Raw genomic sequence first — 57,671 nt, forward strand, 5'->3', positions numbered from 1 at the left:
AGGTGGAAACCCGCGCTCAATGCGTTCGCGATCACCTTCGCGGGCCGGTTCGAGAAGACCATTTACTGATGAAAACCGCCGGACCCCACACACCGTTTATCGGACAGTCCCCCTGTTCCAGGGGCCGACCGATCCCATAGGGCCACTTCGGCTATACCGGCGACGTGAAGCGTTTCGGGTCGGTCGGCTGGCTGCCGACCAGATGGGGGTGGTTGCAGGGTTAGGGGAAGGTGGCAGAGTGGGGGGTGGCAGGGTCAAGCCCCGGTGCCCGGCAGAATCACTAGGACCGTCGGCTTGCCGGGCTGATCAGGTTCGTGGTCGAGCACGGCGTGTAATATCCCCTTCTACGTGTCCGGCCCACGGGCGTGAAGGCTTTTCGCAGACACACGTCGGCGGTGACGACAGGAGTCCGGATGCACTTGGCCGAGGAACACGCCGACGTGCGCGAAGGTGCGCGCCCAGTCACAACGGGTCCCATTGCTCCTGAGGGCGAGGTTGCCGCATGACGTCCTGGACCCTGGCCGATGCTCCCGATCAGACCGGCCGCACGGCCCTGGTGACCGGGGCGAACTCCGGCCTCGGGTTGCAGACGACCCTGGCCCTGGCCCGCAAGGGTGCCCGAGTCCTTATGGCATGTCGCGATGCCGCCCGTGGTCAGGCTGCGCTGCGGCGAGTCGAGGCCGAGGTTCCGGGTGCCACCGTGGAGCTCGTCGCCCTGGACCTAGCCGCGCTGGGTTCAGTGGAGGTGGCCGCCGGACAGGTGCAGGAACGCGCCACGGTCCTGGACCTATTGGTCGATAATGCTGGCGTCATGGCGACACCGCGGCGTGTCACAGCGGACGGCTTCGAGATGCAGTTGGGCACCAATCATCTCGGGCACTTCGCCCTGACCGGTCATCTGTTGCCGCTGCTGCTCGCGGCACCCGCTCCTCGGGTCGTGGTCGTCTCCAGCGGAGCGCACCGGATCGGCGCGATGCGCTTTGACGACCTGCAGTCCGAGCGCTCGTACTCGCGGTGGGGCGCATACGGCCAGAGCAAGCTGGCGAACCTGCTGTTCGCGCGCGAGCTGGGGCGCCGCTACCCGGCGCTGTGTGTCGCCGCAGCGCACCCTGGTTACGCCGCCACCCACCTGCAGAACGGACATGGCTCACCACTGCTGGCCGGTGTAATGAAGATCGGCAACGCCGTTCTGGCGCAGAGCGACGCGGCCGGTGCCCTTCCCTCGATCTACGCCGCCACTATGCCGGACGTGCGCACCGGGGACTACTGGGGACCGGGCTTGTTCGAGCTGCGCGGCGCCCCGAAAAGGGTCAAGCGTTCTGCGGCTGCATCCGATGACGCGGCGGCGCGGCGGCTGTGGGAAGAGTCCGAGCGGCTCACCGGGGTGGTCTACCCCGCCGCCGGGTGACTTCGGTCGACCTCTTCCCCGACCCTGCCAACCGAGGAACCGTCGAACCGAGGAACCGTCGAACCGGCCCGGCGCACAGTCGGTTGTATGCGTGCCGTTATTGATCCGCAGGTAGCCGCCACCGCCTGCCGCGCGCCGTGGAAGACCAACCGGCCGCCGGTGATGTCGTGTCGATCGTCTCCTGCAGAGACCGGAACCCGATCCTTTTTACCGGATACCCCTGTCAGCTGGTTGTTGAGGTGGCGGATAGACCGGCCCGGAAAGGGACATTGCGGAGCGGGGAAGCTCCTGTTGCCGACCCGTCCGGGGTGATGACTGGCCCCTCCGCCAGCGGTGGGGGACGCTGACGGAGGGGCGGCTGTTGCCAGTGCCGGCCTGTGGTGTGGGCAGGCACCGGGGGATCGTGTTAGTCGCGGGCGTTGACCAGATCCGGGGCGGAAGGCCCGGTGGGGGTAGGAGGGGCTGGGAGTTTGGCGCCTTCGACGTCGACATCGGGCAGGATGCGGTCCAGCCAGCGGGGAATCCACCAGGCCTTTTCGGCGAGGAGGTGCATCGCGGCGGGGATGATTGTCATTCGGATCAGGAATGCGTCGACCAGGACACCGAAGGACAGGCTGAATCCGATGGGACGGACCATGGTCAGTCCGGAGAAAATGAATCCTGCGAAGACGGCGGTCATGATGATCGCCGCGGCGGTGACGACGCGCGCACCATGGCTGAAGCCGGTTCGGACGGCGCTGCGGGCGTCTTCTCCGTGGATGTGGGATTCGCGCATGCCCGAGACCAGGAATACCTGGTAGTCCATGGCCAGGCCGAACAGCACGCCGATGAGGATGATCGGCAGGAAGCTCAGGACTGCCGCGGGGTTGTGGACCCCGAAGATGTCTCCGAGCCAGCCCCATTGGTAGATGGCGACGATGGCGCCGAAGGTCGCTGCCATGGAGAGCAGGAACCCGCCGGTTGCCAGTATCGGGACCAGGATGGAGCGGAAGACCAGCAGCAGCAGCACCAGTGAGAGCCCGATGACGACGCCCAGGTATAGGGGTAGGGCGTTGAAGAGTTTCTCGGAGACGTCAATGTTGGCTGCTGTCTGGCCGGTCAGGCCGATGCTCACCCCGGTGTCCGTTTCAATGTCCGCGGCGGCGCTGCGCAGGTCGGCGACGGCTTGTTCGGTACTGGCGCTGGCTGGTCCCTCGGCGGGGATCACCTGGAAGATCGCGGTCCGCCCGTCCTCGCTGAGGAGGGCTGGCAGGGCTGCGGTCACGTTGTCGACCTCCCGGAGACGGTCAGCGACGTCGTACTGCAGTGCCTCTGATTCGGCGTCGCTGAGGCCTGCCGGGAGTTCACCGACGGCAATGATGGGACCGTTGACGCCTTCACCGAAGGATTCACCGAGGGCGGTGTAGGCCTTGTAGGCGTCGGAGTCTACCGGTTCGGTGCCTCCGTCGGGCAGGGCTACCCGGAGCTGCGTGGCTGGAAGTGCGGTAATGGCCAGAGCCAGGACCGTAACGGTCAAAACGATGATGGGGTGGCGGGTCACGAACGCGCCCCAGCCGTGGCGGCTGTGTTCCTGATCGGCTGCTTCTTCCACGGCTTGAGCCGACATCCCGCCACGGGTAGCCTTCTCGGCCGCGGCGGCGTTGACGACGCGTGCCTTGTCCCAGGCGCGTTTGGACACGATCCGGGTTCCGATGAATCCCAGCATCGCAGGAGTCAGGGTCAGGGCGACGGCCACGGCCAGCGCGACGGTACCGGCACCTGCCAGACCCATGATGGTCAGGAAGGGAAGGCCGGGCACGGCCAGGGCGGCCAGGGCGATGACGACGGTCAGTCCGGCGAACAGCACCGCATTTCCTGACGTTCCCGTGGCCCGGGCCACGGATTCCTCCATGGCCATGCCGTGCAGCAGTTGGGTCCGGTGCCTGTTGACGATGAAGAGTGAGTAATCGATGCCGACAGCGAGTCCGAGCATCAGAGCCAGAAAGACCGACACGGACGCCATTTCGATCACGCCGGAGAGCGCGAAGGTCCCGCCGACCCCGACGGCCACACCGATGATGGCCATCAGCAGCGGCAGCCCGGCGGCGACCAGGGTTCCGAGCATGACGATCAGGACCAGGGCCGCGACGCCGATGCCGATGATTTCCGCGGCGCCGAGGACTTCGGAGACATCCTGGGTGATGCTCTGGCTCAGATAGACCTCGACCCCCGAGGCGGAGGGCTCCGTGAGGATGTCCTTCACTTCTTCACGGACTTCGGGAGCGACTTCGTAAATCGATTGGGTGAACTGGATCTGCGTGACGGCCGTTTTCCCGTCCGCCGAAACGGTCCGGGTGCCGGCTGAGGCATCGAGCCTGCGCTGGCCCAGTGCCAGAGCTTCCTCATTGGCGGCGATTTCGCTCGCGCCGGCTTCCAGCTCTTCACGGGCTGCCCCCAGCTGGGCGAGGGCCTGGTCTATGCCGGGGGCCCCGGCTGCCGCAGCGGCATCCAACTGTGCCTGCTGGGCATCGAGCTGCTGGCGGCCCTCAGTGATCTGTGCTTTGGCTGCCTCCAGCTGGGCTCTGCCCTCGGCCAGCTGGACTGCTCCGTCGTCGATCTGGTTCTGCAGCTCAAAGGGGTTGGCCGCTGACTGGATCTCGGGGACATCACTCAGCCTGGCCAGCGCATCTGCGATGGCCTGTTCCTGGGCGGGCGTGAAACTACCGGAACCGGCATCGAAGACCACGGCACCACTACCACCGGCTGCTTCGGGCAGTTTCTCCTCGAGCTGATCCAGGACACGCTGGCTTTCGGTACCCGGAATGCTGAAGTTGTTGCTCATCGTTCCTGCGAACGCCACCGCAGCGCCACCGGTGCCCAGCACCACCGCCGTCCACAGAGCCAGGACCACCCAACGGCGCCGGTAGGCCAGCCGGCCCAGGTGATAAAGCAGAGATGCCATGGATGTCAGCCGTTCTGATAAAAGTTCTGATGAAAGAGGTAGATCATCGGGTGAAGCCGTGGCGCAGATAACCGACCACGTCGACCAGGAGCTGACGCAAAAGCTTCAAAGACTCCTCGGTAACATCACCGCCGGTACGGCGGTACCACTGGGCTAGCGCGGCCTTCCCGGATGAGAGGACAGAACCGACCAAGGCACTGGCATACAGCGGATCGGAGTCGGCTCCGGGGCGCTGACTGACAGCGGCGATCAGCCGGTCAGCGCAGCTCTCCCACCCCTGGAGCTGGAAGCGGTTCATCTGCGCATCAGTCCCAGCCAGCCCGTACACCTCGGTCATCGCGGCCAGATGAATCGGGTCCGCCAGGGCGATCAGCACCTCGTACATCGATTCAAGCAGCGGTTCCTGCGCCGGGCGGGACAGGAACTGGTCCGCCGCATGGTCCAGGAAGTCCTCGATGCTGACCACCAGGGCCGCCTCACGACTGGGGAAGTAATTGAAGAAAGTACGCCGTGATACACCGGCGCCCGCGGCAATGTCATCCACGGTGAACCCGGCAGGTCCCTTCACACGCACAAGATCCATGGCCGTCTCCACAATCGTGGTCCGGGTCGCGGCTTTGTTCGTTTCCCATCCGGGCTGGACGGAGCGGACCTCGCCTGAAGAACCACTCATGGAAAACAGCGTACGGGAGGGTTTGCACTCAGTGCAAACCCTCCCGTACAGGGTGGTGATTAGCGAATTATTGTGGCGGCTACCGCCCGGTGCGGACGCGCTCGGCAGGGGAGCTGGTGTCGGTGCTGTTGTCGGTGCTGTTGTCGTCGTTGGTGGTGATCAGGATGCTGCCTTCGGAGATCGACTCGGGCAGGATGTCGTGTTCGATGGCGGTGGCCAGTGGTTTTTCCTTGACGAAGAACAGCAGCACGGTGGCGAGCAGTGCCAGGGGGACCATCCAGATGAAAATCGGTGTCAGGGCGTCGTTGTAGGAGGAGATGATCGCGTCCTTGACCGGTGCCGGCAGGGTGTTGACCAGTGCCGGTGTCAGCGAGTTGGACGCCCCGGCGCTGGCCCCGTTCCCGGCCGCTGCTGGGAGTCTTTCCATGAGCAGGTCCTGCAGGCGGCTTGCGAAGAGGCTGCCGACGACCGCTGATCCGAGGGTGGCGCCGATCTGGCGGAAGAAGTTGTTCGACGCGGTGGCCGTTCCGACCTGGCTGAGGGGGAAGGAGTTCTGCACGATCAGGACCAGGATTTGCATGTTCAAACCCAACCCGAGGCCCATGACGGCCAGGTAGGCGCAAATCTCCCACAGGGGCTGTTCCGGTGTGAGGGTGGACAGCAGCGCCAGAGCTATGGCAACGATGATGCTGCCGGCGATCGGCATCCATTTGTACCGTCCGGTCTTGGATACCAGCTGGCCGGAGACGACCGAGGCGACCAGCAGGGCGCCCATCATCGGGATCATGAGCAGCCCGGATTCGGTGGCGTTGACGCTGAAGGCCATCTGCAGGTAGGTCGGGAGGTAGCCGATGGCCCCGAACATCGTCACACCGATCAGCAGGCCCGCGATGGTGGTGAGGTTGAAGTTGCGGTCCTTGAACAGGTGCAGGGGGATGATCGGCTCGGCCGTGCGCCGCTCCACGAGGACGAAGGCCACGGCTGCCAGGATGGTGCCGGCGATCAGGGCCACAGTGATCGGGTCGGTCCATTCGTACTTACTCCCGCCCCAGGTGGCGAACAGCACCAGGCAGGTCGTCGCGATGGCGATGAGCACCATGCCGCCCAGATCCAGGCGCGGCTTCCCGCCGCGTCGGGGCAGTTTCAGGAAGAACGCAGCCCCGGCCAGGGCCAGCAGGCCCAGCGGAATGTTGATCCAGAAGACCCATCTCCATCCGGGGCCTTCGGTGAACCAGCCGCCCAGGAGCGGGCCGGCGACGGAGGCGATAGCGAAAACCCCGCCCATGACGCCCATGTATTTGCCGCGTTCCCGGGCCGGGACGACGTCGGCGATGATCGCCTGGGACAGGATCATCAGGCCACCACCACCGAGTCCCTGGATGACACGGGCGGTGATGAGTACTTCCATGTTCCCGGCCAGGGCTCCCACGACGGACCCTGCCATGAACAACACGATGGCGGCCATGAGCAGCTCTTTGCGTCCCATGAGGTCGCCGAGCTTGCCATAGACCGGCATCGTGATGGTCGAGGCGAGAATGAACGCGGTGATCACCCACAGCATCTGATCAACACCGTTGAGATCCCCGACGATCGTGGGCAGGGCGGTACTCAGGACCGTCTGGTTCAGGGCGGCCAGCAGCATTGAGAGCATCAGGCCGACGAAGAGCAGAACGATGTGCTGCTTCCCTTCATCGGGGTTGGCTCTGTGGGCGGGGACGGTGCTCATGAAAGGTTCCTTTGCAGGTGGTGAAGGAGAGCTAGCGCGGGGTCAATGTCCTCCGCCGTGAGGTCACTGCCGGGTGTGTGACCCGGAGCTGTCAGGGTGAACCGGACCGGGATGCCGCCGATCATGACGAGCATCCGGGAAATCTCTTCGGTGCTGAAATCCGCTTCGTTGCCGGACCAGTCGGGGTTCTCTACCAGCCACTCGGCCAGTCCCCGGCGTACCAGGTCTTCGGCTTTGATCATGTATTCCATCTGGCGCTGGCGCAGCTGGGGCTGGTCTTTCATCAGGCGCTGACGTCTGGCCGCGTCCGTGCCGCCAAGTACCGTCTGTGCGACCGTCAGCAGCAGGCGGGACACCTGGCCCAGAAGGTCCCGCTCGAGGGACAGACCCGACAGTAGGTCAGGGTCAAGGGACGGCTCGCGCAGTCCCAACACCGCGTCTTCCTTGCTGCGGAAGTAATTGAAGAATGTCCGCGCCGACACTCCGGCGTGACCTGCTATGGCCTCAATGGTGGTGTGGTCGATACCCCGCTCCACCGCCAGCAGTGCGGCCGCCTCATGGATCTCCGCCCATGTCTCGGCCCGCCTGCGCTCACGCAGAGGTCTGGGGAGGGTTTCAGTCACCCCACATTTTTGCATTAATGCAATCTATGCACAAATACAGGATGGTGGGGGTGCTGGTGCTAGGTGTACAGGGAGGGCTTGTCCCGGATGTGGGTGGAGTTCAAACGGGACATCAGATCGGTGAGGGCGGTCAGGTCCTCAATGTCCCAGTCGGCCAGGAGCCTGTGGAAAGCCTGTGCGCGGGCTTGCTGAACAGACTCCAGCCGACTGATCCCGGTACCCGTCAGGGTGATCGTCCGTGCACGGGCATTCAGCGGATCCGCTTCACGTCGGACAAGACCGAGGTGTTCCAGCGCCGTGATCTGCCGGCTCAGCGATGGCTTGCCCAGTCCCAGGATCGCTGCGATATCGGTAAGACGCTGAGGGCCCTCCCGCCGAAGGACACTCAGCAGCCCATACGCCGCCGGCCCCCAAATCCACAGGCGTCCCGCCGGACACCCGGCCGGACGTTTAACCGGACGTTTAACCGGACGTTTGACCAGATGTTTGACCAGACGGAAAGGCTATCCCGGCCACGTCCTTCCGGTCAGGACTCCCGCGCCTCGTGCTTCGCCGCCACTGTCGCGTCCGTAACTTTTCGCATCATGTCGCACAGGAGTTCCAACTGGTTCTCGGGGTAGCCGTCGAACACGCCGTCGAGGTGCCGGGCGAGTGGCGCGAACAGCGCGGCCCCCGTAGTGCGGGCCCTGTCCGTCATTTCGAGGTGCACCTGGCGCCGGTCCACGTCGCTCCGCCGCCGCGTCACATGCCCCGCTGCGTCGAGCCGGTCCACGAGGGCCGTGGTGGCAGGTGAACTGAGATTGAGCTCCTCGCGCAGTAGCCCGGGGGTCACCGTCAGCCCGGCCCGGGCGGCACCCATCATAATGCTGAGGGCATGCAGGTCCGTGCGGTGCAGGCTATCCCGCTCGCTGGCGGCTTCCACGTAGCGGTCCGTCTCGACTGTGAACTGCCGCAGAAGCGCCATCAGGTCTTGCCGTGTCGTCATGGTGTCACCTCCGCTCTTATCGTAGAACCGCCCACTTTATCTCCAGTATGGATATACTCCTCCGCAGAGATTATTTGACGAGTCTGGAGAACCATGAAGAACCGCTGGTTGAGGGTGTTCCTTCCCATCGTCGTCATCCTGATCTGGCTCGCGGGAGCAGCGGTCGGCGGCCCCACCTTTGGGCGACTCGAGGAGGTCTCGAGCAACGACCAGGCGTCCTTCCTACCCGCCAGCGCGGAATCCACGGAGGCGGGGGAGCTCCAGCAGCAGTTCAGCGATTCCGACACCATCCCCGCAGTCATCGTGGCTGAATCCGGGACACCGATCCCCCCGGCTGAGCTCGGTTTCTACGACGAGCTGGGCGCCACCCTAGGCGGTATCGAAGGCCTCGAAGCGCCCGCTGAAGGTGCTCCCGTCGTCGCGGGTCCCATCCCATCTGAGGACGGCTTCGCCGTCCAGTTCATCGCCTTCGTCTCCTCCGACGCCGAGCTCGAGGAGGTCGTCACCGACCTGCGAACAACGCTCAAGGACGAACTGCCCGACGGCGTCACGGGCTACGTCACCGGCCCGGCGGGCTTAACGAACGACCTGGTGGCGGCCTTCGCCGGCATAGACGGCATCCTGCTGGCCGTCGCGCTCGGCGCGGTGTTCGTCATTCTCCTCGCGGTCTACCGCTCCGTCGTGCTGCCGTTCCTCGTCCTGCTGACCTCGGTGTTCGCCCTCTCGACGTCCATCCTGCTGGTATTCGGCTTCGCGAAGCTCGGCTGGATCCAGCTCAGCGGCCAAAGCCAGGGCATTCTATCCATCCTGGTCATCGGTGCTGCCACGGACTACGCGCTGCTGCTGGTGGCGCGTTTCCGCGAGGCGCTCACAGAGAACGAGAGGACGTGGGAGGCCATGCGCATGGCGTACCGAGGCTCCTTCGAGGCGATCCTCGCCTCCGGCACCACGGTGATCCTCGGCCTGCTTTGCCTCCTCTTCTCGGACCTCAACTCCAACAAGAGCCTCGGACCCATCGCCGCCATCGGCATCGTGTTCTCCCTCGGCGCCGCACTGACACTCCTCCCGGCGCTGCTCCTGCTCTTCGGCAGGGCTGCCTTCTGGCCATTCCGACCGCGCTACACCCCCGAGCTCGCGGTCGCCGCCGCCCCCCACCACGGGAAGCACGCAGCGCTCGAGGACCCGAGGGTCGGTGCCGAGACGGGTCTCGAGCGCCTCACGGGGCTATGGAGATCGATCGCTTTGCTGGTGGCGCGCCGGTCACGCGTCGTCTGGATCGTGTCATTGCTCGTTCTCATTGCAGGAGCCTGCGGGCTCACCCAGCTCCAGGCCAGCGGCGTACCGCAGTCCGCGCTGATCCTCTCACCGTCCAATGCTGTCGAAGGTCAGGAGGCCCTCGGCCGCCACTTCGACGCCGGCTCCGGCAGCCCGGTATACGTGATCGCGCCCCAGGCGGAGCAGCAGGTAGCGCTCGACGCTGCGTCGGCGCAGGCCGGTATCGCCGACGTGGCACTCACTACGGACCCCACCGGTGCCGCCGTCGTCGAGGACGGGCGCGTGCTCATCAGCGGCACCCTCGAGTACCAGGCGGACTCCGATGCGGCCGAGGACGTGGTGCGGGAACTGCGGACAACGCTCGACGACACCGGCGCAGGCGGTGCGCTGGTAGGCGGCGTGACCGCCGTGGCGATCGACACGAATGACACCGCGCTCACGGATCTCGTCAAGATCATCCCCATCGTGCTGCTCGTCATCCTCGTGGTACTGATCATCCTGCTGCGCTCGGTCCTCGCGCCGGTACTCCTCGTATCCAGCGTGGCGCTGTCCAACGCCACGGCCCTCGGCGTCTCCGCCCTCGTGTTCAACAACATCCTCGGCTTCGAGGGAGCGGACGCGTCGGTTCCCCTCTTCGCCTTCGTCTTCCTTGTAGCCCTCGGCGTGGACTACAACATCTTCCTCATGACCCGTGTTCGCGAAGAGTCGCTGCGCATCGGGACCCGGCCGGGCATCCTGCGCGGACTCGGTGTGACCGGTGGCGTCATCACCTCGGCGGGCGTGGTGCTGGCGGCGACCTTCGCCGCCCTCGGCGTCATCCCCATTCTGTTCCTCGCCCAGATCGCGTTCGTGGTCGCTTTCGGCGTACTGCTGGACACCGTGCTGGTCCGCTCACTGCTGATCCCTGCCCTGGCCTACGACATCGGGCCGAAGATCTGGTGGCCGTCGAAGCTCGGGCAGGTGCCGTCCCCGCGGTAGTGCTGTTGGCTGCTGTAAATCGCCCCGGGACGGCCTCATAGATGTCAAGTGAGTCCGAGGTCGATTTTGAGGTCGTTGAAGACCTCGCGGGCGATGGAGTGCTTAAGGGCTCATCGTCATTGTCGGTGTATGTGGGCACCCAGCTCCTGGTCTTCCCTATCTACACCTGCAGCCTCAGGAACATTCTGTGGGTCGTTCCCATCGTGTGGATGACCGTCACCACTCTTATCGCGGTGACGGTCATCCTTCTGGCCCGGGAGTTCCAGCAGACAGGGCGGTTCCTAGCCACGACGGCCCCTAGGACCCCGGTAGCCAGCGCTGGAAGGACGAGCCCTGCAACCGTCCGCAGCACGCTCCTCCTCACCCTCACCCTCTCTTTCTTACCCTGACTTGACCGGGTTCCACCCGGGTAGCGTGCGGTCAAGCAGCTCCCGCCGTTCCGCACCCAACCGGTCTTTGCACAGACACGAACGCTGGCACAGCAGAGTCAACTCTCGCTCCAGCATCTCAGCAGCAGCAGCAACGGTGTGCTGAGGGCTCGACCCGGAATCGTCGGAGGACGCGATGCCCTCCCTGGCGGACCCCTGTGGGTTCGGCTCCTCACCGTGCCGCACGACAATCAGCGGTTGATTGTGGACATGTCCTCGTAACGGTCCCCTGCTGGGGCGGCTACCTCATCGAGCGCCGCCAGTTGCGCGGTGGTGAGCTCGATCGCGTCCGCGGCGGTGTTCTCCACCAGGTACGCCACCCGCTTGGTGCCCGGGATCGGGGCGATGTCATCGCCCTGGGCCAGCAACCACGCCAGGGCGACCTGCCCGGGCTTGACGCCCAGCTCGGCGGCTACCGCGTCCACCTGCTCCACAATCCTGATGTTGTGCTGCAGGTTCTCCCCGGCGAAGCGGGGGTTGTTGCGGCGGAAGTCGTCCTCGTCCAACTGATCCACCGAACGGATGGTGCCGGTGAGGAAGCCACGCCCCAGCGGGGAATACGGCACGAAACCGATGCCCAGTTCCCGCACCGTCGGCAGGATCTCCTGTTCCGGATCCCGCGACCACAACGAGTACTCCGTCTGCAGCGCCGCCACCGGGTGAACTGCATGAGCGCGGCGAATCGTGTCCGGAGCAGCCTCGGAGAGCCCGATATGACGGATCTTGCCCTCCTGGACCAGTTCGGCCAGGGCCCCCATGGTTTCCTCGACCGGGGTGGCCGGGTCCATCCGGTGCTGGTAGTACAAATCGATGTAATCGGTGTTCAGCCGCTTCAGCGAGCCCTCCACCGACAGCCGCACGTTCTCGGCGCTTCCATCCAGTCCGAAGGCATCGCCGGCGCGGTGGGAGATGGTGCCGAACTTGGTGGCGATCACTACGTCCGAGCGGCGGGAGCCCAGGGCGCGGCCCAGAAGTTCCTCATTAACGTAGGGCCCGTACATCTCAGCGGTGTCGAAGAACGTGACGCCCAGATCCAGGGCCCGGTTGATCGTGGCGATCGACTCGGACTCATTGGTGCCACTGCCGGTATAGAACGCCGACATACCCATGCACCCAAGACCCAGGCGGGAAACCTCAAGTCCTGCAGCCCCCAGTGTGACGTGCTTCATCGTGATACCGTCCTTTTCTCATCAGTGCTGACGTAGGACCTGAACCCGTCAGGACCGGAATTTATTCGTCCACCCGACTCAACCCCGACTCAACGCTTGTCGCGTGTGCGGTGAGGGCGGGTACCGGCAGGTGCCGGCGGTCGCCGGTGCACGGAGGCCACATCATGTCCGACGGGTGTGGCATCCGGGGCTCCTCTTTCACGAAGGCCAGTACCACGGCCGCGGCCAGCGCCAAACGGCACCACCCAGACGAACACCGGCGTCAGGGCGTCGTTGTAATACGTCCTCAAGGGCCTCTGAGTGCCGGTGGATTACCGGCAAGCCTGGCCGGCTTGCGACCGGCGGTCCAGGCAATAGCCCACAGCGATCAACCCCAGCATGACAGCACTGCCGAACCGCTCGTCGATCCACACTCCCCGGACTCGTGGGACCAACTCAGGGAACTCGGACTGCAAGCCCTCAGCGCCAGGAAACGCGAACGCCGCACCCATCGATGCCCAGAAGAAAGCCGGTAACGACGCCCCCAGAGCGACGTCTCGCTGCGGTGCCGAACCCTTCCGGTTCAACGCCCACAAACCCCCCATCCCCAACAGTGCCCCCACGGCGACCGTCTGCGCGTCGTGGAACTTCGCATGCGGCGACCAGTTCGGATTGAACAAGTGGGTGCGATTCCAATCGGCCGCAAACCCGCCGACCGCGGTGATACCGGCCACGACACGAAGAATTTTCTGACCTGTAGACACGCCCTGTTTCCTTCCGACTCCCAAACTCCTCGACCAGCCGCGCACCAGCCGAAGTCCTCCACCTCTATCTTGGACGTTTATATTGCTTGGCAGTGATCCGGAAAGCGGCTTGATCGGCGTACAGCCCGACATTTTCTACGTGACATGCGCACTCACCGCGCTACTCAGCGCCTGGGCCACTTGGAAATGACCCCTCCTCACCTTCCCCACCGAGAGGAAGAACCAACCCGGAACTAGCCACACAAGACCTTCGACGCAGTGGATTCCTTGTGGTCGTCTTCACTCAGGACAGCCACTCACCCCGCCATCGTTATACAAAAACCCCGCCATCCTGACGAAAACTCACAACTGAAACTGCCCCGATTTTTAGCTCTCTAACCAAGTGCGAAACGTGTACTGTCATAACGCGAGGGTGAGACGAATTGTGCGACCCTCCAGACCAGGGGAGGACACATGGATCGACCGGAACGCCTCGAGGGCGTCGAGGAGCCACGGTTGCTGCCCGATGGTGTGATGCTCGGCTATGCCCGTGTCTCGACTACAGACCAGAACCTTGAGGGACAGCTTCAGCAGTTGATCGCGGCAGGCTGTTACGACGTTTACGCGGACCAGGGGAAGTCAGGCGCGACGATGACTCGCCCCGAATTGGAGAGCTGTCTGCGGGCATTGCAGCCAGGCAACACCCTCGTGGTGACCAAACTCGACCGGCTTGGTCGGACGGTTCGTGGACTCGTGGAACTCCTGGACTCACTGCACGAACGGGGCATCATGTTCCGATCCCTTGGTGAGGGCATCGACACCACGACGGCCTCGGGCCGGCTGATGTTCAACATCATCGCTAGCGTCGCGGAGATGGAACGCGAGCTGATTCGGGAACGGACGAAGGCTGGCCTCGCCGTCGCCACAGGGAAGGGTGGTCGCCCGCCGCGCCTTCAACCGCACGACGTCGTGGAAGCCCGCAGGCTGAGGAACGAGGAGAAGCTGACCGTCGACGCGATCGCGAAGAAGTTCAAGGTTCACCGCTCCACGATCATTCGAGCATTGCGAACTGACGGCCTCGCCAGCCCTGTCTACGAGCAGCAATCAGGTAGTCGAGGGTGAACCGATCCAAAAATATTTAAGCTTTGCGGGTATACGGTACAGGTGCTAAGTACAGGGAGAGCAGCCCCCGGCACCCAGGAGACACCCAATGGCGCGATCGCGCAGACGCAATGAAGTTGATGGACAAGCAAGTCTCGACATATTTCTTTTCGCACCACCAGAGGAGGTTCTCGATGAACAAGTACGGCAGATTCGCGCAGGAGACCTGGAAGATGACAGCCCCGTCGCAGTACGCCCTGATCCCGGACCCGGACGAGTGGTTCCGGAAGCTGGGCGAGGAAGCGATGAACCAGGTAGGGGAGCTGCAGTACCAGATCGCGGGACCGGACCCGGAGGGCGAGACGTATCTGCAGAAGGTGGGACGGTTGAACGCCTCGAGGATGCAGGCCGAGGAAATCGTGCGGGCGGAGATGTTGACGCCGGACCTGATGGAGACGGAGGGCGACGACGAGACGGAGGAGGACGAAGTGGATCGTCAGCGGAGGGAACTCCGGGAAGCGTTCAAGGAGATCACACAGACACAGCGGGAGTTGCTGGACGCCTACCGGAATCAGGAGATGGACCAGAACTACCAGCGGTAGACCTCCCAGCTGAAGTTGGTGCACGGTTCATTCCTGCCCGGCAGGATGACCTCGCGCCGTCCGGTGCCCGTGCACGCTTCCAGGCCAACGTCGGTGCGCTGCGTGTCCTGCGTGAGCTGCAGGACCAGGACCGTGCCAGCACGACGCAGGAGCGCGCCGTGCTGGCACGGTGGGGGAGCTGGGGCGCCACCGGTGTGGCCGAGGTGTTCGATGAAACCCGGTCCGAGTACGAGGCTGACCGCGCCGAGCTGCGCGAGCTGCTGAGCGAGAGCGAGTACCGGGCCGCGAACCGGACCGTCATCAACGCCCACTACACCGACCCCGCCCTCGCCACCGAACTCTGGCAGACCCTGACCACGCTGGGCTTTGACGGCGGTCGTGTGCTTGAACCGGGATCAGGTGCCGGCACCTTCATCGGCCTCGCACCCGAGACCGCGACCATGACCGGGGTGGAGCTGGACCCGATCACCGCAGGTATCTCCCAAGCCCTCTACCCGGACGCCGACATTCGCGCAGAGTCCTTCGCTGACACGCGCCTGCCTGCCGGGTACTTCGACGCCGCTGTCGGCAACGTCCCGTTCGCCAAGACCAAGCTGCACGACCCGCGGCACAACGCGGGCAACCACTCGATGCACAACCACTTCATCATCAAGTCCCTCGACCTCACCCGGCCCGGTGGCGTCGTCGGCGTCATCTCGTCCGCGTTCACCCTGGACGCCCAGAACCCGGCAGCCCGCCGTGAAATCTACGAGACAGCCGACCTGCTCGGCGCCGTCCGCCTGCCCACGGGCGCACACCGTCGCGCCGCCGGAACCGACGCTCTCACCGACGTCCTGATCTTCCGCAAACGACTTCCAGGCGAGGACCCGCTGAACCCGCAGTGGCTGGAATCGCGTGTCCTGTCCGTGGGGGACGAGCAAAATGCCGAGGTCGACGCAGGCCAGGACGTGGCCCGGATGAACGCCTACTTCATCGAGAACCCGCAGCGGGTACTGGGTGAGCCCGTGGTGGGCAACGGGATGTACGGGTCAGCGACGCTGACCGTGCGCAACGAGGACCTGCGCTCAGTCCCCGGGCAGTTGCACACCCAGTTGCAGGACATCGCCCTCACCGCCGTCGACGCCGGCAGGGGAGCAGCAGAGCGTCAGCGAGGGCAGACCATCGAGTCCATAGCTATCGTCCCGGCAGCCAGCGACCTGCAGGTCGGCCATATCACCGCCGAGAATAACGGCAGCTTCACTCAGGTCGACCTCGACGGGTCTATGTCTCCACTCAAGGTCCCCGCAACCCAGGCGCGAGAACTTCAATCCTTACTGGGCATGCGTGATCTTGCCCGTTCCGTGCTCACGCTCGAGGCGAGCAACGTGGAGGACACCCCGGAGCTGGAGGCCAAGCGCACTAGTCTGCGCGATTCCTACAGCGCTTACGTCACCGCTTATGGGCCGATCAACCGATTCTCCGAACGTCGCACCGGGAAGGTCAATGATGCAGGCGAGGACATCATGGCCAGGGTTACCCCGAAGGCTGTGGCGTTGCTCCGCAGGGACCCCTTCGGCCCGATCGTTCCCGCGCTGGAGAACTTCGACGAGGGAAACCAAGTAGCAACCCCTGCAGCGCTGCAGCGAAGCCGCCAGGTTCAACCGCGCCAACCCATCCGCGGCGTGGACACCCCGGCAGAAGCTCTCGCGGTCACTCTGGACGCCCGAGGCGAGGTCGACCTCACCGAGATAGCCAGTCTGCTCGGCGTCGACCCAGAGGCTGCCCGCGATGCACTGGGCGAGCTGGTGTACGACATTCCCGGTGAGGCCGGCGTCATGGAGACTCGCGCCGAGTACCTCAGCGGCAACATCCGGGAGAAGCTCGACGTCGCCACCGTCGCCGCGGCCGAGGACGAGCGGTTCCTGCGCAACGTCGAGGACCTGAAAGCGGCCATGCCGCTGCCGCTGGGCGCGGATGAGATTGAAGCCCGCATCGGCTCTGTGTGGATCTCGGCCGACGTGCATCAGGAGTTCCTGCGAACCATCATTCGTGACCCTCGGGCCCGCGTGGACAGGGTGACCGGCGCGAACTGGGACGTCCAGGCGAACAGGCACAGCTTCTTGGCCCGCAATGACTGGGGGACCGAGCGGATGCCTGCGGGCGAAATCTTCAAGAACCTGCTCGAGCAGAAGCGTGTGCAGGTCACCGACCCGGACCCTGACCCGGAGAGCCAGCGGCGCATCCTCAATCCTGTCGAGACAGCATCAGCGCAGGAGAAGGCCCAGCTGATGCAGGACCGTTTCGGGGAGTGGGTTTGGGATGACCCAGAGCGGGCGGTTGCACTGACGGACGAGTACAACCGCAGGTTCAACTCGCTCGTGCTACGCGACTACACCGTCGAAGGTGAGCGTTTGACCCTGCCTGGGCTCGTCAAGGATTTCGAGCCCAGGCCGCACCAGTTGGCTGCTGTGGCGCGCATGATTTCTGAGCCATCGGTGGGACTCTTCCACGAGGTCGGTGCGGGTAAGACCGCTGAGATGGTCATGGGGTCGATGGAGCTGCGGCGTCTCGGCATGGCACGCAAACCTGCGATTGTCGTACCGAACCACATGTTGGATCAGTTCGCCCGTGAGTGGTTGCAGCTCTACCCTCAGGCGCAGATCCTTGCCGCGTCATCGGCCGACCTTGCCGGAGACAAGCGCCGACAGTTCGTCGCCCGCGCGGCCGCTAACGACTGGGACGCAATCATCATGACCAGGACCGCGTTCGAACGCATCCCGCTTTCCGTCGAGTCCGAAGCTGCCTACCGTACCCGTGAGGTGGACAGGATGCGCCAGGAGATTCTGGCCGCTCAGGAACGCGCCGCTGAGAGTGGCAACAAAACCATGTCGGTGAAAAAGCTTGAGAACCGCTTCCAAGCCCAGGAGGAGAAGATCAAGCGCCTGCTTGAACACCCTATCGACCCCGGCCTGACCTTCGAGCAAACCAGCATCGACTACCTCGTCGTGGACGAGCTGCACGACTTCAAGAATCTGGACACCGCATCCAACATCCAGGACGCTGCGATCGACGGGTCCAATCGAGCCTCGGACCTCCACTCCAAGGTCGAGTACCTGCGCGACACTCACGGTGATCGGGTCATCACTGGTGCGACGGCGACGCCGATCGCGAACAGTGTCACGGAGATGTACGTGATGCAGCGCTACCTGCGTCCGGACCTGCTGGAGAAGGCTGGCATCAACGACTTCGATACGTGGGCTGCGACCTTCGGGCAGGTGGTCTCCGAGATGGAGATGACCGTCGCCGGTGGTGACAGCTTCAAGATGAAGGAGCGGTTCTCGAAGTTCCAGAACGTGCCCGAGTTGTTGAAGATGTTCCACACCTTCGCGGATGTGAAGACTGCCGAAGACTTGCAGCTGCCCGTGCCCGATATCGAGATACGCGACGACGGCAGGCGCCTGCCCCGGATGGTCACGGTCGAGCCGTCCATCGAGCTCGAGGCGTACATCGCGGACATCGCTGAGCGTGCCGAGAAGATCCAGGCACGTCTGGTCGATCCGACCGAGGACAACATGCTGAAGATTTCCAGCGACGGGCGGAAAGCCGCACTCGACATGCGTTTGGTGGACCCCGAGTTGGAGACACTGCTCAGCGAGACGAAGGTCGGTGCCACAGCGGACCTGTTGGCCAAGGTGTACGAGGAGAACAAGGACCGCATCTACATCGACCCTGACACCAAAGAGCCCCATCCGACACCAGGGGCATTGCAGATCGTGTTCTGTGATCTCGGTACACCGTCGGATAAGAAATGGAACGTGTACGACCAGCTACGCGAAGACCTCGTGCAGCGTGGTGTTCCCGAGTCGAAGGTGCGGTTCGTGCACGAGGCGAAGAACGACGCGGAGAAGGGCCGGTTGTTTGCGGCGTGCCGCACAGGGGACGTCGCGGTACTGGTTGGTTCGACGCAGAAGATGGGCGTCGGGACTAACATTCAAGCGCGTGCTGTGCACCTGGTCGACATGGATGCACCGTGGCGACCCGCTGATGTCGCCCAACGCCACGGCCGTATCGTCCGGCAGGGAAACCAGAACCCCGAGGTGGCCATCTCGCAGGTGGTGACCAAGGGATCGTTCGACACCTTCATGTGGCAGACGTTGGAGCGTAAGAGCAAGTTCATCGACCAGATCATGCGCGGCCGGCTCGACGTCCGCGAGATCGAGGACGTGGGGGACAGCACACTGTCCTTCGCGGAGGTTAAAGCCATCTCGAGCGGCAACCCACTCATTCTGGAGAAGTCCAAAGCCGACCAGGAACTCACCCGACTACAGCGGCTGGAACGTGGTTGGCAGAAAAACCAAGCAGCACTGTCCTATCGCCAGAGTGGAGCGCAGAAGCGCGGAGAGACATTGGTGGCGATGCTTCCCGCACTGCGGGAAGCAGCAGCACGGACGACAGGAGAAGTGGGAGGGGATGCCTTCAAAATGACAATCGCTGGGAAGGTGTGCGACAAACGAGTCGACGCGGTTGAAGCCTTCCATACGTGGGCCAGCACCCATGCCGCAGGACGGCCACCCATCGACAGGCCACAAGACCTTGGCGTCGTCGCTTCCATCGCTGGGCACGACATTCGCTTCATCCAAGGCAGGGCCAATATGACCGATATGGGGGCGTCTCGTGTGGACCTGCAAATTGACGGAGCACCGGGTATCTCGGTGGAGCTCCGACGCAACGATTCCTTGTTTCCCACGGTGGGAGTCATCCAGCGCATTGAGAACCAGGTGGCACGTCTACCCGAAGAAGTCGTGAAGCACGAGAAGCGCATCGAAGAAGCGCGTCAAGAGTGGCGTGATTCTTCCCAGGCACTGAAGCAGCCGTTCAAGCACACGGAGGCTTTGGAAGCAGCAAAGTGGGAAGTGGAGCGCATCACCAGGACGATGAACGGCGAGGAAAACCCCCAACCGACAATCGACCCTGAATTGCTTGCACACCGTCGTCGCATGCGCCTCGAGTCGCCGTCAGTCAGTCGCCAGGTAACAGGACAAAACCTGCCAGTGCCTGAACGGTCCCGCACCCTGTCACCCCCACTGCCGCAGGAACGTGTAGGTAGGGAAGTGGGTATGGACAAGTAGGGAACGAGAACGCACTGAGGGCGGCCCAACCAAATGGTTGGACCGCCCTCAGTGCGTTCAGGACTCAGTAGGAGCTGACTGCGCAGGATTGTCGTTGGTCGATGCCGTCTTACGTGAGCTACGTCGGCGGTTCGAGGCGGCATTATCGAGACCAAGTTTTTTCAACTCGTCCTCCGTCCATCCGTCTTTCGTCGCTCTGACGTATGCCTTTTTGTCCTCTCGCTCAGCATCAGCGAGCTGTGCCTGCAGGTCGGTTACCCGCTGTCGGGTTTCGACAAGTTCGGTCACTGATGTGACACGTGAGTTGAGCATCTTCCGGGCTTGCGCCTCGATGTCCTGCATATTGATCGTCATGTACCAAAGCTTAATCTTTTGGCAGTCCCACGGGAAGTGGACACACCCCTCATCACCGTTCCTTTCGGCATGCTTCTGACTACTCGGCCGTGAAGTGAATCGGCCAGTTGGAAGGGCCGGTCGTGGAATACCGGAGCGGAGCGAGGATATGCCGCGAAAGCCGGGCTTGGAGACTTGCCGAGAGAAGGACGGCCAGTACGCTCACGAGCCGAAACGGAACGGCGCAGCCGCTCCGAAACATTGAGAACCGCGAAGCGTCCAATGAATCGTCACGCTCGTGAGACCGGTCTAACCGCTCGAAAGACCACAATGGCGTATGAGTAGAGCAAGCTATACAGTTATGCATGCATAACTGGCTTTCGTCCTCGACACTGCGTGGCGAGTGCGGCACACTGGGAGTGTGGTCCCCGGTTCCGGGGTCGCTGCGCTGGGCCTGTGAGAAGCGTCGGAGAGGTGGTGGTTGTCGTGGATGAGTTGGTGTCATCACCCGGATCAGATGCGACCACTGACCCTGCTCCGCGCCGGAGGAGTTTGGGTCGTCGTCGGCGGGAGAATGTGCCGGCGGGGATGAAGAAGAAGCGCGAGGTGTGGGTCACCGCTGAGGAAGAAGCGATGCTGTTGACGCGTGCAGCGCGTGAGGGCGTGACGGTGCCCCGCCTGTTGGTGTCAGCGGCGACGTCGGAGACGGTGGAGACACCAACGGAACGACGTGCTGTCATTGCTGAACTGATGGCGATGCACACTCTTCTGGCAAGGGTGTCGAACAACGTGAACCAGATCGCCCGGCACGCCAACGCGGGGGATGCGTTCCCGCGGGATGCGAAGGCTGCCCTGGCGTATGTGCGTCAGGTCGCTGTGCGCATTGAGAAGACCATTGACGGGATCAATCCGTGATCCCGAACATCACTCGTGGGTCCCGGATGAGCGGGCTGATGGTGTATCTGACGTCCACGGATGCGGACAAGACGCAGAACGTCCACAGTGACCCGCACCTGGTCGCCGGAGACGCGGCGATCATGGCCTGGCACGACAACGGGGTCCTGGATCGTGACGATGCTCTGGCGATCGCCAAGCACCTCGATGAACCCCATAAGAAGTACGGTGTCGAGGTTCGGCAGAAGGACCTGCGCTGGGACGCGAAGCTCAAGGAGAAGGTCGACCACGGGTACAAGCAGGCCGACGTGTGGCACTGCTCGTTGAGTCTGCGTGCAGGTGAGCGTGAGCTGACCGATCAGGAGTGGGGCGACATTGCGAACGAGTTCGTGGACGCAATGGGCTTCACCGAAGCCTCTGGTAAAGCGCAGTGCCGGTGGGCGGCGATCAACCACGGTGTGAGCACCGGCGGGAACCACCACATCCATATCGCGGTGTCGCTGGTGCGTGAGGACGGGACGAAAGCGTCCACGCACGGGGACTACAAGCGGGCACAGCAGACCTGCCGCCAGTTGGAGAAAACCCACGGCCTCGAGGAGCTATCCAGCGTCCACGTGCAACGCGGCTTCGACCGCGCCGAACCGCAGACCGCGGCACGCAACGAACGCGAAATGTACCGGGCGTCTCTTTCCCGGAAGGTCCGAGCAGCAGCGGCCAGCACGAGTACGGAAGCCGATTTCATCCGCGCTGGTCGAGCGTCCGGGTTGCTCATGCGCCCGCGCTACGAGAAGGGCACCACCGACGTCATCATCGGCTACTCCGTCGCCGAACGACCCGCACGCGGTGGCGACGGAAGTAGTGAGCGTCCGATTTGGTACGGGGGTGGGAAACTCGCCAGCGACCTCGGCCTGGGACAGCTCCGCACCCACTGGGCTGACACCCCGGAAGGCGCGACCGAAGCAGCCGCTGAGTGGAACGCGGCAGCACGGAACCGTCGTCCCACGAAGGCACCGACGACTGTCACCCCGACACCTGAGCTGTGGGAGAAGTACACCGCCCAGGCGAAGGAATACGCGGAACGGTTGCAGTCCATCCCGGTGACCGACCACGCGACGTGGGCTAAAGCTGCACACGACACGAGCGGTGTCTTCGCGGCGTGGTCGCGCCGCACCGAGGCGACGCCCGGGCCGTTGGCGGCCGCCGCAGATGAGTTGTCCAAAACAGCGCAGCTGCGCGACTACCGGCAGCACACCAAGCCCGTTCCGATGCCATCGATGACGGGAGCGGCGATGCTCGTCCTCGCCGCCGGCAGTGAGAGCAAGACAGCGGCGTACACCGCGCTGATGCTCCAGCTCATGCGCACCACGCGGGCCCTGTTCGACATGCACAAGGAGTTCCAGCGTGTCCGGGAAACCCAGACTCTCCACGCAGTCATGATGAACGACATACAGCCCCTCTACACCCGCCTGCGAGAACACACTGTCGCCCGTCCGGTACAGCCAGTGATGGCAGCAGGAAGAACAACCGGACCACTGACCCCAGTGCAGATCGCCAACACCGGTATCGCCCTACCGCGCAGAGGCGCCGTGGTGCCCAACAAGGTGCAACCAGCACCTGTACCGACTGTTTCCAAACCGGATCGTGGCTACGGGCGATGACATCGTCATCAGGGATCAAACGAGACGTAAGCACCAGCATCATCGACGAGTACGTATTGATCAGAGGGGAAGTACCCGGTGAGTGAAGAAGGCATCGACGATTCGGTAGAGCGCGGCTTGCGACAGTTGCTCGCGGTCGGCGGTCAAATCGCAGAACGGTTAGCCCGTGCTCTGCAGGAGATACAACGGCGGGAGCGGCTGCGTGGCGAGCAAGCCAGCCAGGAGTACCAGCAGATGATGGCCACGAACAGGGCCGCGATGCAGGCGGTCGTAGCACCGGTGAAAGAACCTGAGTGGTGGGACAAGGCATCGGTTCACCAGGTGGCGGACGCATATCAGGCGGCCGAGTCCTGGAAGAACCATGACCCGATGGCGTTGGAGGCGTCTGCACGAATTCAGAAGGAGGTGAAGAGCCGCTACGGCATCGACACCGACGACCTGCAGGGCGATCTCGCCTACCTCCATGATGCTGTGCTCATGAAACAGCGGGGCGGGCCTGCTCTCGATGAGCTGGTAAAGCAAACCGAGGAAAAGGTTTCCGACAGGGAGGCGATGCGGGCAACACTGGCCTCGACCACGGACGCCCAGTGGTGGGACAACGCCTCGCCTGATCAGGTGAGTAACGCCTACCAAGCGGCGGAAGTGTGGAAGGACCGCGACGTCGTGGCCTTGGAAGCTTCCACGCTGATCCGGGACGAGGTGAAGACCCGCTACGGCGTCGACACCGACGACATCCAGGGTGATACCGCTTACCTCCGCGATGTGCTGTGGGTGCAGCGTCTTGGTGGCCCGTCGGCGGAGCAGGTCAGAAAGAATACCGAAGCAATGACTCTCATTGCTGCCGCGCAACGGGCCGAGATGCTTCGCCAAGCCGAGGACCTACGAGGAGAACAGGAACGCCTCCAGGTGCCCCAGGAGTACATGACAGATCCGAAGCTCCTGGATGCCCTTCAAGCAGCGCGTTCGGCTACCGAAGCCGACGTGCGGATCGATGCTGATCGTTTGGTAGCCGAGCGTGTTCACCTCCTCAATGAGGACGGGTTGCAGGGCCCGACCATCGAGCAGTTGCGCGAGGAAATCAGCAGCAACTACTCCGGCACCGACGAGAGCTTGTTCCAGGATGCCGGCTTCGTCGAAGCGGCCAGGGAATGGCATGAGGCGCGTGTCCTTGCGGAAGGTGGATTCGAGAGTAAGGACAACGCTCTGGAAGCTCGATACGAAGCCAGCGAGAAGGAATTGTTCGCCCACATCGAGACCCTTGGTCACGACATTGAGAAGGAGGTGCTCAAAGACCAGTATGGTCCCACCGGAGCGGAGAGTTCCGGTACATCGACTGATGGCACCCCAGTGGTCAAGTACGGGTCGGTGGAGCACATAGCAGCGTTCGCGAAGAAGCTCGAAGGTACCGGCACGCCAGAGGAGATTAAGGGAAGGCTCATCGCTGCAGCGGATCAAGGACGTCACCCGCGGGAAGCTGTTCGTTCGGCCCCAACTCTTCGCGCCCAGCCGGCGAAGCGGCCAACCATTGGAGTGGGGCGTGAATCCTCCAAAGGAGGACCCACACGGTAGAGGTATGAGCTAAAGCGCTGCGGTTCACTGCGTACAAAGAAATCGACCAACGGATCAGATCCGTTGGTCGATTTTCGTTACCTCTCGGTGGTTACTCGGAGTGGTCGAGGCGTGTATCAGGGAACCATCCGGTGGGTGCCAGCTCGTATGGCATCGGAGGGGGTGGGCGGTGCCCGCCGATGCAGTTGTAGAACGGTCCGTCGAGGCTCATCAGCAACCGCATATTGGGATCAGCGTGATTGATCCAGTACACACTCATACCTGTGGCTCCCTCGAGGCGTAGGTTCTCCCACGCCAACCACATCGCCGTGATCCGGCTGACAGCTTCGGGGTGCATGAACCAGCGCGGACACCAGGTCTGTCTCTTACCTCCGATGTCACGGACGTAGCAGGGCAACAACCAGTCATGCAGAAACTCTTCCGCCGAGCCGTAGATAGTCGATGGTTTGTCCTCTGCGTCCTTCGGGGAGCTGCTGACCGCGGGGCCCGTATCCCCCAAGGTTTGTGCGCCCCCGAAAGGGTCTACATCGTTCACCACGGGTCCTCCTTGTGCCTTCACGCTGTATCGCCGCTCATCATGCGTCTATGCGCGCGGGTTCGTATTTCGCCAAGGATGCCTGGACTGCTTCCTTGTGCGGGCCGGTGTACCAGGGGCGGGTCTGCAACAGCGTTGCGGGGGCACCGGAGGCCAGGACCAGGGCACGGCCGCGATCGAGCTCCGCGAGGTTGGAGACGTCGAAGATGCGCTCCTTTCCCTCCTGCCTCGAGCGGCTCTTACCGCTCTTACCGGTGGACTGGGACACGCTGTTGTACGAGTAGTCCCCGATCAGGTCGGACAGGGCACGCAGGAATCCTTCTTCTGCGACACCGCCGCCGTAGACCTTGATGTTCGCCGCCGACCAGATTTTGCGCATGTTCGCTTCCCCCCACAGCTCTACGCCCTGGGACCAGGACTGGAGGATGGCCATGACGATGATCCCGCGAGATCCGTAGTGGCTGAACTGATCCGGTAGGCCAGCCCACTTCACCACGTTCGCGAGCTCGTCCAGCGCGAAGAGGGCCGGTACCTTCAACCGGCCACCCATGCGCTCGGCGCGTTCTTCCAGGGCTTCAGCGACCGCTACGGTCAGCGCCGTCGTCAGCGGGGCGGCGGTGCCGACACCTTCCTTGGACAGTAGGTACAGGGTTTCTTGCGAAGTAGCGAAAGCGTGTGGGTCGAAGTGCTTCCGGGTATCGGTGGCCACGGTTTCGCCCTTGGAGGGTGTGACCCAGCGCAGGGTGTTGCGGTTCTTCAAGCACTGGACCATTTTTTCGGCAGTGCCGAAAATTCCGTCACGCTGTTTGTCTGCCAGATCGATGGTGGATTTGAGGCCGGCGGCCTGCAGCAGGTAGTCGTGATCCTCCAGAATGTTGATCGGCGCACGGTTGACCTGTTCGGTGACCCACACGTACACGTCGGTAATGGGGCGACCATCGAGGGCCGCTGCGAGGAACAGTGAGGACAGCAGGTCTTCTGCTTTGGGGTCGAAGTAGGCGTCAGGGCGGGAGCCTGGTGCCCTGGAGGCGGTGGCGAAGTGGGAGGTCAAACGTGCCGCCCGGTCTTCGTCGGTGACGTAGCTCAGAGGGTTCCACCACCAGGTCGGCTCCTCTTGCGCAATTTTCTGCGGATCGAACACCCACACGGGGGCTGCGGTCTCACGGACACCACGGGTGGAGTCCACGACGTCGCGCTTGTTCGACGTCGATACGACAGCCCCGGGTGCGTCGAGGATTGCCGGGATGATCCTCGACGTTGATTTACCCGTGCGGGGTCCCCAAATATCCAGACTCAGGTCTTCCCAGGGCTGGTAGTAGGTCTGCTTCGTGGAGATGACCGTACCGACGATGATCCCGTGGCTGTGGGTGACGCCGAGGCGCTGCGCGGTGGCTTTGGCTCCCTGCTCGGTGTACGCGCGGATGGATTTGCCCTTGCCGAGGTACCGTGCGGCCTTATCGACCCGGGCCTTTTGTGCGGACTTTTTCAGAAGTGCGACGAGAACGGTGATAGCGGCCGTCACCACCAGAACACCCATCATCACGGCGACGATCGTGGCCTGAACGGGCCAGGGAATCTCTGCACGGATCAGTCCCTGGATCAGGTCCCGGAGGTTGGACGGAGGTTTCGGGAGACCGGCTAAGCGTGATCCGGCGTGGATGGCGACCCACATTCCGGTCAGGCCGGTGAGGACCAGCCCGATGATGACGAAGATCGCGATGGTCTGTGCGTTGTCCTGATTGCCTTTGCGGTTCGGTGCGCTCATCTCAGGCTGCTTCTTCCGGTACGAAAGTCTTACGAGGGCGTGCTGCGGTGTTACTGCGCTCATCAGCGATGTGCTTGTCGCGCTCAATGGTGGTCAGCGAGGTCTGCACTGCAAGACCGACTCGGCCGGGGACTTTGAGCAGGATCTTCCCGGCACCGGGAGGAGGAAGCCGGTTCCCTCGTGCGTCGAGGTCCGGTTTCCACGAGGGAGGTGCGTTGAAGCTGGCCACCGTGTCGATTTCTTTGGCGTTCAACGGCTGGATCTCGCTCAGATCATGCAGGTCGGATCGAGACAGTGCCATCAAACCCAAGAGGGGGCTGCGTTCGGTGAAGCCCTTTGCCGTGTTTCGATCCTTCTCGTTAGGCAGGGACAGGAAATCCTTGGGGGAGTGAGTGATCTTGACTTCGGTGATTCCCAGTACCCGGTTGGTGCGCCCGAGCCGGTCGGCGCGGTCGATGATGCCTTCGCACGCCCGCATGGGATACCAGAACTCGTCCTGCACAGCCAGGTACCCACCCCAGTAGATCGAGGGGTCATGTCGGGAGAGTTCGTAGTGGGCGTCGATCGTGCTGAAGCCGATTGTCCACGTCGCGAGCATGGCCGCGGAGAGGAGCTTGGTGTTGGAGGCCGGGATGGAGGACGTATCGAAGCAGAATCCTCCAGGGTTCCCGATTTCTAGGCGGAGGCTGTCCTTGTTCCCGACCAGGGCACCCATCGAGCCGGTCATCATGGCGTTCAGGGATCGCTGAAGCGCCCGGTATTCCTCATGGAACTGCTGAGCGTCATCACAGACCGTGGCCGCGAGAACTTCCGGTGGCGGGCTCTTGAATGCCTCGAGCAGGTCACCCATCCACGGACTGTCGATGCGCCTCAACACCGAGCGAATCAGTTCGGCTAGGGCTGCGTCCTCGCTGTCCTCCAGAGGCCGGCCACGACTGATCTGTACGACGAGGGCCACCAGGTCGATGACCTTCGCGACGGCTTGCTGACGCATTTCCGCACCGAGGGTTCCGCCGAGCTTCCTTGCAGCGTCCCCCAACGCGCCAAGATCGAGCAGGTTGATCTTCTGCAGGCTGTCGGGGCCGATCCTGATGACGTCCCCACCCATCGCCTCCACGGCCTCGCCGTGCTCGTTCTTGATTGGGTCGAAGATCGCCGGCGCAATGCCTCGGGCACACAGGCCGTACATCATGCGCTGCGCGAAAGAAGACTTACCGTTGCCGTTGAGCCCGAAAAGCATCATTGCCGGAGCAGAAATCAGGCCGTCGTCGTACCAGGTCTTCGGGTCCCCGAAAACTGCTGTGCCGACGTTCATGTCCCGTCCGAGGGGTACCCCCCGGTTGGGGCGGGAGGTTCCGGCAGCGAACGGGTATACCCCGGGCAACTGAGACGAGGTGGTGTACCACTGGGGTGGTTGAGGAATTTTCCCCCACCGGCCACCCCCGAAACCGGTGAGACCGCGTGAGGTGCGCACGGACTTCATCAGATGACCCCTTCCAGCCACAACGGCTTGTTGCTGTACTTCCACGGCAGCACACCGAACGGCAGCGTGGTGTGGAATGCGGCCGAGCCAGCGTGCTCCACGAACCGGTAGGGCATCAGCAGCTGACTCATCAGTGACTTCACCTGGTTCAGCGCCTCACGGTGCGCTGTCTCGTTGGCCTCGAAGGTCACTGTGACCATGAGGGAGAACATGGACAACCGGGCACCTTGGGACAGCTCTTCCTCTGTCTTCTCCGCGACGGCCTTGGCCTTCTGATCGAACGAGGTGGGGCGGCCCTTGCGAGTGTTGATGTTCCAGTCAGCGGTGCGTACCAGACGGTTCACCGTCTTAGCAGCAGAGCCTGGATCAATAGGGCGGTAGAAGACCGCGACCCGCTTACGCAGGAATTTCGGATTCGGTCCGAACAATCGGTCGAAGGACCGGGCAGTGATCTGAGATTCCGGAGGAACAGTCATCATCAGTGTCATCGACGCCACCCCATCGTGGAACACCACACGGCCTTGGGAGTCATCGAAGAACTCCGGTCCCGCCTGATCCCAGGAACGGACCATGCTCATCCCGGTCAACGAGTCCAGGGCCAGCTCCTGATCACGCCATGGCTGGTAGGCCAGCTGTGCAACCTCAGCCAAGTCCTTCTCGATAAGAGGACGCGGAGCCCCAGCACCGGCACTGCCGAGCATCTGCGAGTGACTCGGAAGACGAGCGGCAATCTCAGCGACCGCAGGTGAGAGGTTATCCGGTGTCGCCCCGAGCCCTGCCACATCCCATATCAAGGTTGCGTACACGTTCAGGACCGAAGTGCGAGCCGGTAGCGTGCCGGCTGCTTGGTCGAGGACGTGTTTGGCGAATGCCGGGGCGTTCGGTGCCACATCTTCACGCGCAGCTTGGCACAGCCCTGCCGAGGACTCGGATGCCGAATCCACGACGATCGTCGCCCCGGACAGACCGGACTCGACGCTGAGGGAGGAGATCCACCCCCCGAAGTGGGAAACCTGGCTGTTGATCGTGGCCTGTTCCTGCATGGCAGCACCGTCGGGTGAGCACCCGAACACGGCGGCAACCTGCTTCACCGACTTGTGGTGCAACAGGCTGTACTCCCGGCCCAATCCATCTGTGCCCGACAGTGTGTCCACGTTGACCAGGACACCCGGCAGCCGCTGGGCGTGCTCGCGGGGCAGGGTCGATAGTGCCCCAGTGACATAGAAGGTCTCACCACGCTTGTGGCGTCCACGTAGGGAAATCCGGTCGGTGATCTTCTCCGCGAGTGACATCCCGCCGGTGAACTTCAGAAGGAATACCACCTCGATGATCACCGCAACGACCAGCACTATGAACGCGAGAACGAAAGCGCCACGCAGCAAAGACAAGAGGACGAGCACCATTCCCAGTCCGGCAACGATTACACCGCCCAAGCTCATCCCGAACATGCCAGGTGCTGCTGGCCGAAGCCAGTTGCCGAACTTCTCCTGCTCAACAGGGGTACTCATCCGCCCATCACGCCCTCTCCATTAATGTCTTTGGCTCCGTCAGCAACGGAATGTCCCAACCGTTCAGCGGCCGCACGCGCGGCTGCCCCGCCCTTGGACTTGTTGCTGCTCGTATTCCTCGGTGCCGGCGCAGGGCCCTGCGCCGGGGATGTATCGCTACCAGATCGAGGAGCCGTGCCATCAGCGGCTGGAGTTCCCTGAGCTGTAGATGCTCCGCCGCCACCGGTAGAAGGTGCACTGTCCGCGACAGGGGATCCCTGTGCGGTAGACGCTGTGCCTCCGGCGCTTGGCGACGCCCCGTCGGTGACCGGAGTTCCCTGCGCGGCGGGCGTCTCGCTACCGGCTGCAGAAGCACCGGCGACGGGACCGTCTGAAGCTGTTGATGTTCCTTCAGCTGCGGGAGAGCTTTCGGTGAACGCCGAGCTCGCACCGCCTTGGGAGGTACCACCGGTGCCACCGACAGCATCGGAGACTCCAGAAGTACCAGGTGCGGTCGACGCGGACTCAGAGCCCTGATCGGAAGCATCCCCGGGAAGATCCGTGCCCCCAGAAGGTGCCAAGGGCGTACCCGAGCCGCCGTCCAAAGTGGAAGGTGTCTTCGACGTGCCACCCGCTGTGGCATCCCCACCGCCACTTCCGGTACCCAAGCCACCGCCACCGCCACCGCCACCGCCACCGCCACCAGGGTTCCCTCCTCCGCCGCCGGGACCTCCCGTAGTGCCACCGGACGTAACAGAGGCCGTTTTGGCCGCTGTTGAAGCGGTACCACCAGCTGTCGAAGCGGCGGCGCTTCCGCCACCGGTCATGATCGCCGTTCCCGCTGATACTGCTGCAGCGCCTACCGCGGCCCCTCCCGCAAGTGCCAAGGACCCTCCGGCTGCCCCACCCAAGACTGAACTGCCGGGGGAAATCAGACGCATCAGGGCAGGGAGAGCGACGATCGCCAGGACCAGGAGCAGGAGGCCGTTCAGCACCCCGCCGAGTCCTTCGTCTCCGGACTTCAACCGCCAGGCGAACGCATACACAACGGCGGCGACCGGCTTGTAGAGGATGAATGCGACCATCCACTTCGTGAGCTTGGAGAAGGCTTGCTCGCTCCCGTTGATCATTGATGCGCCTGCCGCCAAGGGCCAGACGGCAACCATGAGTGGGAGAACTGTTGCCCGGACGAGCATGATCATCCACTGGATCGCGGTCGCGATGATGCCGAACAGTCCGGCAAGGATGGCAAGACCGGGACCCATCGTTGCGACGGTGGCCCCAGCAGTAGCGAGGTTCCCGACTCCTTCGACCGTGACTCCGGCACTGGCGAGAACCCAGTCCGAGAAAGCGTCTCCTGCGCGAATTGCCACCTGGACGAGAGCGGTACCGAGGGTGGTGACGAGCATGACCGTCATCAGGGATTTGGCCACCTTCATCGCCTGGTCGCCCCGGAAATGCATCATCGTCCACAGACCGGCAATCATGATGCCGATAATCGCGAAGAAGACGCTGAGGTTCTGCAGTTGATCCGTCAGCCACGTCACGGAATCGCCTTCAAGGCTGACCAGGAGGCCGACGTTGAGCCATGACGTGAGGAACTCCTTCATCAGGCTGTCCCAGCCGCCCATCATCGCTTCACCCATGGTGTTGGCGCCCGAGTCGATAGCGGTGTCGACGGCGTTACCAGCGACGATTCCTCCTGCACAGCCGACTACGCCGAGGGGACCGTAGCAATTAATTGGTCTCACCCCATGAAATGAAAGTGCCTGTGGCAGGGGTGGTGGGTTGTCCTTGGAAGATCGAGCCGTTGTCGAGCACTTTGAGCTTCCAGTCGCCGTCAACCCAGCGGAAGGTCTCTGGAATCCCTGCGTATCCTGTGGGGCTTCCCGGGACCGACACAACGAGAGTTATCTGGGCCTCGTCGGGACTGAAAGAGTCGACGATGAATCCTGAGAACACTGCAGGGTCCTCCTGTGGTGCCGCGCCGGTAAGCGTCTTGCGGTAGACCTCTTTACCCGGAGATTCCGCGACGTAAAGCTCCACAGCTTCCAGTTGGACGCCGGTGTTTCCCTCCGCGATCAAGCTGACACCCATGAGTGCGGCACCCAGTGGTGAGCGGGAGAAACATACTCCGTAGCCGTTGTCATCTTGTACGGGTCCGTAGGTGTCCGACACGGGCCAAGTCCAGCCATTCGCTGCTTCCCACCGCAGGTCCTCGGGCATTTCCGGCATAGACGAGGTGTCTCCTACAGGCACATCACAACGCTCTGAATCGGTCGAGGGCTCTGTTCCTTCCTGGCCTACTGCCGAAGGAGCGGTGTTGTCCTCGACGGGATTCAGAACGAGAAAGACAGCAATGATTGCCACGACAGCAACCACTGCCAGGGAAACCCACAGGCTCATTCGAGTGCCTGATCGCTCACGCTCAGTGATCGGTTCGTTCTCTGGTGTTTCACTCATGTGTCTCTGACCTATCAGCCCAGGCCGAGGAAGATCGGGGCGATTACTGCGGCGAGGCCAAACAGCATCGCACCAGCAGCCCACCACCCGACCTTGCCCATGAACTCCGCTCCGCTGTTACCTCGGTGAGCGAAGAACAGACCAATGGCGAGGACCATCAGGCCGATGACGGCGATCGAACCACCGATGACCTGGGTCCACAAGGTGACGGTGTCCAAGCCGTCCTGCACACCCTGCGGCAGAGGTGCGGCCTCGAACGGCACGGTGATCTGGTTGAAGAGTGAGACCTGGTTCATTTCGTTTCTCCTTTGAGGGTGACGCCGGCTTTGATGAGCGCGGCCATGATCTTGGTGAAGTCTTTTGCGGGGATATCTTTCGAGGTGACGAGCGCGGACCGCCGAAGGATCAGTGTCTGAATCCAGGGAACGCGCACCACGGTTACGGCACCGGCGAGAACCTTCAGCTCGTCGTGGATCAATCGCGGCTCTCTACCAGGAGCAGCTGCGATAGCAAGGACGCAGGTGAAGGAGTCTTTGCCGTGACGGCCAATAGCCTGCTTTGCGGCCGCAATACCGTCCACGGTGCTGCGCAGGACCAGGACAACGCCGTCACCGGGAGTGGTGTCGCGTTCCCACATGGTCACTAGCCCACCGTCGTGGCCTGTAAACGCCGACGACCACATCGTCGCCCCAGCCCCTCCGTGTGCGGAGAGGAACACCGCACCTGTCCGTTGTGGCACGGCTACCTCTTCAGACGGCTCACTCGAGGTACCTTCCACCTCGTCGACGCTCTGCTGTTCCTCCTCCATCTCGGTGATGGAAGCCGGTGCAGAGTCGTTGAGAGGTGGTGCAGTCGCTACCGATGCGGGCGTTCGTCCTGCACGGAGCCAGGGGTTTGTTTCATGCCCAGTCACGATCACAGTTCCTCCGCGATCAGGGCGGCGGCCCGCAGCCAAGCACGCCGGGTGCGCGGGAGCATGGCCGAGTAGCGGATACGGCCCTCGACCAGGGACGGGTCATACGGCACCGTGGCGACAGCCTTCACGAACGGGCGGAACTCGTCAGCCAGCTTGTCCAGCTTCGCCTTCCCATGTGCGGGCGTGCAGCCCAAGATGATCACTACCGCCCGGTCCGCCAACGCCTGCGCGTGGTCGTCCCCGGACCGCAATGCGCTGAGAATCCTGGACGCACCCTCGGCGGCGTCGTCGACGGACTTCACCGGGATCACTACCTGATCGGTGTGGCTGATCATCGCCTCCCAGTTGTCCCCGCGCTCAGTGTTCCCGGAGTCCTTCACGATCAGCCGGTAATACTTCGCGGCCACCGCGTACAAACGGTGGACCTCGGTACCGGTGACTTCGTGGCGCTTCTTGGCCCCGGAACGGTCATCGGAGCGGAGCACGTCGTACTGGTCCGCAGGCTGGTGGTGGACGTAGGACGCCAAGTCACCTGCGCGGGCGTCGGCTGTCATGAAGTAGTCCGTCTGCCCGAGGAGGTCGACCACCGTTGCTCCGTGGCCGGCGTCGAAGGTCCGCCAGCCGAGAGAGCCGAGGGAGTTGTTGTTGTCCCAGGCGAGTACCCCGGACCCGCCGAGTCGGGCGAACACCGCCGAGAGGCAGATGACCGTCGGGGTTTTCCCTGCCCCGCCCTTAGGGTTTAGGACGGTGATCGTCCGGGGACCGGCCCAGTGCTGAGAGACGACTTTCTCGTCCTCGCGCTGCGCCAGCTCATCCCTCGAGGGGGCAAGTTTGAGGCCGAACTGGTTGAGCAGGCCACGCACTCCGAGCTGCGCGGGCGACGCCGTATCGGGCCGGTCCACGAACGACGGCATCGAGGTGCGACGCGTCGGCATAACCTCCACAGCAGACTCCTGTTCCATCACGGATACCGGTGTGGCGCGTGCTGCAGTCGTGACGCGGGCGGAAGCAGACTGGAGCGAAATGGATGTTGGAACTCCTGGCTCCGCCACCGCGGATACCGGAAGTTCCTCGGGTTCGACCTCTCCCCTTGGAGATACGACAAGACCCATCAGGCCGGATTCGTCCATGGTGCTGACCCGAACCGGACGCCCCTGCGTCCGCGCTTCTTCGATCACTCGGTTGATGAGGAGGCCGCGCAGGTCATCCAAATCCGAGCCGTGGAAGGTTTCCTCCCGGGTGTCGATGCTGAGAACACCGGTGTTGTCGGCGTTGATGGTGGCACTGATGATCGGTGCTGCTTGAACGAGAGTCTTATCGATGGCCACAGTTCGTACCTCTTCCTTGTCGTGCTGATTCATGGGGTGGGGGTGAGTGCATCGGTGGGTTGGATTGCCTCGACCAGCCACGGGTCGTCTTGCCCCACACGGTGGAGGAGGACCGACCAGGGGCCTGCGTCAGTGGAGAACTCGGCGGCCACCGTGAGCGGATTACCTTGCTCCCGCACCAGGACCGGGCCGGAGAGCACGTCTGTGACGCGCACATTGGCGGGATCGATGTATTGAGCGTCCTCGGCGTAGTCCTCGGACAGGTACGGCACCAAGTCGGTGAACCAGCGCCGCTCAGGGACACCAGGGCGGGCAAATAGATTGATGACTTCGGTGGCCACCTTGTTAACTTCCACATCGGTTTGCGGCGACCAGGTCACGTCAGGGATGCCCTCATAGAACTCGTCATGAACGTGACCATCGGCGTGGTGGTGGGTCTCCTCCGACGCGGCGGGACCAGTCTCGGTGGTCTCGACATCGGCGGATTCCGTAGAGGTGAACAATGAGCAGCCGGTGAGCAGAAGCATGCTTGCAACTCCACCGAGCGCGGCAATACGCCGAGTAGAAGCGACTGGTGTACAGGTGCGTGAAGGCATCAGAGGACTACTCCCTTGCTGCGAAGGATCGGTTCTGGGTCCACCGTCGGGTTGGTCGGGATGGATGGTTCGTTCGGGGTGCCCGTGAAGAACTCCAGGTGAAGGTGAGTGCCGGAGACGTTCCCAGTGCCGCCCTCATTCGCCAATGGCGTTCCTGCTGCCACGGTGTCCCCGACCTTGACCTTCAAGGTCCCTGCGGCGAGGTGGTAGTAGCCCAGGGTTAGTTTGCCGTCGAGAGTGGTCCCGTTGACGCGTGTACCGAACTGCCCGTCGCCTTCGCGAGCAATGGTGATCTTCAAGTCAGTTGCAGCGACAACGACGCCGCCCACTGCCGCCGTGGTCGAGGACAGGTCGAGCCCATAGTGGAAGTTGGCGAGGGCGCCGCCTGCGGTTCCCGCAGGGGCCTGACGCGGACCGTAACCGCTCGTGACGATCGAGCCGGGCAGAGGGTTAACCCACTTGCCCGCCAACTCTCCGACCACGGCATTGCTCGCGGCCGGGCATGCTCCCGTCGAGTCGATGCCCTCAATTTCGCCGCCAGCGAGAGCCTTGACGACCTCTGTGGCTGCGCTGCGGAACTGGGTGTAGTGGTTGGGGTTGTCGTTGCGCTGCACGCGGTGGATGGCGATGCTCGGCTCAAGAGCTTCCCAGCCCTCGACGCGCTGCAAGCCCTTGAAGAAGTTCGTAGCACTGATGCGCGGGTTCAAGCGGTCCGCGAGAGAGCCCCAAGCGCCGTTGTCGCGCTGCTGGAACAGACCACGCGAGTCAGGACCAGCAAGGTCTCCGTACTCAAGTACCTCGAGGGTGGACTCACCAATGGCTGTCTGAACGCCGAGGATCTGCGCCGCTACCGGCAACCCCACATCAGTTGCAGCCCCCATAATCTCGGCGGCGTTCTCCAACTGCACACCAGAGAATCCCGCCACCGACCCCTGAACGGTGCTCGCGTCACCAGTGACACCAGGAACCGCACAGAGTCCATTGGCAGATGGGGCTCCGGTGACAGCGACAACTAGCAGCAGAACGATCAGCACTGGTATCAGGAAGAGCGCGCCAACAACGGCGAGGAGACCGTTGCCCTTCGACTCATCCATTACGTTGCTCCTTGCTCGCGTGCACCCAGTCACGAGAGCGATCTGTAGGCAGCCCGGCTAAAATCGGGCTAGAGAAGGATCGAACCTGTACCAATCCTTTGTAAAGTAGCTTACAGCGGTTTTCTATACAATCGCTACTTGTTCTCGGCTGGTTCGCGCAGTCGTCCTATCGAAGGGAGCGCCGTGCCGGTCTCAGCCCCCGCATTCAGAGACTGGTTGGAGGGGTGCGGCCTCACGACCTCGCCAAGCCAACTCAGTCGGATCAGCGGATTTCATCGGGTCACACTGACTAATCAGATGAAACGGGGGAATGTACCCGAAGCTGTCGTGGTGGCCATCGCGCGGGCGTCGGGCATCGACCCCGTTCGGGGGCTTGCCGCCTTCGCGGGATACGAGGACATCGACACGCGACCCCGTCAACCCTCCGCAATAGAACTGCTCAGTCAGGTTCACCACCTCGACCTCATGGCAGAGCTGCAACACCGCTCGTCTCAGAAGAAGTTTCCGCGTGAGCTTCGCAGAGAGTTCACCCTGATCGACTTCCCCTACGACGGTTCCCACCGTGCATGGATCGACGCGATCGACACCGGCGAGGTCCGCCACCAGGTAGCAGAACTAACAAACACGTCACTGACCTACGTGTACGCACAACTCACCGAAAACAAACTGGGCCCAGCCCAAGCCGTCACAGCGGGCAGGATCACAGGTGGCTCCATGACGAGCGGACTTGTAGTAACAGGGCTGCTTACTCCCCTTGAGGGTGGCTGGCATATACGGGCGAGGGAAGACGCACTACTTGAGGTATCTGACGACGACCTCATCGAACTCATTCGACAACGAATTCAACTACTCCAGCGCCGTCAACGACAGCGCAAGGAAGCGTTGGATTACGCAGAGAAGCTAACGGAGATCCTTGGATGAATGATCTATACGTAGTTCCCGTCAGCATCATGCTGATTCTGCTCGGTAGCCTCACCTTCAGACGCTTCACCGCAGGAAGCCCTGATGGCGCACTGTTCCTGTTCCGGCGTGGCGGTCGCGTCGCACTGATGGGCCTGCTGCTCACCTCGTCCTATGTGCTCTTGGTGCCGGCGGTCTACATGTGGGTCGAGAGCTTTTTGTCTCTCCCCAACGGAGCCGACATCATTTCCAAGTGTCTTGCCCTGTTCGCCGTAGCACTGCTCGGTGAACACCTCAGCTTCGCCTACAACGCGACGTCAGCGCTGCGGTGGTACATCGGCACACGAGGCTCAATCGCAATCGGCACAGCCGCCCTTGGGCTCTTTGTGACAACGTTCCTCGCAGACGCGCCTGATCCTTCACCGCAGCTTGAGGCCTATGCCGACCAATTCCCGGTGCAAATCAACACCTGGATCATGCTCGCCTACGTCGCCTACATCGTGACGCCGCTGATCATCCCCATCATCAAGGACGCCCGTCACCACCCATTGTTCATCGGACGGCTGGGATCGGCACTCATCGCTTTCGGGTTCATACTCTCCGTCGTGCGAGCTCTCATGTACTTCCCGCTGGAACTTCCACTAGGTCCCGGAGCGTTCCTATGGTTCATGATCGTCTCCTACGCCTCAACCGCATGTGTGGCCCTCGGCCTCGCGCTATTTGCCTTCTCCCGTCGCCGCAAACTGCCCAGCAAAATGCTCACCGTTGACCTATCCATTGATTAAGGAGCGGAACGTGAACCCAACACCGCCCGAGGCGAAGCGTGCTGTGGAGCGCATCCTGACCAAAGCTAACCTCGAAAACGAGGCCGCTTACGCAGTCATCTTCCGCGCTGTGAAAGTCTGCATCGACGCTGGCATGAAGCGCAAAGAAGCTGCTCGCTACCTCGGTGTCTCACCTCGCAGGATCGACAAGCACGGCCAGTATTTCCGTACAGCGCGGTCAGTCCGGACCCTGTTCAAGGAAGCTCTGACTTCGACGACCTACCCCGTGCACGAGGAGAACGCGAAGAAGACACTGATCCAGTGGGCCTGGAAGGGTTAACAGGGCGTTCTAATCAACGACGATCGAAGGACTGTACTATATTGGTACAGCCCTCCGGTCGTTAAGGAGCCTCATGCACGCCACACTCATCTCACCACGGCGACACGCCCGCAGGTCCTCCCATGATGGCTATTTTGATAACCAAAAAGTAGAGTCAGCCAGTATGGAGCCTAAGAAGGTAGAGCGCAGGGGTCGGCCTCACAAAGGGCCACGCCACAGCTTTCTAGTGAAGTTGGACCCGGTACGGACTGCGAAGCTTCAAGCGATCAAGCAGACCACTGGTGTCGACTTCGTGGACTACCTCACTCCGCTCGTTGCCGAGCACTTGGACTCCATCGACCTCAATAGTCTTCCCGGCCAGGAGGCCCTGCCTATCAACAAGGCCAGTTAAAACGAGAGGACCCGCCTAAGCGGGTCCAACTCATATTCAATTCTAGAAGCGTTCCACCCCAATGCTTGGCGGCTCCGGGTGAATCGCTCAGACCAACACACCCTTCGGTGTATCTACCTACGAGTGAAAGTGTACCTGAGTGCTGACAGCACCTCCAGAACCGTTTGTCACGCCACGCCGTGATACCTCCCACGCTGCTGCGTGGGCCCTGGCTCCCCTGATCGCGGGCCAGCCCGTGTACCGGGTCGGACGCTGGATCGGTGACCGCTTCGAGTACCCGAGGCCTACTACTCCCCCGCGTATCACCGGGGCCCTACCCACCTCCCCGGCCGCCGTCCTGCTCCACGACGTCGACGGGTCCGTGCGAACCCTGTGCCTTGACCTAGACACCTCTAAAGCCCGGCACGCCGTGGTGCTTGATGACGCCGTACAGCTCGGGGTACTCCTGACCGGAGCCGGTCTGACCTACGTCGAGGACGAGTCCCCCAGCGGCGGCCGCCACCTGTACGTCCCTCTGCGTGAAGCGATCCCGGCGGCCGAGGCACGCCAGCTGGTCGAAGCCCTCACCCTGCGGGCACCGAGCCTTGATCCGAGCCCGCACCAGAACATCGTCCACGGCTGCATCCGCGTCCCAGGATCTGCACACAAGACCGGCGGCCACCAACGACTCATCACGCCGCTCACGGACGCCTACGGCATCCTCACCCGCCGCAACCCCGCCACGGCCCTTGCCGCGCTGCGCAAGGCACTGGCCCCGGAGCTGTACCGCCTCGAGCAAGCACGACGGCGCACCCTCGCACGCACACGCACCCCCGGTGCGCCCACGAACCTCCCGGCAGTCCGTCACGATTCGCCCCTGCGGACGGTGGCCCGTACCGGCCTGTACGACACCACCCGGTATGCCTCACCCTCAGAGGCACGCATGGCGGTCCTGAACCACTTCGCCGCCTGCGGCTGGACCGCCGACCAGGTACGGATCGCAATGGCTGGCCAGTACGCCGGCCTCGCCTCCCTCTACGCGACCAAGGCCGACCGGCTCCTGCCGGTCGAGTGGGCCAAGGCACAGAGCTGGATCGCAGCGAAACCCTCCAGCCAGCAGGGACGGGAAAGGTATGCCCGTAAATACGACACAAGCCCTACTCAACCCACGGGGGGCAGCACCAAAGCCAGCAATCAGCAGGAATTCACGCTGGGACAGCACTCCATCCATCAGCTCGTGAACGACCTGGAGAACGTCCTCTACGCCGTCCTCGACCACAAGCTGAAGGAGGAAGGCCGAGCAGCAATCAGCCTTCGGTTCCTCCTCCGGTCAGTCTTCGCCTACATGCGGACCAACCAGACCAACGTCCTCGACGTTGGATGCCGCACCTTCGCCGTGGCCCTCGGTAAGAACCACGACACCATCGCCCGCCTCCTCCCCCACCTGGAAGCCACATCAGCGGGCGTCCTCACCCGCATCGACCGGGGACGCGGACGCAATGCCGACAGCTACCTCGTGCAGCTACCACCTCAGTTCGAACAGCTGGCCCGCGACCTGACCTGGCGAAAGGGCAAAATCCACGCCATCCGGCCCGTCTTCCGGGTCCTCGGGGATGTTGCAGCCCTTGCCTACGAAGCAATCGAACGCGACCGCCGCTCCCCTACCACCGCGGACCTCATCCGCTCCACCGGCATCTCACGCACAGCACTCACCGACGCGCTCACGCGCATGGAGTCGCTGCACATGATCCGCCGGCACCACGGCCGCTGGGAAATCGTGGCCACCACCAACTTGCAGAACCTTGCCAACAGGCTCGGCGCGACGGAGGACCGGGAGGAACAGATCACCCGGTACCGGAAGCAACGCGCTGCATGGCACGCATGGCTCGACCGCTACCTAACGCCGCAGCTCGAGGAGCACGAGCTGTACGACGCAGAGGCTGACGAATACTGGTTTCCACCCCTCGAGGACGAGGATGAGCATCAACGCTTGTTGTGGCATGCCGCCTAGTCTGAGGCGATGAAGGGGTGGCTTGTGAAAAAGTGAAATACCCGACGCTAAGCGCTTTTTAAGCGTCGGAGGGACTAGGCCGTATCAGAAACGGAGGAACGCAGCACATAGGCGAGAACACGGCAACGGTTACACCTAGGCCCCTGCGATCCCCAGGAGGTGGAGCCAGTTCCCGCGGGCGTCTTGCGAACGATCGTTACCGGTCAGTTCGGGCGATGACATCCAGGAAGTCCCGTACATGAGGCGGCGGAGCCGTCCCCGCCCAGATGGCGGTGAGCGGGCGGGTGATCTGGAGATTGTTGATCCGAACTCGGACGAGTCGGCCGGCACGGGTGTCCTCGGACACTGCGAGGGAGCTCAGCGCGCCGGGGGCGATGCCGGCCATAATCGCGCTGCGAACGCCGAGCGTGGTCGTCAGCACGGCTGCGGGCTCGGCTGCGAGTGGAAAGCCCGCCACGGCGAGGGCGTTCTCGAGCGCTCGTCGGGTGCCGCTGCCGGTCTCGCGGAGCACCAACCCAGTGGCCGCCAGTTCACGAACGGACACCTGGCGGGTCTTCGCCCACCGGTGACCGTGCTGCACAACGACTTCGATGGTGTCGTAAGCAACAGTGACTGACCGGAGGCCGGCGGGAACGACAGGGGTCTCGATGAGCCCGAGGTCTGCGGTTCCCTCGCGTATGGCCTCGACGACCGTGCTGCTGTTGGCGGCTGTGAGCTGAACGACCGGGCCGTCATCGCCGTGAGAGATGCGCCACCGGGCGATCCATTCCGGTAGGAGGTGTTCTGCGATCGTGAGGCTCGCGGCGATGCGCATCATCTTCCCGCGATCCGTGCGGAGCGAATCGACAGCATCCGAGAACTCATCGGCCGCCGTCAGCAGCGTTGTTCCCCAGCCGACAATCAGCTCGCCCGCCGGAGTCAATCGCGAACCCCGTGCAGAACGCACCAGGAGTCGCACGCGCAAATCTTTTTCCAGTTTCCGGATGCGCAGAGACACCGCCTGCTGACTCACGCCCAACTGCGTGCTTGCCGCCGACATGCTGCTTTCCTTCACGACGAGCGCCAAGGCTCGCAGTGCCTCCAAGTCCGGCCCGTTGCGCATCTTCCGCCTCCCAAGCACAAGCATAACTTGTATGGCGGACGGTATCTGCCTCTACTCGCACGAGCGGTCCGAGGAAATGATGGATGCATGACCCATGCCCAGGACGTTGCGACCGCCCGACCGGAACACACGCTGCTTGCCCGAGTCCGCGCGCTGCTGCCCGGGCTTGTCCTCTGCCTCGCCGCGGCCGGAGCATCGTACGGGGTCAGCCTGCTGCTGCCGGGAGTCAGCCCGCTCATTATCGCGATCGTGCTTGGCGTACTCCTGGCCAACGTCGTCCGGCTGCCAGCGGCAGCCTCCGACGGCATAGACTTCTCCGCGAAAAAGCTCCTGCGCGCCGGCATCGTCTTCCTCGGACTCCAACTGGTACTGACAGACATCCTCGAACTCGGAGCCCCGATGCTGGTCGTCATCGTGTGCATTGTCGCCGGCGGACTGTTCGGCACCGTTCTCCTGGGGAAGCTGCTACGGGTTCCATCCGGGCTCTCGCTGCTAATCGCCTGCGGATTCTCCATCTGCGGCGCGGCAGCCGTGGCGGGCGCGGCAGGGGTCACCGATCCGGACGACGAGGCCGAGGAAGACACCATCACCGCGGTCGCCCTCGTGGTGATCTTCGGAACGCTGATGATTCCCCTCGTCCCACTGATCACGGACCTGCTTGGCCTGGGCTCCGAGACGGCCGGGATGTGGGCAGGGGGTTCCATCCATGAAATCGCGCAAGTCGTCGCCGCTGGAGGCATCATCGGTGGCGGAGCGCTCACGGTCGCGGTCATCGTCAAACTCGCCCGAGTGCTGCTGCTCGCCCCTGTCGTGGCCATCCTTAGCATCCGGCAGCGCCGTCTCAGCCGTACGGCAGGCGAACCCGGTCAACAGATGTCGCATTCGAAGCTGCCGCCCGTCGTCCCGCTGTTCATCATCGGGTTCATCGCGATGGTGTTCGTGCGTTCCTTCATCCCTCTGCCGGGCACCGTGCTGATGGCCGGTGGGCTGCTGCAGACAGGACTGCTGGCTGCAGCGATGTTCGGACTCGGCTGCGGCGTCAAGGTTCGGAACCTCGTCAAGGTGGGCCTCAAGCCCTTCGCCCTAGCCGCACTCTCCACCGTTCTCGTCGCAACGATCGCCTACTGCGGAGTCACCTTCGCAGGCTGAACATGGCCAGCACCAGGGCGTCATTATCACCCCTGGGATGGGAACACATCAACCTCACCGGCGACTACACCTGGCCCCGCGCCAACCACATCAAACCCGGCAAATACAGGCCGCTACGGCGCCAGGCAAAACCTTAGCGTCGGATAATTCACTTTTTCACAAGCCACCCCATGAAGAACAGGATGCCCGTCTCGCTCTCGCTCGGTCTGTATGCCGTATTCCTGGTCCTCGTCGGGGCGTTCCTCATCAACGTTCTAGGGATCACCTCAGGCGGTGTGTACAGCGGCCTCGGCGCTGGATTCAGTGTCTACGCCGTGTCCCTCATACGCAGCAGGCGATCCTCGCAAAGGAAAGCTCGGGAACCGGGTCAGAAGTAACTTGCTACCGAGCCTCCTGCACACATGGGCACGGCTCAAGCTCCCTCGCTTCGCTGCTTGACCCGCACACATCTGGACAGCAGGAACCAATGGTCCGCCTGCACACCCCCACCACGTCACTGACACTCATAGCTCATCTCGAGCTTTCGGTGGACGTGCACAGCCTCCGCCCAGCCGGGCCGGGACGTACACCTACAGGCAGAAGAAACAGCTTGCACCTATGGGGGAAAGTGCGGGCCGCTCCTGCTCCCCAGCTTATCGACGGCCGCTGTCACACCGAGGCTAATCCTTCGGGAAGTGCTCCCCCGCGTAGATTGCGAGAAGTGCATACCCCTCCGGCACACGAGACACCATCTCCGCCTTCGCAGCTTCGTAGTCCGGGCCCTCGCCACTCACCCGATCCAGCTCATCCCCGCGGATAACACCTGTCACAACCATGCCGTCAGCCTAGTGCCGCCGCTATTGTGCCAATACTCCGATTTGTCTGTCCGTCTGTCTGTCCAGACAGACAGACAGACAGACGTATGAACAGACAGACGTATGGACAGGACTACGGTGCAACATTAGGGTGGTTATAGAAAAGACAGACAGACAGACGTCTGTACGCCTGTCCAGACAGACAGACAGACGTACAGATACCAGTCCAACTTAGGAGGCACCATGAGAGTCACCGCGATTGGTAACCGCAAGGGCGGAGTCGGGAAAACCTCAGTCACTCTCGGACTTGCGACTGGCCTGGCGTTACTTGGCCGGAAGGTCCTGGTCATCGACCTCGACCCGCAAGCTGATGCAACCGTGGCACTGGAAGCAAATGGTGATTTCAACATCTTCGATGTGCTGCACGGGGGAGAGGCCGGCACTCTGGGTCAAGCCATAACACCCTCGGCATGGAGCGGCATCGACGTGGTTCCTAGCGTGGAGGACCTAGCCCGCATGGAGTCAGAAAGCATTATGACTCCCGAGATGCGGCTCAAAACCGCAGCATGGAACGCGCCCGAGCTGGAGGCATACGATCACGTCCTGATCGACCTACCCCCAGCTCTCGGCCGACTGACTCTGAACGGCCTTATCTGGGCAGACCGAGTTCTTGTGGTCACCGAACCCACTGCGTTTTCTGTTCGAGGGGTCGCAGAGTTCGTTGAAACCATCACTAAGGTGCAGTCCTTGCCTCACCTGAACCCCGACCTTCAACTGGCCGGATTCATCGTCAACAAGACGAGTGCCCCCCTGACAGGGGAGCACTCCTTCCAGATCCAACAGCTGCGTGATGCTTTCGGAGACCAGGTCCTCGAGCCCTACCTACCGACTAGGACCGCCATGCAAGACTCCGTCAGCTCACACGCCCCACTTACCAAGATCAAGACCACCGGAGGAACGGTGATGACAGAAAAGTTCGTCGCCCTTGCCCGCACCATCGACGGAGGAAAGTAATGGCAGTCGACCGGAAATCCACACCACTCAGCAAAGCCCCACGCGGTGACGTCATTGACACCTTGCCGCCCGCCACGCAGGGGACTCCCTCAGTGGTTGAACCCCCCGAGCCCGCAACTCAGGTTGAGGCCACGCGCCCGGAAGCGGAAGCGACACCGGTACGTGCGCCACGACGCCCCAAGCGCATCCTGCTGCCGTTCTCCAGCAAGATTGAAATGAACCTCCGGGAGGAAATGGACGCCTACATCGACGCTGATGATGACCTCACCATCGTCAGCTTCCTCGACGAAGCCATACGCGACCGGCTCGCAAAGCGCGACCAGTAGCAACGCTCCGACGCTCTAGATCATCACCACCTTTTATTGAGGCTGTGGTGGCTCACCGACACATCGTCCTTCCTTCGCCGAGGAGAAGTACCGTGCCTAAACCCCGGCTAGTACGTCCGACCCATTATTTTCCGGGCAAACCTTCTACGACTAAGGAGCGATATGCGTAACTCGCTTCTGCATTGCGATCGTTGCGAGGGTTTTTCGCCTCGGCCGCTGTCATAGATGCCGTGCTCGCCGTGGTGATCCTGGTGATCTGCGCGGTGCTGTACCCGGCGCAGCTCGGCAGTATCGTTCCTTACGTGCTGGGACTGTTGACAATGGCGGTCGTGTTCGCGTGGCTCGCTCGCGCAGTGAACAGATGAGACGCGGAATACCCCAATATCTACCCGTTAACCACTTGGGCCGAAGTGTCTCGACCACCTTCACGTCGGTCGAGAATGTTGCCTAGGGAAGAATCAGCGGGTACTTAATATCTGATTTCACGATCTAAGTCCCGACCGGCTAACTACAGGCTGTGCATAACCACCGTTCGCTCGAGGTGAGTTATGAGTGTCAGTGACGTGGTGGGTGTGTGCAGGCGGTCGGATGGTTCCTGCTGTCCAGGTGTGTGCGGGTCAAGCAGCGAAGCGAGGGGGCTTGAGCCGTGCACAGGTGGTCAGGAGGCTCGAGGCCCAGCCCTACGAAGCGCGTTCCTCCAGTTTCCGCCGCTTCACGGCAGAAGGCCGGACCCAGGCGTAGGCCGCGACGCTCCAGTGAACGTACTGCACGTACACGGCTGCAGGAGTCCACGCCTGCGCGAAAGCCTTCACGGTAGTTCCTTCACCGGAGGGAAAGACCAGGTCGACCCACACCGGCATACCGGCCGGGGGAGTGATGACCTGCGACCGCTCAATTTCGGACGGGTCCAAGCTCATAGCCCGCGGACGGTCAGCAGCACTCCGCTCATTCGCCGCCGTCATCCCGTACTCACCCAACGGGACGTGCTTATCGGTCATAACGGCTCACTGGACCGCTCGGACGAGCTGGGTCTTTGACGGTTCCACGCCCGGTGTTTCGAGCTGCATGCAGCGCCGCTCGAGCACGGAAGAAGCAGAGCGAACATCCCACCCCCACGTACCGGCGTCGGCATCGACGCCGGTGTCGTTCCCTAGGAGCCGTGCATACGAAACCACTGTGACCTTGCCTGTTGTCTGATCTTGCGTAAGGTCATCCTTCCGCCGAAGAAGGTGGCGAGAGCGCCAACTATTATTCCAGCGCCGGGAAGCAACCGCGATGAACTCATATTGTGCGCTCCAATGGTAAAAATCACCGACGATGCCAGCTAAACCCACCATGAAAAAGAATTTTCCATCATCGTGTTTTCAGCATGGCGCGGTGGATGCGTAACAGATTGTCCTCGTTTCAAGGCTCTTTAAGCGTACTGCCGAGCGCGGGGGAGTGTGGCCGGCGCAGGTGGCTGTCTCGCGTTGTAGTGCTTCCCTGCTCTCCGCCAGGGGGCTCCGAGCAGGGCTATGGTCCTTCGCTTCGCTTCGGCCTGTCACCGTTCCGGCTGCTCCTTCGTCGCATCCGGCCCGGGATGTTTTTTGTCTGCTGTCCTTCGGATTGTGCGCCCCCGCTCCACAGCGTCAACCGGCTCCGCCGGCATCGGGCACACCCATCCTGTCCGGCGCTCCTTCGTCGCTTATTTCCTCCCAGGATGGCCGCACCCTCGCACCTACGGCGTTGAGCACTGCTCCGTCGGGGACGAGCGAGCGAGCTCGCCAGCAGGCAAAAAACAACGGGGAAAGGGCCAAGACCAGCTGGCTCACCACAGGCTCTCTCCCCACCTCGTGACCCAAGGAGCAACAACCATGACCAGCACCACAGCTGTCCTTGAACACCTCGACCCGACCGAGCTGACCATCGACGCCAATGTCCGCGCCGACGTGCGCCTCGATCCTGAGTTCCTGGCCTCGATCAAGCAGCACGGCGTCCTGCAGCCCGTGGTCGCTCACCGCACCGAGGCCGGTGTGCACGTCCTGTACGGGCAGCGCCGCACCCTCGCGGCCGTGGAAACCGCACAGCCGACCATGCCCGTGTACGTCGTCGCGTCACTGACGGAAGCAGACCGGTTGGTGCAGCAGATGGTCGAGAACGACCAGCGCCTGGCCCTGAACGACCGGGACCGCACCGAAGCCTTCCACCAGCTGTCCCTGATGGGCATCACCGCCGCACAGATCGCCAAGAAGACCGGCACGAAGAAAACCACCGTGGAAACCGCGCTGAAGGTCCGCGCCAACACCACCGCCACCGAAGCCCTCACCGCAGGGTGGACGCTGGAGCAGTCAGCGGCGCTGGAGGAGTTCAGCGACGAAGAGACGACCGTGAAGCGCCTGCAGCACATCCTCGAGGTCCAGCCCGAGCAGTTCGACCACCACGTCGCCTACCTCCGCCAAGAGCGCACCACCGCCCGCCTCATCGCGAACGCGAAGGCTGAGCAGGAAGCCCTCGGCAACACCGTCGTCGACGGGTACGGATACGGGACGCCCGAGCACCAGCACCCGAACATGCTCCTACGGGCAGACGGGGAGAAAGCGACGAAGGACGACGCGAACGCCGTAGTCATCAGCACGACCTACCGCAACGTGGTTCAGGTGACCCCGGTGATCGCGAACTTCCGGGACCACGGGTACACCATCCGCGAAGGACTCGGCATGAGCCCCACAGCAGGCCAGTCAGGACCCATGACTGACGCGCAGAAGGAAGAACGCCGCACGGTCATCCAGAACAACAAGAAGTGGGACGCGAGCACCGAGGTGAGGCAGGGATGGCTGACGACCTTGCTGGGGAGGAAGACCCCGCCGAAAGGGTGGGCGCAGTTCACGGCCACGACGCTGGCGAACTACGGCAATTCGGTAGCGCGGGCGACGGCGCAGAAGCATGAACTCGCCGCCGGTCTCGCAGGCGTCACCGACCCGGATTACCGGGCGTACCGGGCACTGGTCGAGAAGCCGACCACAAACCCTGACAAGGCCGTCCTGGCGATGATGCTCGCCGCACACGAGGCGGACCTCAGCCGCGAATCATGGCGACGCCCCGGCCCCCAGGCCGCCTACTACCTCTTCCAGCTCGAAGAATGGGGGTACACGCTCAGCGAGGTCGAGGCCATCATCACCGACCACGCCATGAAAGACACGAAGGCTGACAAGCCCGACGCCGAGTAGAACAGGTGGAGGGTTGCAGATATCCGGACGAGATCCTGCAACCCTCCTAAGGCCTCTCACGCCCACTGCTAAACGTCTTTGAAGCCAACATTGAGTTCAGCAGCGAACCGGATGAGAAGGCAACTTCGATCCGCGTGTTGTTGCTGACACGACGGCGGAGGTGTTGCCTGGCGATACGATGCACGCATGGCTCCCGGTGATACCGCAGCCCGATAGATTTCCTTGTCACGAGGGAAAACCGGAGACGGAGCCATGTGGTGTGGTTCCGTCTCCACCCACTTAAGGCGTCGATCCGGCGTCGGTTAGCGGTGCAGCGTCTGATGGTTGGAATGCTGGGTACATGACAGACCAGCCCCAGGACGACGGGCAGCCCGATCAGCAGCCCAGACCGCTGCGGTTCCTCACTTTGCAGCAGGTAGCCGACGAGCTGAATACGAAGCACAGCACCGTCCGGGCACTTATTGCCTCTGGGGATCTGCCTGCCATCCAGATCGGCGGCCGAGGCCAGTGGCGCATCGAGCGCGCCAAGCTCGAGGACTACATCACCGGCGCCTACGCCAAAGCCCGCACCGACATCGCCAAGGGTGAGGTTTAGGGGTGGACCTTGAACAGCGCCAAGCGCTATGGGCTGAAGCCATGGCCATACCGGACCCGGGCGGATTGCTCCTCGAGGGCTACTACGACGCGTTGAAGGCGTGGGCCGACACCCATCCCGAAGTCGACAGGGAATTCCTGCAGACCATCATCCAGCGGCAGCTCTGGGAGCACCGGTAGGCCGTTGACCGCTCGACCTACGTTGGGCGGTCATCCTGTCCGTCGGGTGCAGGTGTGACCGCGTTCAGCCACACCCAGCCCTCACGCTGAATCTTGATCAACGGTTCCAGGAACCGGATTTTCACCGCAGTGCGCGTGTACGTGATCGCGTGCGCTTGAACCCGGATCGCCTTGGAGGGGTACCGAACCCAGGCGTACACCCGGCGTGGTTCGGGGAAGTCAGTGGGTCGGCAGTTCTCGACGTCGAGCTCGGCCGCAGTGAGCATGACGAGCTCCTCGCGCATCAAAAACTCCTCGATCCGCTTGTCCATTAGCCTTCCGTACGAGGCCGCGTACCGCTTGTTCTGGCCCACCCTCGGGACAGTACGAGCCTGCACTGACAACCAGGCAAACCTAGACACGCCGATTACAGTCCTCGACGCGCGCAGGTTTTCCACTGTTTCGCATTGATCAGGGGATAAAACGTGCGGGAATGTAGCACTCCACCTCGTAGACTATGAATACCTCCTAGCGAGAGGAGGTGAGAATGGCACGTCACAGGGCAGAACCACCGCCAGACAAGAGAAGAGCCACGATCGGCATACGTCTTTTAGCTAGGACCGTATGTGCGACAGCGACTCTTCTGAATCTTGCTTCAAAGTGGTTTGACCAGCCGGGCAGCTAATCACCCCTACCAGGGCTGCGTCGAGTTACAGCTCGGCGCAGTTCCTGTTTAACTGCTATGTCCGTGGGACTTGTTTCCTAAATGGAACTGTCTGGACACCTGAAACTGTAGCACTGCGCGACAGTTTCGCCTACTACAGAATCAGCGCGAACCCGATGTTCGGTACTCCTACTTCCCAGTAATGGCGCGGATTTTATCCGCTCACGCTTGGGGTTCTACGGTGGGCGCCCACGAGACCAGCGGCTTGCCGCAGAGAGCTAGTGGACACCGGAAACGGAAACAACTAGCCACCCAGAGTGAGGATCGTTTGTGACTTCTTCACTGGTTTCGAAGCAGGACCTGACAGCTGTGTAGGAGGCTGTGCACATCCACCATTCACCCGAGGTGAGGAGCCTAATGTCGGAGACGTGGTGGGTGTGTGCAGGCGGTCAGACTGGTCCTGCTGTCCATCCTGGGTGCGGGACAAGCAGCGGAGCCTGGGGGAGCTTGTGCCGTGCCGAGGTGGGCAGGAGGCAAATCAACTTTCGACCGGAAGTTTTGTCCACGAAGACATCACGGAGTCATGATGACAAGCATGAACGGACGTAACCCGGCCCTTATCTCAGGGGTCTAGGAACGAACCTGCAGCTTGCCGCACAGCCCGGGACGACGAGTTAGGCCGTGTTGGACGACGAAGAGGACTACCTCACACCTGCTTACCTTTTATGGATCTGTGTGGGCCTTGGAAGCGTCATGACGATCCTCGGCGCAGGTGCTCTGATCAACGCATTCATCACCGAGAACGCGGGTCTTCCCATCCTCGCCGGTCTTGCTCTGCTGATTCTGTTGGGCTTCTTTCTCGTCAAGACCGCGGTCCCGATGATCCGGGACGCGCCTAGAGAATCAGGCGAAGATCGAGGATCTCAATGACGGATTTACTTGCTCGTGTTGAGCCTCGTCCTACGTTGACCACGTGGGCCACTTGAGGTCCAGATAATCTCGTCGCCGTAGTAGTACCAACTGCGCAACAAGCTACTACAAGCGCAACAAACGACGCGCAGGCGCGTTATAAGGGGTGGGTCGTAGGCTGAAGGTATGCATTCGGCTTCAGTTCACCCTGCAGGAGACCACGTCATGGCTAGCCCCGAGGTGGAAGCTCACACTGAGCAGCACCAAGATGACCTGCGCAAGTGGTCGAGTGGTAATCCCGCGGCTGAAGCAGGAACCGAACTCTTGATCAGGGCGTTCGGCGGGCGATTTGCTACGCCCAACTACCCCTGGATCATTGACGGTGAGTACACGCCAGCTATCGATTTTGAGGCCATCGAGGGCAATCTGCAGGGGCTCTACAGCGAGGAACGTCGCTTCCTCCTACTCATCGCCTCGGTCGGTCAGGGAGGTGCGCGGATTGATTTGAGTGAGATCATTCCGGGGCTGGACCAAGGCCTGCTGTCCCTCGTGCTTGCCGCAATGGCTCACCTCGGCAAAAGCCACACGCACTCTGCGTTCTCCTTCGAGGACTCGACAAGCACAACGGTGGACCTGCCTCCGCTGTACGACTGGCCAGGCTCGACTCACTAGATCAGCTGTCTAAGTGAGAGTCTCGCGCAGCTCTGTGAGCAGTTCGTAAACCCGGTCAGCTTTCGCTTCGACAGCCTTCTTGTCGGCCTTCTTCACAAGCGTCGTGATCTTTCTACGAAGAGATTCTTCGGTGTTCGATTCCGAGAATGCCTTGAGGAACTCAATCCAGTGCCTAGCAGGGATGCCCGAAACAGGGCTGCTGACCAGTTTGGCGGTCCAATCGGTCATGAGGCCTTCGATGCGCGCAACTCGACCAAAATTTTTTCCTTTGTCACCCACAGCTTCGTCCGAGTACGTCTGACCTGCAGGTGGGTATGGGCCAACTCCCTGCGGGAAGTCGATATCGAAGTTGCGGCTAGCCGTTTCGCCTCGACGGAGATGCTGCCAGTAGTGCGTACGCATATCTGCGGCGTACTTGGCTTGCTCAACGTACGGCTCGAGTACCTTCGGGCTTCCGCTCAGGACGTTGCTCAGTGTCCATGGAACACAGACCAGAAGATCCCAGACGCTGGAGGCGTCTGCGGTCGCTTTATACCGGAAAGATGGCTCTGCTTCCTTGCTGAGCAAATACCAACCCTTGAGCTCGATACCTAGGATGGGCTGTTGAGAGTCACCGCCTCTGACCAGACGAACGTCTGGGAAGCTCTGGGAGAATCGCTTGAAGCCGTAGTCCTGCCATTCGTCATTCGGGTCCCAAACGGATCTGAGCCGGTTGAGTGTATCGACGGTTTGTACCTCAATCGCACCCCCGAGCAGTGTATTGAGAGAGAACAGATCGCCGGCGTCCAAACCCTCGATGTTGATAGGACTCGCGAAGTAGAACGGAAGTGCGCCGATCGCCTCGATTACGTTTTCACGAAGCTTGAATCGAGGATCGGCCTGATCTAAGGCGTACCTTCCAGGGGCTGGCACTACCGGCACAGTTAGTGGGGTCGCAGCATCGAGGTCTAGGATGCCGGCCTGATCGTATTGATCCATCAGGAAACTTCCGACCGATTCACATGGTCACTTTCAGAGGCAGCGAACACTTCCGCTGCCTCGTTGAGTCGCTCGCAGGCAAGCCCCTGGAAGGCGATGTCGACTTCTGCAGCGAAGGCACGTCGACCAGTGCTAACTGCTGCGACCGAGGCAGATGCCAGACCTCCAAATGGTTCCCACACCACGTCCCCTTGGCTGGTCGTCGCCTCAACCTGCCGCACCATAAACTCGAGTGGCTTCTGGTTGAGGTGGGTTGCACTCGCGCGGGTAGGTTTGTAGGTACGGGGGGCAGATCGCTCCATAGCGCCCTTGAGTCGTTCAGAGTCATGCAGCGGAGGACGTTGCCATACGTTGGTCAGTCCATGGGCGTGATTCCAGGTAGCCCGTAGAGCGTCCCAGGATTCCGCGGTGACAGGTGTTTCTCCATCAAGAGAGAAGTAGGGGCGCGAAGTGATTTGACCGTGGTGGCGGGTGTACTTGGCCATCAACTCGACCATGGATCCCGGGGGCCAGTACCAAAGCCAATCTTGGGTTAGGTACTTCCGGGTTGCCGCGTTTTTCACACCGCATGCTTCGTTCGAGCGGTTTAAGGGCAGGCCGGAGCGGAGCCACTCTGTCCGGAGCCACTCTTTGACCGGCAGGGTTCGACCATCAGCAGCGGGAAGCTCAATCCGTCTGCGGTACAGGGCAGAAACTTCGGTGACGACGGGCATCTGGCGAATGGTGAGTCCGTTCACGTTGCCTGCAATGTGGGAGAGGCCTTTGTCCCAGGTGATCAGTTCTACGTACTCCCAGCCATGAGCGAGCAGCAGAGGGTGAACAGTCGCCCATCCGACCTCCGTGTTCCAGAACCACAGGCTCGTGGCGGGCTTAACGTGCTTGCTCCAGGCTTGAACGTGAGGTCGGTACCAATCTTCCAGGCCGGAGGCGTCAACGGTGTCGCCTCGGAATCCTCGAACACCGTAAGCGCCGTCCGAGATGATGGTGTCGGGAGTGTCCCAGTTGGCATAAGCCTCTAGTGAGTTGCCGCTGTGAAAAGTGAAGGCTCCGGACGGATGTCTGACGTCCGCTCGGTGCTTGACCGGGCTCTTGGTTGTCGTCCGTGAGGGCGTACGCGCAGACAATGCTTCCTCTATTCCATGGTGAGACTGGCCATCGTGACCAGCACTCATGTTATCCGCACAGGCTTGAGCGGGACCTAGCTGTCCGTGAGGTGGCGTTTGAAGAGAATCAACTCGATCTCATCCGCGCGGACAGCTTGGGTCCTGTCCGTTTGCTCCGTGGCTAGGTCTGCCCACCTGCCGAGGAGATTGCAATACCGCCCGTAGGAGTCGGGCCACCATTCTTTAGTTGGTGCTGTGGGCCATGCGTCGCGCCGGAGTTTTTCGGAAACAACCTGGTCGAGGATCAGGAGCTTAGGTGTGGTGGAGTTGCCTTGTGCGAAGTAGAGGAACTTGGTGGAGAAGGCTGGGCCGTACCAGCTGATGCGGCCCTTGCCGTGGTCGGTCGTCAGGCAGCTATACGCCTCCCGAGGAGCAGCGCCTTCCCTGACTAAGGTCCAGGCGGAGACCAACAGATCACCGGCTGTTTCCTGTTGCGCAGCAAGGTGTTCCAGGCGTTTGTGAAGGTAGGGTGCTTTGGTCCCCAACCCCCAGGCGAGTGAGTAGTAGAGCAGTTGGAACGCGTTGTCGGGGGTGATCGGCTGATCACCAAACTCAAACACCTCCTGACGACTCACTGTCGTACGACCGGCGGTCGCAAGCTTTCCCCTGATCGGAGGAAGGGAACGGGCGGCCAGCTGAAGGCGCCATCGCGTGCCGTTCACAGGAGCTGCGTGCTCAAAAACTTTAGGGGCGGCAGGTATCTTCACCAGGACGTCATGCGGAAGCGGGGCGTTTTCGTTGATCATGAACCGACTCTAGGTTCCATCTAGGGCTCTTACGCGTCATGCACGTTCAAGGCTTGTTCGGACTGTTGTCGTAGTGGTGATGAGTCTCGGAATTCCGGGACTCACCACCACTCCATGGACTAGCAGAGAGTGTTCTCGCCCAGTAGGCGTAACCTCTCCCAGACGTCGCCGAGGAAGCTCGGCTCTCCGGTGAGGAGAGCATGAACGTCCCGCGCGACGGTGTTGACGATGCAACCCAGAAACATCCCTGGTGGGATCTTCTTGGCTCTTGCTCCGGCTGCGCGTCTCTTCCTTACCTTCATTGCTCGATGTCTCGGGCTCATTCGAACCTTCTTTCTCCCTTGAGTGGTGGAAAGAAGGCCTAGGTACTACCGATGCCTAACCGTCCGGCCTCCCAGATCGGTTGAACCCGATGACTGCGTGGCATAGACTGTCTGAATACTTCGAGAGTATAAACATCTGAACTTCGGCCTTCTTTCCTATTGGTTGGTCAACTTCAGATTCGGTCATAAAAAGACTCACAAAGGTTTCGCAGACCAAAGTGAGTTTGTATAAACGCATTTGTAGCTGATGCAAATAAGGTTCTCACCTAAACAAAGGAATTGTCAAGCCCGAGGGTATCCCTCGGGCTTTTCCTGTCAGTCGACTGACATTCCAACGCTTAGTACGTCTCGTTTTTGTAAAACTTGTAAAAGTATTTTTGTAAAATTTGTAAGGTTGGGTTTTCCTGAAACCGTAAAAAATATTTTACGGATACATGATTTGGTGTGGCCATGAATAGCCAGCCGGTAGATTTTTCTTGCTCAAGTGCGTATGAAATCAGCGGTGGATCGCATGAGGGGGCGCGGGCTGTGCTGGATGGTCAGAAGGCGTTGTGGTCTCTGAGGGTGTTCTGTGGTGTGTTCTAAGGCATCAAGGGTGCGAAGGTGACTACACCCCGGATCATCGCTTGAGGGCTGAGTCTTGTCGTTGTCGTGCCAGGCTCATGTGAGATGCGAAATGACTAGCCGTTGCTGCAGAGTGCGCCGAGCAGGCGCGACCAAGTAGGCCGGTCACGGCCTCTGCGGCATGAGGCGTGGTGGTAGGACGCAGGCTGACGATTATCCCCTTGTCATCGACGGCTATGTAGCCCCACTCGAAGAGGGCGTCGCAGCCGAGGTTGCAAACCAGCATTGCCACCGTCTGAAAGTCCCGCCTTTCCGCTTCGGTGCACTGCGAGCGTGGTTTGATGTGCGCAGCAATCAGCAGATTGATAGGTAACTCGCGCCCGCAGAGGGAGCATCCCGCGGACGCCCGGCCCGCGATCAGGTGGCGGCGAAGATCCTGCTGTTCGGCTCGTGCTTTATTGAAACCCTCAACATCGGAGTTATCCCCGTCCCAAAAGGTGAGAGGACGCCCCAGCCAGCTGTCGTCAGGGTCGCCAGGAGCAATGTCTAAGTATTCCAACAGCCGCCGCCCGTCCTCGGCGGAGACGTTTGACAAGAACTTGCCCCGAGCCGCGCCGCTACCGTCACTGTTCAGAGGGCCGTGCTGACCGACAGTGATGATCGAGCCCAGTTCTTTGTATCCCAATTCAAGACCTGTAATGAGAGGCTCTACCCGCGCAAGCCAACCATCATCTCCCTCACCTTCACGAGCGGGGTACTCCGGTGGTCGAGGAAACTTGATTGCCTCCTCAGTCACCGTGCTGACTGCTCGAAGAGCCGCCTTCTGGTAGTGGAAAACAACATCACCACGACGCAGGTCCATGATTCGTCGACGAGCCTCGTCGAGCCGTCTAGGTTCCGGCCGTGGGCACGTCCACAACGTCTTGCTGAGGATGACCTGCTCGTAGTTCGTAGATTGATTCGCGAAGTAGTAGTTCACGAGCTAAGCACATCACAACGGCGACTCGCGTCTACCGGACGTACCTATCCGGATATGTGCAAAAACGACCGTTTTAGAGCCAGTTTTTCTGCACCACTGAAACTGTGACTTTCAGCGGAAGTGGCGGGGTTTTACGCGCTAATTGGCGGGGTTAGTTGATCAAGTGGTTCCGATGACGAGTGTGCTGCGGGCTGCTTCGACGACGTCGTTGGTGATGACGTGGAGGTCGTTGATTCTGAGGATGCGTTCGATCTGGGGGAAGAGCCGTTCGAGGAGTCGGAAGTTCCCTCGGGTTATGCGTTCGATGGTGGCGGCGGCTTGGGCATCAGTGAAGTCGTCTGGATCGAACTTCTGTCCCAGGCGGGACCACTGACGGTGCAGGACGAAGACGAGTTCGTCGTGTCCTAGTGGTCGGTATTGGTGGGCGAAGCCGAGCCGGCTGTAGAGCTGGGGGTAGCGGCTGAACTGTTTGTCGAGTCCTGGCATGCCGATGAAGATCACTGCTGTGTTTTGGCGATCGTGGCGGTCGCGGAGGATTTCCAGTGCCGTGGAGTTGAGGCGTTCGGCTTCGTCGACGATGAGTAGTTCGACGAATTTGTGCCATGCTGCTGCTCTCCCGGAGAGGGGTGGCTTGTATCCGGTGGTCATCATGTGGTGTTCGATGCAGATTCCGGTGCGATCGATGTAGAGGTCGAGTTCGTCCCGGAGTTGTTTGGGTCGGGCGAGGACGGGTGGGGTGTAGAGGACGGTGCGGGTCTGATGAGCTGCCGCCCACGCCTTTTCGTCGCTTTCGTCGCGGGGCCCCCAGGTGTGGACGAGAGGTTCGATGGTGTCCCAGTGGGCGTAGCGGCGGGCGGAGAGGGTTTTGCCGACGCCGGCAGGCCCGAAACAGATTCCGATGGTGCGTTGCTTGCGCACGGCGTTTGCGAACTCAACGAATCGACGATGCTCCTTAGTGGCAATGAAGCGGCCTGTCATCAGTCCTCCTCGTAGAGGCGCAGCCGTGGCCGCGGCGTGATGTGCGGTGATGCGGCGGGTAATGGATTGGGAGGTGCGGCAGGTTCGTCCCGCTCGGGTTGTGGAATCTGGACGGGGAAGGTCGTGATGCGTTCGTTGATGTGGGCGCGCAGCTGGCGGCGGCGGGCAGTTCGAGCGGCTTGGATTTCCTTGATGCTGATGCTGGTGTGCTCGTAGGTGGGGTTGATGGCGTTGCAGACGAAGCTGCCGCGGTGGAAAACGCGGATCTCGCTGATGTCTCTGGGGTCGTATCGGAGGGTGATGGTCTCCCCGACGTAGCTGGCGAGGATTGGGGAGATGTAGCGCAGGCCCTGGAAGCGGATGCCATCGCGTTGAACTTTGCGAGGTGCCTGAACGGTCAGGAGGAGTTCGTCGAGTTGCTCGAGGGTGGCGGGCAGGCGCGGTATCCAGCAGTCGGCGATCCACGCGTTGGTGGGAGTGAGCTTTGTTTCGCTGTGTTGGCGGTGGTTGTAGGTGTTCACGATGAGCTCGTGCAGGGCGGTGGTGAGGCCGTCGAGCGTCAGTGTGGGTGCCGGGTGGGAGTGTCCTGCTGTGATGTGTCCGGGCAGTTCGGCGAGGAGCTCGGTGTTGATGGTGCCGAAGAATCGTTCCACCTTCCCGCGGCCCTGCGGTCGGGCGACGGCGGAGTGGATCATCCGGATCCGCAGGTCGTTGGTGACGTGGGTGAGGTGGTGACTGGTGAAGTCAGAGCCGTGGTCGACGTAGAGGACGTCGGGTATTCCGCAGATCGGCCACGCCGGGTCGCTTTTGGGCCAGATCGCCTGACGCAGCGCGAGGGCTGTGTTCATGGAGGTCGGCGCGCCGAGGAACACCACGTAGCCGGCGATTGCCCGGGAATGGTCGTCGAGGATGATGGTCAGCCATGGGCGGACCGGCTTTCCCTGGGTATCGAGGATGAGGATGTCGAGCATGGTGTGGTCGGCTTGCCAGATCGCGTTGGGTTGATCGGCCTGCCGACGTAGCGCCAGCTCATACTTGTCGCGGTACGCCACCGGTCCTTCAAGGGCAAGCACTCTCATCCCGGGATCGAGGTGAGCCACAACCCG

At 62.1% G+C, this 57,671-nt stretch carries 50 protein-coding genes (1 of these 50 running past the window's edge); 21 read left to right on the forward strand and 29 right to left on the reverse strand.

The genetic code is table 11. The features are described from left to right. Positions 1 to 502: 502 nt before the first annotated feature. A complete protein-coding gene (locus tag ACX80U_RS17075; RefSeq protein WP_459269288.1) occupies positions 503 to 1,408 on the forward strand; it encodes an oxidoreductase in 906 nt (301 codons plus the stop codon). A gap of 406 nt (positions 1,409 to 1,814) precedes the next feature. On the opposite strand, the gene ACX80U_RS17080 is transcribed toward ACX80U_RS17075, so the two are convergent. The 6 genes from ACX80U_RS17080 to ACX80U_RS17105 form a co-directional block, all read right to left on the reverse strand. After that, on the reverse strand, positions 1,815 to 4,349 hold the full coding sequence (locus ACX80U_RS17080; protein WP_459269289.1) for an MMPL family transporter: 2,535 nt from the start codon (positions 4,347 to 4,349) through the stop codon (positions 1,815 to 1,817). Positions 4,350 to 4,392: 43 nt separating this feature from the next. Beyond that, positions 4,393 to 5,022 carry a TetR/AcrR family transcriptional regulator gene (locus ACX80U_RS17085; RefSeq protein WP_459269290.1) on the reverse strand — a complete coding sequence of 210 codons (630 nt, stop codon included), beginning with the start codon at positions 5,020 to 5,022 and terminating at the stop codon, positions 4,393 to 4,395. Positions 5,023 to 5,101: 79 nt separating this feature from the next. Further along, positions 5,102 to 6,748, reverse strand: a complete 1,647-nt coding sequence (locus ACX80U_RS17090; protein ID WP_459269291.1) for an MDR family MFS transporter — start codon at positions 6,746 to 6,748, stop codon at positions 5,102 to 5,104. After that, the gene (locus ACX80U_RS17095) at positions 6,745 to 7,371 is read right to left on the reverse strand and encodes a TetR/AcrR family transcriptional regulator (protein WP_459269292.1); all 627 of its coding nucleotides are present in this window, start codon (positions 7,369 to 7,371) and stop codon (positions 6,745 to 6,747) included. Before ACX80U_RS17095 ends, ACX80U_RS17090 begins: the two co-directional genes overlap by 4 nt. Before the next feature lie 59 nt (positions 7,372 to 7,430). Further along, positions 7,431 to 7,865, reverse strand: coding sequence for a MarR family winged helix-turn-helix transcriptional regulator (locus tag ACX80U_RS17100; RefSeq protein WP_459269347.1), 435 nt, complete (start codon positions 7,863 to 7,865; stop codon positions 7,431 to 7,433). Positions 7,866 to 7,897: 32 nt separating this feature from the next. Further along, positions 7,898 to 8,356, reverse strand: coding sequence for a MarR family winged helix-turn-helix transcriptional regulator (locus tag ACX80U_RS17105; protein WP_459269293.1), 459 nt, complete (start codon positions 8,354 to 8,356; stop codon positions 7,898 to 7,900). A 93-nt stretch (positions 8,357 to 8,449) separates the two neighbouring features. Between ACX80U_RS17105 and ACX80U_RS17110 the strand changes: the two genes are divergently transcribed. Beyond that, the gene (locus tag ACX80U_RS17110) at positions 8,450 to 10,609 is read left to right on the forward strand and encodes an MMPL family transporter (RefSeq protein WP_459269294.1); all 2,160 of its coding nucleotides are present in this window, start codon (positions 8,450 to 8,452) and stop codon (positions 10,607 to 10,609) included. Between the two features lie 41 nt (positions 10,610 to 10,650). Further along, positions 10,651 to 10,998: a hypothetical protein gene (locus ACX80U_RS17115; RefSeq protein ID WP_459269295.1), complete on the forward strand. Its 348-nt coding sequence runs from the start codon at positions 10,651 to 10,653 to the stop codon at positions 10,996 to 10,998. 230 nt (positions 10,999 to 11,228) lie between these two features. Here the strand turns inward: ACX80U_RS17115 and ACX80U_RS17120 are convergent, their stop codons facing one another. Then, entirely contained in the window at positions 11,229 to 12,206 is a 978-nt protein-coding gene (locus tag ACX80U_RS17120) for an aldo/keto reductase (protein ID WP_459269296.1), read from the reverse strand. Positions 12,207 to 12,517: 311 nt separating this feature from the next. Beyond that, a complete protein-coding gene (locus tag ACX80U_RS17125) occupies positions 12,518 to 12,949 on the reverse strand; it encodes a DUF6640 family protein (RefSeq protein ID WP_459269297.1) in 432 nt (143 codons plus the stop codon). A gap of 453 nt (positions 12,950 to 13,402) precedes the next feature. On the opposite strand from ACX80U_RS17125, the gene ACX80U_RS17130 reads away from it, so the two are divergent. The 3 genes from ACX80U_RS17130 to ACX80U_RS17140 all read left to right on the forward strand — a co-directional run bounded on the left by ACX80U_RS17130 (position 13,403) and on the right by ACX80U_RS17140 (position 19,739). After that, positions 13,403 to 14,050, forward strand: a complete 648-nt coding sequence (locus tag ACX80U_RS17130; protein ID WP_459269298.1) for a recombinase family protein — start codon at positions 13,403 to 13,405, stop codon at positions 14,048 to 14,050. A 119-nt stretch (positions 14,051 to 14,169) separates the two neighbouring features. After that, complete coding sequence (locus ACX80U_RS17135) at positions 14,170 to 14,631, forward strand: TnpV protein (protein WP_459269299.1); 462 nt, start codon at positions 14,170 to 14,172, stop codon at positions 14,629 to 14,631. A 158-nt stretch (positions 14,632 to 14,789) separates the two neighbouring features. Then, entirely contained in the window at positions 14,790 to 19,739 is a 4,950-nt protein-coding gene (locus ACX80U_RS17140) for a helicase-related protein (protein ID WP_459269300.1), read from the forward strand. 57 nt (positions 19,740 to 19,796) lie between these two features. On the opposite strand, the gene ACX80U_RS17145 is transcribed toward ACX80U_RS17140, so the two are convergent. Then, a complete protein-coding gene (locus ACX80U_RS17145; protein WP_459269301.1) occupies positions 19,797 to 20,093 on the reverse strand; it encodes a hypothetical protein in 297 nt (98 codons plus the stop codon). 567 nt (positions 20,094 to 20,660) lie between these two features. Here ACX80U_RS17145 and ACX80U_RS17150 point away from each other — a divergent pair. The 3 genes from ACX80U_RS17150 (at position 20,661) to ACX80U_RS17160 (ending at position 24,193) form a co-directional block, all read left to right on the forward strand. Next, positions 20,661 to 20,987 carry a MobC family plasmid mobilization relaxosome protein gene (locus ACX80U_RS17150; protein WP_459269302.1) on the forward strand — a complete coding sequence of 109 codons (327 nt, stop codon included), beginning with the start codon at positions 20,661 to 20,663 and terminating at the stop codon, positions 20,985 to 20,987. Positions 20,988 to 21,025: 38 nt separating this feature from the next. Then, positions 21,026 to 22,624 carry a relaxase/mobilization nuclease domain-containing protein gene (locus tag ACX80U_RS17155; RefSeq protein ID WP_459269303.1) on the forward strand — a complete coding sequence of 533 codons (1,599 nt, stop codon included), beginning with the start codon at positions 21,026 to 21,028 and terminating at the stop codon, positions 22,622 to 22,624. Between the two features lie 78 nt (positions 22,625 to 22,702). Next, on the forward strand, positions 22,703 to 24,193 hold the full coding sequence (locus ACX80U_RS17160) for a hypothetical protein (RefSeq protein ID WP_459269304.1): 1,491 nt from the start codon (positions 22,703 to 22,705) through the stop codon (positions 24,191 to 24,193). A 91-nt stretch (positions 24,194 to 24,284) separates the two neighbouring features. Here ACX80U_RS17160 and ACX80U_RS17165 read toward each other — a convergent pair whose 3' ends face one another. From ACX80U_RS17165 to ACX80U_RS17215, 11 genes are all read right to left on the reverse strand, one after another. Then, positions 24,285 to 24,731 (reverse strand): DUF4913 domain-containing protein, encoded by a 447-nt coding sequence (locus ACX80U_RS17165; protein WP_459269305.1) that lies wholly within the window; start codon positions 24,729 to 24,731, stop codon positions 24,285 to 24,287. 37 nt (positions 24,732 to 24,768) lie between these two features. Beyond that, entirely contained in the window at positions 24,769 to 26,493 is a 1,725-nt protein-coding gene (locus ACX80U_RS17170; protein ID WP_459269306.1) for a type IV secretory system conjugative DNA transfer family protein, read from the reverse strand. A gap of 1 nt (position 26,494) precedes the next feature. Then, entirely contained in the window at positions 26,495 to 27,808 is a 1,314-nt protein-coding gene (locus tag ACX80U_RS17175) for an ATP-binding protein (protein WP_459269307.1), read from the reverse strand. 167 nt (positions 27,809 to 27,975) lie between these two features. Then, positions 27,976 to 29,484 (reverse strand): SCO6880 family protein, encoded by a 1,509-nt coding sequence (locus ACX80U_RS17180; RefSeq protein WP_459269308.1) that lies wholly within the window; start codon positions 29,482 to 29,484, stop codon positions 27,976 to 27,978. Then, positions 29,481 to 31,109, reverse strand: coding sequence for a hypothetical protein (locus ACX80U_RS17185; protein ID WP_459269309.1), 1,629 nt, complete (start codon positions 31,107 to 31,109; stop codon positions 29,481 to 29,483). The genes ACX80U_RS17180 and ACX80U_RS17185 overlap by 4 nt, the downstream gene beginning before the upstream one ends. A 91-nt stretch (positions 31,110 to 31,200) precedes the next feature. After that, a complete protein-coding gene (locus ACX80U_RS17190; RefSeq protein ID WP_459269310.1) occupies positions 31,201 to 31,926 on the reverse strand; it encodes a hypothetical protein in 726 nt (241 codons plus the stop codon). Between the two features lie 14 nt (positions 31,927 to 31,940). Next, a complete protein-coding gene (locus ACX80U_RS17195; protein WP_459269311.1) occupies positions 31,941 to 32,222 on the reverse strand; it encodes a hypothetical protein in 282 nt (93 codons plus the stop codon). Next, entirely contained in the window at positions 32,219 to 32,734 is a 516-nt protein-coding gene (locus tag ACX80U_RS17200) for a hypothetical protein (RefSeq protein WP_459269312.1), read from the reverse strand. Before ACX80U_RS17200 ends, ACX80U_RS17195 begins: the two co-directional genes overlap by 4 nt. Before the next feature lie 107 nt (positions 32,735 to 32,841). Beyond that, positions 32,842 to 33,777 (reverse strand): MinD/ParA family ATP-binding protein, encoded by a 936-nt coding sequence (locus ACX80U_RS17205; protein WP_459269313.1) that lies wholly within the window; start codon positions 33,775 to 33,777, stop codon positions 32,842 to 32,844. Between the two features lie 422 nt (positions 33,778 to 34,199). Continuing rightward, the gene (locus ACX80U_RS17210; protein ID WP_459269314.1) at positions 34,200 to 34,697 is read right to left on the reverse strand and encodes a hypothetical protein; all 498 of its coding nucleotides are present in this window, start codon (positions 34,695 to 34,697) and stop codon (positions 34,200 to 34,202) included. A gap of 68 nt (positions 34,698 to 34,765) precedes the next feature. Further along, on the reverse strand, positions 34,766 to 35,860 hold the full coding sequence (locus ACX80U_RS17215; RefSeq protein WP_459269315.1) for a M23 family metallopeptidase: 1,095 nt from the start codon (positions 35,858 to 35,860) through the stop codon (positions 34,766 to 34,768). Positions 35,861 to 36,157: 297 nt separating this feature from the next. On the opposite strand from ACX80U_RS17215, the gene ACX80U_RS17220 reads away from it, so the two are divergent. From ACX80U_RS17220 to ACX80U_RS17235, 4 genes are all read left to right on the forward strand, one after another. After that, positions 36,158 to 36,781 carry a hypothetical protein gene (locus tag ACX80U_RS17220; protein ID WP_459269316.1) on the forward strand — a complete coding sequence of 208 codons (624 nt, stop codon included), beginning with the start codon at positions 36,158 to 36,160 and terminating at the stop codon, positions 36,779 to 36,781. After that, positions 36,778 to 37,545 (forward strand): hypothetical protein, encoded by a 768-nt coding sequence (locus ACX80U_RS17225; RefSeq protein WP_459269317.1) that lies wholly within the window; start codon positions 36,778 to 36,780, stop codon positions 37,543 to 37,545. Before ACX80U_RS17220 ends, ACX80U_RS17225 begins: the two co-directional genes overlap by 4 nt. A gap of 10 nt (positions 37,546 to 37,555) precedes the next feature. Further along, positions 37,556 to 37,864 (forward strand): hypothetical protein, encoded by a 309-nt coding sequence (locus ACX80U_RS17230; RefSeq protein ID WP_459269318.1) that lies wholly within the window; start codon positions 37,556 to 37,558, stop codon positions 37,862 to 37,864. Between the two features lie 530 nt (positions 37,865 to 38,394). Beyond that, positions 38,395 to 40,245 (forward strand): hypothetical protein, encoded by a 1,851-nt coding sequence (locus ACX80U_RS17235; protein WP_459269319.1) that lies wholly within the window; start codon positions 38,395 to 38,397, stop codon positions 40,243 to 40,245. 196 nt (positions 40,246 to 40,441) lie between these two features. On the opposite strand, the gene ACX80U_RS17240 is transcribed toward ACX80U_RS17235, so the two are convergent. After that, positions 40,442 to 41,347: a LysR family transcriptional regulator gene (locus ACX80U_RS17240; protein ID WP_016996892.1), complete on the reverse strand. Its 906-nt coding sequence runs from the start codon at positions 41,345 to 41,347 to the stop codon at positions 40,442 to 40,444. An 87-nt stretch (positions 41,348 to 41,434) separates the two neighbouring features. Here ACX80U_RS17240 and ACX80U_RS17245 point away from each other — a divergent pair, with 87 nt between their 5' ends. The 3 genes from ACX80U_RS17245 to ACX80U_RS17255 all read left to right on the forward strand — a co-directional run bounded on the left by ACX80U_RS17245 (position 41,435) and on the right by ACX80U_RS17255 (position 44,630). After that, entirely contained in the window at positions 41,435 to 42,496 is a 1,062-nt protein-coding gene (locus tag ACX80U_RS17245; RefSeq protein ID WP_029212122.1) for a YeiH family protein, read from the forward strand. 1,037 nt (positions 42,497 to 43,533) lie between these two features. Then, complete coding sequence (locus ACX80U_RS17250) at positions 43,534 to 44,304, forward strand: ParA family protein (RefSeq protein WP_459269320.1); 771 nt, start codon at positions 43,534 to 43,536, stop codon at positions 44,302 to 44,304. Then, positions 44,304 to 44,630, forward strand: coding sequence for a hypothetical protein (locus ACX80U_RS17255; protein WP_459269321.1), 327 nt, complete (start codon positions 44,304 to 44,306; stop codon positions 44,628 to 44,630). The genes ACX80U_RS17250 and ACX80U_RS17255 overlap by 1 nt, the downstream gene beginning before the upstream one ends. 680 nt (positions 44,631 to 45,310) lie before the next feature. On the opposite strand, the gene ACX80U_RS17260 is transcribed toward ACX80U_RS17255, so the two are convergent. Further along, complete coding sequence (locus ACX80U_RS17260) at positions 45,311 to 45,628, reverse strand: hypothetical protein (RefSeq protein WP_459269322.1); 318 nt, start codon at positions 45,626 to 45,628, stop codon at positions 45,311 to 45,313. A gap of 855 nt (positions 45,629 to 46,483) precedes the next feature. Here ACX80U_RS17260 and ACX80U_RS17265 point away from each other — a divergent pair. From ACX80U_RS17265 to ACX80U_RS17275, 3 genes are all read left to right on the forward strand, one after another. Continuing rightward, entirely contained in the window at positions 46,484 to 47,836 is a 1,353-nt protein-coding gene (locus tag ACX80U_RS17265) for a ParB/RepB/Spo0J family partition protein (RefSeq protein ID WP_459269323.1), read from the forward strand. 340 nt (positions 47,837 to 48,176) lie between these two features. Beyond that, positions 48,177 to 48,431 (forward strand): helix-turn-helix domain-containing protein, encoded by a 255-nt coding sequence (locus ACX80U_RS17270; protein WP_459269324.1) that lies wholly within the window; start codon positions 48,177 to 48,179, stop codon positions 48,429 to 48,431. A gap of 41 nt (positions 48,432 to 48,472) precedes the next feature. Beyond that, positions 48,473 to 48,610 carry a hypothetical protein gene (locus tag ACX80U_RS17275; RefSeq protein ID WP_459269325.1) on the forward strand — a complete coding sequence of 46 codons (138 nt, stop codon included), beginning with the start codon at positions 48,473 to 48,475 and terminating at the stop codon, positions 48,608 to 48,610. 17 nt (positions 48,611 to 48,627) lie between these two features. Here the strand turns inward: ACX80U_RS17275 and ACX80U_RS17280 are convergent, their stop codons facing one another. Further along, positions 48,628 to 48,921 carry a hypothetical protein gene (locus ACX80U_RS17280; RefSeq protein WP_459269326.1) on the reverse strand — a complete coding sequence of 98 codons (294 nt, stop codon included), beginning with the start codon at positions 48,919 to 48,921 and terminating at the stop codon, positions 48,628 to 48,630. Positions 48,922 to 49,934: 1,013 nt separating this feature from the next. On the opposite strand from ACX80U_RS17280, the gene ACX80U_RS17285 reads away from it, so the two are divergent. Both ACX80U_RS17285 and ACX80U_RS17290 read left to right on the forward strand, forming a co-directional pair. After that, a complete protein-coding gene (locus tag ACX80U_RS17285; RefSeq protein ID WP_459269327.1) occupies positions 49,935 to 50,183 on the forward strand; it encodes a hypothetical protein in 249 nt (82 codons plus the stop codon). Between the two features lie 204 nt (positions 50,184 to 50,387). Further along, the gene (locus ACX80U_RS17290; RefSeq protein WP_459269328.1) at positions 50,388 to 50,834 is read left to right on the forward strand and encodes a hypothetical protein; all 447 of its coding nucleotides are present in this window, start codon (positions 50,388 to 50,390) and stop codon (positions 50,832 to 50,834) included. A gap of 9 nt (positions 50,835 to 50,843) precedes the next feature. On the opposite strand, the gene ACX80U_RS17295 is transcribed toward ACX80U_RS17290, so the two are convergent. The 6 genes from ACX80U_RS17295 to ACX80U_RS17320 all read right to left on the reverse strand — a co-directional run. Then, the gene (locus tag ACX80U_RS17295; RefSeq protein ID WP_459269329.1) at positions 50,844 to 51,812 is read right to left on the reverse strand and encodes a hypothetical protein; all 969 of its coding nucleotides are present in this window, start codon (positions 51,810 to 51,812) and stop codon (positions 50,844 to 50,846) included. Next, positions 51,812 to 52,984, reverse strand: a complete 1,173-nt coding sequence (locus ACX80U_RS17300) for a DNA methyltransferase (RefSeq protein ID WP_459269330.1) — start codon at positions 52,982 to 52,984, stop codon at positions 51,812 to 51,814. Before ACX80U_RS17300 ends, ACX80U_RS17295 begins: the two co-directional genes overlap by 1 nt. 26 nt (positions 52,985 to 53,010) lie before the next feature. Beyond that, positions 53,011 to 53,721, reverse strand: a complete 711-nt coding sequence (locus ACX80U_RS17305; RefSeq protein ID WP_459269331.1) for an 8-oxoguanine DNA glycosylase OGG fold protein — start codon at positions 53,719 to 53,721, stop codon at positions 53,011 to 53,013. A 942-nt stretch (positions 53,722 to 54,663) separates the two neighbouring features. Continuing rightward, entirely contained in the window at positions 54,664 to 55,587 is a 924-nt protein-coding gene (locus ACX80U_RS17310) for a hypothetical protein (protein ID WP_459269332.1), read from the reverse strand. 159 nt (positions 55,588 to 55,746) lie between these two features. After that, positions 55,747 to 56,565: an AAA family ATPase gene (locus ACX80U_RS17315; RefSeq protein ID WP_459269333.1), complete on the reverse strand. Its 819-nt coding sequence runs from the start codon at positions 56,563 to 56,565 to the stop codon at positions 55,747 to 55,749. Further along, positions 56,565 to 57,671 carry the 3' portion of a transposase gene (locus tag ACX80U_RS17320; RefSeq protein WP_459269334.1) on the reverse strand. Its footprint extends 360 nt past the window's final position, so only the last 1,107 of its 1,467 coding nucleotides appear in the window; its start codon lies off the right edge, out of view; its stop codon occupies positions 56,565 to 56,567. Before ACX80U_RS17320 ends, ACX80U_RS17315 begins: the two co-directional genes overlap by 1 nt.

This window comes from Arthrobacter sp. TmT3-37 (assembly GCF_054510835.1).

What these genes read in the sequence shown, in the direction of transcription:
- ACX80U_RS17075 (WP_459269288.1), top strand. Translation starts at nt 503, where the DNA reads ATGACGTCCTGGACCCTGGCCGATGCTCCCGATCAGACCGGCCGCACG.
- ACX80U_RS17080 (WP_459269289.1), bottom strand. Translation starts at nt 4,349, where the DNA reads ATGGCATCTCTGCTTTATCACCTGGGCCGGCTGGCCTACCGGCGCCGT.
- ACX80U_RS17085 (WP_459269290.1), bottom strand. Translation starts at nt 5,022, where the DNA reads ATGAGTGGTTCTTCAGGCGAGGTCCGCTCCGTCCAGCCCGGATGGGAA.
- ACX80U_RS17090 (WP_459269291.1), bottom strand. Translation starts at nt 6,748, where the DNA reads ATGAGCACCGTCCCCGCCCACAGAGCCAACCCCGATGAAGGGAAGCAG.
- ACX80U_RS17105 (WP_459269293.1), bottom strand. Translation starts at nt 8,356, where the DNA reads ATGACGACACGGCAAGACCTGATGGCGCTTCTGCGGCAGTTCACAGTC.
- ACX80U_RS17110 (WP_459269294.1), top strand. Translation starts at nt 8,450, where the DNA reads ATGAAGAACCGCTGGTTGAGGGTGTTCCTTCCCATCGTCGTCATCCTG.
- ACX80U_RS17115 (WP_459269295.1), top strand. Translation starts at nt 10,651, where the DNA reads ATGTCAAGTGAGTCCGAGGTCGATTTTGAGGTCGTTGAAGACCTCGCG.
- ACX80U_RS17120 (WP_459269296.1), bottom strand. Translation starts at nt 12,206, where the DNA reads ATGAAGCACGTCACACTGGGGGCTGCAGGACTTGAGGTTTCCCGCCTG.
- ACX80U_RS17130 (WP_459269298.1), top strand. Translation starts at nt 13,403, where the DNA reads ATGGATCGACCGGAACGCCTCGAGGGCGTCGAGGAGCCACGGTTGCTG.
- ACX80U_RS17135 (WP_459269299.1), top strand. Translation starts at nt 14,170, where the DNA reads ATGGACAAGCAAGTCTCGACATATTTCTTTTCGCACCACCAGAGGAGG.
- ACX80U_RS17145 (WP_459269301.1), bottom strand. Translation starts at nt 20,093, where the DNA reads ATGACGATCAATATGCAGGACATCGAGGCGCAAGCCCGGAAGATGCTC.
- ACX80U_RS17150 (WP_459269302.1), top strand. Translation starts at nt 20,661, where the DNA reads ATGAAGAAGAAGCGCGAGGTGTGGGTCACCGCTGAGGAAGAAGCGATG.
- ACX80U_RS17155 (WP_459269303.1), top strand. Translation starts at nt 21,026, where the DNA reads ATGGTGTATCTGACGTCCACGGATGCGGACAAGACGCAGAACGTCCAC.
- ACX80U_RS17170 (WP_459269306.1), bottom strand. Translation starts at nt 26,493, where the DNA reads ATGAGCGCACCGAACCGCAAAGGCAATCAGGACAACGCACAGACCATC.
- ACX80U_RS17175 (WP_459269307.1), bottom strand. Translation starts at nt 27,808, where the DNA reads ATGAACGTCGGCACAGCAGTTTTCGGGGACCCGAAGACCTGGTACGAC.
- ACX80U_RS17180 (WP_459269308.1), bottom strand. Translation starts at nt 29,484, where the DNA reads ATGAGTACCCCTGTTGAGCAGGAGAAGTTCGGCAACTGGCTTCGGCCA.
- ACX80U_RS17185 (WP_459269309.1), bottom strand. Translation starts at nt 31,109, where the DNA reads ATGGGTGAAGCGATGATGGGCGGCTGGGACAGCCTGATGAAGGAGTTC.
- ACX80U_RS17190 (WP_459269310.1), bottom strand. Translation starts at nt 31,926, where the DNA reads ATGAGTGAAACACCAGAGAACGAACCGATCACTGAGCGTGAGCGATCA.
- ACX80U_RS17195 (WP_459269311.1), bottom strand. Translation starts at nt 32,222, where the DNA reads ATGAACCAGGTCTCACTCTTCAACCAGATCACCGTGCCGTTCGAGGCC.
- ACX80U_RS17200 (WP_459269312.1), bottom strand. Translation starts at nt 32,734, where the DNA reads ATGGAGGAGGAACAGCAGAGCGTCGACGAGGTGGAAGGTACCTCGAGT.
- ACX80U_RS17205 (WP_459269313.1), bottom strand. Translation starts at nt 33,777, where the DNA reads ATGCCGACGCGTCGCACCTCGATGCCGTCGTTCGTGGACCGGCCCGAT.
- ACX80U_RS17210 (WP_459269314.1), bottom strand. Translation starts at nt 34,697, where the DNA reads ATGCTTCTGCTCACCGGCTGCTCATTGTTCACCTCTACGGAATCCGCC.
- ACX80U_RS17215 (WP_459269315.1), bottom strand. Translation starts at nt 35,860, where the DNA reads ATGGATGAGTCGAAGGGCAACGGTCTCCTCGCCGTTGTTGGCGCGCTC.
- ACX80U_RS17220 (WP_459269316.1), top strand. Translation starts at nt 36,158, where the DNA reads ATGAAACGGGGGAATGTACCCGAAGCTGTCGTGGTGGCCATCGCGCGG.
- ACX80U_RS17225 (WP_459269317.1), top strand. Translation starts at nt 36,778, where the DNA reads ATGAATGATCTATACGTAGTTCCCGTCAGCATCATGCTGATTCTGCTC.
- ACX80U_RS17240 (WP_016996892.1), bottom strand. Translation starts at nt 41,347, where the DNA reads ATGCGCAACGGGCCGGACTTGGAGGCACTGCGAGCCTTGGCGCTCGTC.
- ACX80U_RS17245 (WP_029212122.1), top strand. Translation starts at nt 41,435, where the DNA reads ATGACCCATGCCCAGGACGTTGCGACCGCCCGACCGGAACACACGCTG.
- ACX80U_RS17250 (WP_459269320.1), top strand. Translation starts at nt 43,534, where the DNA reads ATGAGAGTCACCGCGATTGGTAACCGCAAGGGCGGAGTCGGGAAAACC.
- ACX80U_RS17255 (WP_459269321.1), top strand. Translation starts at nt 44,304, where the DNA reads ATGGCAGTCGACCGGAAATCCACACCACTCAGCAAAGCCCCACGCGGT.
- ACX80U_RS17260 (WP_459269322.1), bottom strand. Translation starts at nt 45,628, where the DNA reads ATGACCGATAAGCACGTCCCGTTGGGTGAGTACGGGATGACGGCGGCG.
- ACX80U_RS17265 (WP_459269323.1), top strand. Translation starts at nt 46,484, where the DNA reads ATGACCAGCACCACAGCTGTCCTTGAACACCTCGACCCGACCGAGCTG.
- ACX80U_RS17270 (WP_459269324.1), top strand. Translation starts at nt 48,177, where the DNA reads ATGACAGACCAGCCCCAGGACGACGGGCAGCCCGATCAGCAGCCCAGA.
- ACX80U_RS17275 (WP_459269325.1), top strand. Translation starts at nt 48,473, where the DNA reads ATGGCCATACCGGACCCGGGCGGATTGCTCCTCGAGGGCTACTACGAC.
- ACX80U_RS17280 (WP_459269326.1), bottom strand. Translation starts at nt 48,921, where the DNA reads ATGGACAAGCGGATCGAGGAGTTTTTGATGCGCGAGGAGCTCGTCATG.
- ACX80U_RS17290 (WP_459269328.1), top strand. Translation starts at nt 50,388, where the DNA reads ATGGCTAGCCCCGAGGTGGAAGCTCACACTGAGCAGCACCAAGATGAC.
- ACX80U_RS17295 (WP_459269329.1), bottom strand. Translation starts at nt 51,812, where the DNA reads ATGGATCAATACGATCAGGCCGGCATCCTAGACCTCGATGCTGCGACC.
- ACX80U_RS17300 (WP_459269330.1), bottom strand. Translation starts at nt 52,984, where the DNA reads ATGAGTGCTGGTCACGATGGCCAGTCTCACCATGGAATAGAGGAAGCA.
- ACX80U_RS17305 (WP_459269331.1), bottom strand. Translation starts at nt 53,721, where the DNA reads ATGATCAACGAAAACGCCCCGCTTCCGCATGACGTCCTGGTGAAGATA.
- ACX80U_RS17315 (WP_459269333.1), bottom strand. Translation starts at nt 56,565, where the DNA reads ATGACAGGCCGCTTCATTGCCACTAAGGAGCATCGTCGATTCGTTGAG.